Origin of the sequence: Ruminococcus sp. SR1/5, from assembly GCF_000209835.1 — a bacterium.
Classification (GTDB): Bacteria; Bacillota; Clostridia; order Lachnospirales; family Lachnospiraceae; genus Blautia_A; species Blautia_A fusiformis.
In genome coordinates this window covers 2258006-2315676 of the sequence record NC_021014.1, presented here as the reverse complement: position 1 = coordinate 2315676, position 57671 = coordinate 2258006, and the positions used below count along the sequence as shown (strand labels likewise).

The following is a 57671-nucleotide window of genomic DNA, read 5'->3' as shown; positions in this document are numbered from 1 at the left end:
GATCATCGTCATGCAGCTGACAGGCTTATAGCAGCCCGGAGATAGTAGCAATTTTCGGGGTGTTATAACCGGAGTGATCCGGTCAAATATATTTATTTTAAGGGAGGGGAAATATATGAAATTTCTTCAAAAACTGGGAAAAGCGTTAATGCTTCCAGTGGCAGTACTGCCAATCTGTGGTATCCTCATGGGTATCGGATACTTGTTATGTCCGGCAACCATGCAGGGTGGAGACATTCATGGCGCAGCCAATCTGATCGGTCTGTTTTTGGTTAAGGCAGGCGGAGCTCTGATCGACAACATGGCAATCCTTTTTGCTATCGGTGTTGGTGTCGGTATGTCAGAAAAGAATGACGGAACCGGCGGAATTGCTGCACTTGCATCTTGGCTGATGCTCACAACACTTCTTTCTACAGGATTTGTTACAACCATCATGCCATCAATCGCTGACAGTGCAACAAAAACTCTTGCATTTGACAAAATTGCGAATCCTTTTATCGGAATCCTTGCCGGTATCATCGGATCTACATGCTATAACAAATTCAAGAGCACCAAGCTTCCTGACTGGCTGTCATTCTTCAGCGGCAAGCGCTGCGTAGCGATCATCGCAGGAGTGGTTTCCATTATCGTATCTGTTGTATTACTGTTTGTATGGCCATTACTTTTCAGTGCACTTGTAGCATTAGGAAAAGCGATCGCAGGTATGGATGTTGTTGGTGCAGGTATCTATGCATTCCTGAATCGTCTGTTGATCCCTACCGGATTACATCACGCATTGAACAATGTATTCTGGTTTGACACGATCGGACTTGGTGATCTTCAGCACTTCTGGGCAGGTGAAACCTCTGCAGATGTATCCTGGAGCCTTGGAATGTACATGTCCGGATTCTTCCCATGTATGATGTTTGGTATTCCTGGTGCAGCACTTGCAATGGTTAAATGTGCGAAACCTGCAAAGAAAAAAATCGCGATCGGTCTTGTTGCATCTGCAGCGATCTGTGCATTTATCTGTGGTGTAACTGAGCCGTTCGAGTTTGGATTTATGTTCCTTGCTCCTGGCCTCTATGTGATCTATGCATTACTTTACGGTATCTTTACCATGATCACAGTTGCTCTTGGCTTCCGTGCAGGCTTCAGCTTCTCAGCCGGTGCGATGGATTTACTTTTCTCATCCTCACTTCCGGCAGCACAGAAGACATGGCTCATCCTTCCGCTTGGAATTGCAGCATTCATCGTATTCTATGTTGTATTCCTTTTTGCCATCAAGAAATTTGATCTGAAGACTCCGGGAAGAGAAGACGATGACGATCTTGAGGCAGAGAAGAATATTGAGCTTGCAAATGATGACTATACTGCTATTGCCGCGAAGATCCTGGAAGGCTGTGGCGGAAAAGAGAATATCACAAGCATCGATAACTGCATCACAAGACTGAGACTTGAGGTTAAGGATATTACAGCTGTAAATGATAAGGTGATCAAATCTGCAGGTGTTGCAGGCGTGATCAAACCTGGAAAAACTTCTGTACAGGTTATTATCGGAACCAAGGTTCAGTTTGTTGCAGATGCATTTTCTGCGCTTTGTAAATAATGGCTTTTTTGGAGTCAGGTATTTGTTAAAATAATTATGGGGGCAGCAGCAGAACTGTGAAAACGGTTCTGCTGCTGTTTTTTGTATACCTTATATTGACCGATACTTTCAAAAAGCGTACAATGTTACTTCGATAAAAAGCAACCGGTCAGTGCGTTTACAATTGCAATATTTCTACAGGGGGAATGAAGTTAATGAAATTCTGCATATTTCACAAAAAATATCTTTTAGCCGGCATATATATTATTTTTGTTCTGTTTACCTGCTGTAATTCCCGATTTTATCATACACCGCTGGCAAAAATATGTTCCGTAACAGAAAAACAGACTCTGAGCAGAGAAGGAACCAGGTGCTCAAAAGAATATTACTATACTCAGAATATTACGGCACGGATATTAAACGGTTCGCATAAAGGGGAAAAAATAACGGTCTCTAATGAATATACATCTTCTCAGGTTCAGACCAAGAAATATCATAAAGGAGACACCGTTCTTTTAAGCGGTTCAAAGGAAAGCCCCGGAAAAACGATACGTTCTGTAAAAAGGGATGGGTATTTGGCATTACTGGCAGGAGGATTATTTTTTCTTCTGATCTGCATTACAGGAAAGCAGGGATTTTACACGATCATATCACTGATACTGAATACAGTCATATTTGCGTATGGATTTCAGGCTTTTACAGAAGGGAAAAATATTTTAAATATCTGTAATGTCATCGCAGTTCTTTTTTCACTGACTACATTGATCTGCTTAAATGGAATTCATAGAAAAACATTTTCCTCAGTTCTTTCAACACTGTGTGTTCTGTTTCTGATCATGGCATTGTTTGAATTTTCTATTTATATGTACGGAGATCTGGATTATTCCAATCTGGAATACCTTGGAAGTACAGGCAATTCAGCAGATATATTCTGGGCAGATATTATGCTGACAGGACTTGGTGCAATTATGGATGTGACGGTGACGATCAGCGCAGCAGTAGGAGAGATCGTGCGGAAAAATCCATCGGTTTCTCTGAGAAGACTGATACATTCCGGTCGTGAAATCGGATATGATATTATGGGAACCATGATAAATGTACTGCTGTTTGTTCTGGCAAGCGGCATGATTCCCATGTTCATACTTAAGATGAATAATGATATAAGTTTTATAACGATCGTGAGATACCACATTCCATATGATATCTGTCGTTTTCTGATAGAAAGTATTGGAATTGTACTGGCAATACCAGTATCTGTTTTTATTGCTTCAGCGATTATGAAAATACCATCACGGAAAAGGGGTGTCAGAGAATGATCATTTTTCTTGCATTGATTTTAATTTTTCTGGTGATCTTGATTGGCGGAGAGCGTGGAGCCATGTCAATTATGACACTGGCGGGGAATATTGTAATTTTGTTTTTTCAATTATGCTGATGTCTGCCGGTTTTCCTGTACTGCTCCTGATATTGGTGGCAGGTGCAGGTGTCTGTTATATTTCTCTGTTTTATCAGAACGGAAATAATCCAAAGACGCGGGCGGCTTTTCTGGCTACACTGCTGGTAATGTTACTTTTGTTTATTCCGATTTATATTATTACATGGAGATCAGGAAGCTACGGATTAAATGAGATCCAGATTTCAGAAGATGATTTTATGTATTATTACAGTACGGACCTTCATATTAACATGCTTCATGTAGGAATATTTGTAACTGTTTTCAGTACTCTTGGGGCTGTTATCGATACAGCATTATCTGTAACATCTTCTGTATATGAAGTCTGGACTCATAAAAACAGTCTGACAGCGAAAGAGCTTACAGCTTCCGGCTATCAGGTTGGGAAAGAAATTATCGGTACAACGGTAAATACGTTGCTGTTTGCTTATCTTGGAGGAACTATTTTATTATTTTCATACATTCAGACACAGCAATATAGCCTGGAGATCATTCTTAATTCCCAGTTCCTATTCCAGGATGTTGCAGTCATGCTATCTGGTGCGGTAGCCTGCCTTGTTACTGTCCCGGTATCGATCAGATGTATTATTCGACAGATCTCATGAAGTATATCTCCACTGCACTGAATACGGATCCATGGTCCCGATACAGATGTTCTTTCCTGTATTCAGCAGACGTGTGCTCTCTTTTATGAAAGCAGTTATTATATTTATGTATTTATGGGAGTGTTTTTACAGGCAGTTCCATTTCTGATCCTGGGAGTCCTTCTATCTTCGGCGCTTCAGACATATGTATCGGAAAAATGGATCGTAAAATTACGTGAAATGTGAAGAAAGTGTGAAATTAGCACTCGCCTCTTGACAGTGCTAATAATGCGTGTTATAGTACATACAGAACAAAGGAAGAGAGAAAAAAGAAATCTTCCGGAGAAAGTTCTTACAGAATTTGCAGATGTTTTCAGAAACAGTAAATTAAAAACGCCTGCGCAGCACGCAGCGAATATAGATCAGGAGGAATGAGTTATGTTAATGCCAAGTATTTTCGGAGAAGATTTATTTGATGATTTTATGGGATATCCGACAGGCCGTCAGGCAGCTGCCAATGCTTATCCTCAGGTGAAGGATATGATGAAGACAGATATCCGTGATGTAGATGGCAATTATGAACTGGAGATTGATCTTCCGGGATTTAAGAAAGAGGATGTGAAGATCCAGCTGAAGAATGGTTATCTGAACATTCAGGCAACCAGAGAAGAGAAGAAGGACGAGAAGGATGATAAAGGTAAATATGTTCGCAGAGAACGTTATACAGGAACCTGCAACAGAAGCTTTTATGTAGGCTCGAGCATTAAGCATGAAGATATCCATGCGAAATATGAGAACGGAATCCTTCATGTAACCTTCCCGAAGGAAGAGACCAAGAAAGAAGCAGAAGAGAAGAAATTTGTTTCTATTGATTGATCAGCATTTATTGTGAAGCCCCGGTACTGGATTGCAAGCTCCGGGTGATGGGATATAGCATAATAACAATATCCGGAACAACCCAAACGGATATTGCAAATATTAAAGCTCCAAATTGCACATTGCATTTGTTTATATAAATGAATATAACCCCCTTTTTTCCACCCCTCTGCCAATGTCCGGCAGAGGGGTTCTTTACGTTTCAGCCTGAAGTACAGAGGTGAATTCTGATTACTGTTTACTGGTAATATTCCGCGAAGCGTGTTGCTGAGAACGGAGTGAACAGTAACGAATTCTGATTAACTTTACACTCTTTCCTCACTCTGTTATACTTGGAACAGGTAAACAGCGGAAATTCGGCAATACTATAAAATTGGGGAAAGAGTTTTTACAGAGGTGAATATATGGGAGATAAGATCAAGGTTATCATGGACTGTGATCCCGGAATCGATGACGGGATCGCACTGGCATATGCGGCAGCACATCAGGATGAACTGGAGCTGCTTGCAGTGACGACATCTGCAGGAAGTACCAGGATAGAAAGAGTGACCCAAAATGCACTGGAGCTGGTGGATTTTTACGGACTGAAGGTTCCGGTGGCAGGAGGCCAGGACCGTCCTCTTGTGAAAGCGGCAATTTATGCGGAAGAATTTCACGGAGAGACAGGGCTTGGCCATTGCGTACTGCCGGAAGCAAAATCAGAGGCTGCTTCTGACAATGCAGTGCTTTTTATCCGTGATATTCTGAATGCCATTCCGGAGGGCGAGCAGGTAGTAATGATCGAAACTGCACCAATGACTAATCTTGCACTTCTGTTGAAGGTTTTTCCTGAAATAAAGAATAAGATCAGAAAAATCGTATTTACAGGCGGCGCAGCAAAAGGCGGAAACATCACACCGGCAGCAGAATTCAACATCTACGCAGATCCTGAGGCGGCAAAGATCGTATTCGATTCCGGAATCCCACTGATCATGTGTGGACTGGATGCTACCCTGAAATGTAATCTCACCAGAAACCAGATCATGAAGCTGTGCCAGTCCGGTGATCCGGCAGCCAGAGCCTGTGGAGATATGGCTGGCTACGTACTTGAAAATTTTTCCAAATATCGCTGCGTGGCAAGTATCCATGCTGCTGTACCGTTTATGTATCTCATCCATCCGGAGTTCTTTAAAACAGAAAAAGTATTCCTGGATGTGGATTGTTCAGATGGTGCCGGACGGGGTGCCACATTATGCGATTTCCGCTGGTGGCTACACGAAGAAGACGAAATGAAAGATATGATTCTGACAGATGCAGATACAGAAAGCTTCCAGCAGGAGCTGTTTGAAGCGATTTATTCTGTGTCCGAATGCAAAAATATGAAATAGCCGGACAACGATCCGGAAACAGCTGCATTTATGAAGCAGCTGAGCAGTCAGATAAGAGGATAGAAAACCCATGAACTATATTGTATTTGACCTGGAATGGAACCAGAATCCGGATGGAAGAAGACATCCGGATAGTCGGCTCCCGTTTGAGATCATAGAGATCGGGGCAGTAAAATTAAATGAAAAAAGAGAGATCGTTGATACCTTTCAGTGCCTGATCAAGCCCAAAGTGTACCACTGGATCCACGACAGTATCCATGAAGTGATCCACGTGGATTATCATGAACTGGAAAAAGGCATCCCTTTTCCAAGGGCAATCCGCAGATTTCTGGAATGGTGCGGGGAGGAGTATCGCTTTTTTACCTGGGGAGACCAGGATGTGATGGAACTTCAGCGCAATATGAAATACTATAATCTTCTGAAGCTGATGCCAGGGCCGGTGCATTACTACGATGTGCAGAAACTTTTCAGCATAAAATTCGAGGATGGAATATCCAGGCGTTCCCTGGAATATGCTACAGACTACCTGCAGCTTCCCAAAAACCGGGATTTTCACCGGGCACTGGCAGACGCCAGCTATACTGCCAGGATACTCCTGGAGATCGATGAAGCCTGCATGATCCGCCATCCGTCCCTGGATGTATATCAGAATCCAAAATCCAGAGACAGCGAGATCTATATTTCCTATACAGACCATGACAAGTTTGTGTCCAGGGAATTTGTATCAAAGGAGCGTCTGATGAAGGACCGTACCATGGTAAGTACCATGTGTCCCATTTGCAGATGCCCTGCCAAGAGGAAGATCCGCTGGTTCAGTACCAACAATTCCAAGGTATATTACAGCCTTGCCCTTTGCCATGAGCATGGACCTGTTGCCGGAAAGATCCGGATTCGAAAAACCGATGAGGGAAAATATTTCGGGGTGAAGACCCTGAGAGCAGAAGATACAGAAGCGGCGGATGAGATCCGTGAAAAGCACGAATCTCTCCGCCGCAGGAAAATGTTACGCAGCCAGGAGAAGGTCTGATACGATGTTTCGTTCGTATTGCATTCCCCATCCGACCATTTGTTTCTTATAATAATATTTGCTTTTCAGACGCAGTGGGCCGACAGCATTCTGAAGAACGGCCTGGCGTTTGTTAAGCTGTGATTTTTTGATACCTTTTGGAAGAGTCACATAAACCTTTGTCTGATAATAAAACGGATAGGTGTTTCCGTTATTCTTAAGGATATATTTGTCACAAGGGAGTACCTTAAACGGGACTGGCTCCATGGACACCTTCATATCCACCTTTTCAAAATTTTCAAAACCATAATTAAAAAGAGAAGCGGTATCGCTGTAAGCATTTGCCGCGGAAGTAGAATTCAGGATCACGGCTACCAGCGTTATATTTCCTCGTTTGCAGTAGGTGACAAGTGTGTTGCCGGATGCATCCGTGTAACCTGTTTTTCCGCCACGGACGCCTTCATAATAATATTCGCCGTTTTTCATCATCTTGTGATGATTGAGCAGCTGGCGGGCTTCCGCAAATTTATTGGTAGGCGGGATCTCGTAATAACGTTTGGTGCAGTATCGCCGGAAAAGAGGATTCAGCCAGGCGGATTTGGCGATCTTTGCCATGTCGGAGGCTGTGGTGTAATGATTCTCATCCGGAAGACCGTTGGGATTATTAAAGTGTGTGTTCTTGCAGCCAAAAAGCTTGGCGCGCCAGTTCATGAGTTCTGCGAATTTCTTTACAGAGCCGGAAACTTCTTCCGCAATGGCGACAGACATTTCATTAGCGGACTGGAGCATGACAGCCATCAGGGCCTGATCCCTGGTGAATTTTTCACCGGGAGCAGCATAAATACTGGAATCTCCGGCAGTTACACTGGTGGAAGCTTTTTCAGATACGGTAATGTTTGTCTTAGCGTTCAGATTTTCGCAGGCAAGCAGTGTAGTCAGGATCTTCGTGATGCTGGCAGGGTAGAGCTGTGTGTCCGCATTTTTGGAATAAAGAACGGCTTCTGTATTTACATCCATAAGGACTGCAGCCTGTGCTTCGATGCCGGGACCTTTGGGCCACCCGTCAATGGAATCGGTGTCGGCAGCCTGTGAATAATAGCTGGAGTGAGCAGGCGTGACTGCTGCTGCCTGACCATCAGGAACCGGTGTGGCAGTGACGATAGGATCACCATATTCATCGTATCCATAGGCAGCCGCCGCGCAGGGAGCTGCGCCTGTGAGCAGGATCCCTATGCCGAGAATGCCTGCAAAGATCCGGCGCAAGGATCGTTTTTTCATATTTTTCATAACAAGATACCTTTCAGTAATAAATCCGGGCGAGAAGGTTATTATTCATTTGAGGATCAGTAACCGAAAAAATCTTGCCCGTTTTGTGATGAGGTGCAGTATTTCATTAATTATAGCATTGTATTAATGAAACGCTGTATTTTGGCCCTCAAGATTCTGTAGTAGTATACCACTTTCCTCCCGGAAAAACTACTTGCAGTCTGTGAAAATTCCATTAAGAAGAAGTGAACATACATATAATAAGAAAAATCCATGAAAACACTTGACATATGGATTTTCCCCAACCTATAATAGACAGCGTATATAGAAAAAGCTGTGATGGAGACAGTAGGCCATATGGAAAGCTTGTAGCGAACTGGGGATGGTGGGAGCCCGGGACGAGTAAATATGGCGGAATATCACTCCTGAGCTTCAGTTCCGAAGTTGTCCGGCAGCAGCCGGAAGAATATCTGATATACAGATGATCATTAAGTAAGAACTGACGGATTTCCTCCGTTACAGGGAACATATATCGGCAGATACAAAGAATTGTCCGCCATGAACAGACATGGAACAATAGCCCGCGCCATAACACAGAGCATAAGAACACAGCAGAAGACGCAGGGATCTGGACACAGGCCCGTATAATGTAACAGGTGGTACAGCGAATCAGACTTCGTCCTTTTACAGGATGGGGTCTTTTTTATAAGTGCCCGAAGCATTGGCACGAACAGGTATCTGTGAAGAAACAATCCGCTGTGGCCTTACAGATGAGGCAGCAGCCAGTAATCAGACACAGGAGGTAAATATTGTGTATCGTAAAGTTGACACGAATCTGAATTTTGTTGACCGTGAAAAAGAAGTCGAGAAATTCTGGAAAGACAACAAGATTTTCGAAAAGAGTATGGACAGCCGTAAAGAGGGCGAGACATACACATTCTATGACGGACCGCCTACCGCAAATGGTAAGCCACATATCGGACACGTTCTGACACGAGTTATCAAGGATATGATCCCGAGATACCGTACAATGAAGGGGTACATGGTTCCGAGAAAAGCAGGATGGGATACTCACGGACTTCCGGTTGAGCTTGAGGTTGAGAAGAAGCTTGGCCTTGACGGCAAGGAGCAGATCGAGGAGTACGGAATGGAGCCGTTCATTCAGCAGTGTAAGGAGAGCGTATGGAAATACAAGGGAATGTGGGAGGATTTCTCATCTACCGTTGGTTTCTGGGCTGACATGGAGCATCCGTATGTAACATACGACAACAATTTCATCGAGTCCGAGTGGTGGGCGCTGAAAGAGATCTGGGAAAAAGGTCTCCTTTATAAAGGCTTTAAGATCGTTCCTTACTGCCCACGCTGTGGAACTCCGCTTTCCGCACAGGAGGTTTCTCAGGGCTACAAGACTGTTAAAGAGCGCTCTGCGATCGTGCGTTTCAAGGTTGTTGGTGAGGACGCATACTTCCTGGCATGGACAACAACACCATGGACACTTCCATCCAACGTTGCACTTTGTGTAAACCCGGATGAGATCTACTGTAAGGTAAAAGCAGCAGACGGCTATACCTACTACATGGCAGAGGCACTTCTGGACAAGGTTCTCGGCAAGCTTGCAAAGGATGATGAGCCTGCATATGAGATCCTTGAGAAATATAAAGGAACAGACCTTGAGCGCAGAGAATATGAGCCGCTTTTTGCATGTACAGGAGAGGCAGCAGCAAAACAGCACAAAAAAGCTCATTTCGTAACCTGTGACAACTACGTTACTATGAGTGATGGTACCGGTATCGTTCATATCGCACCTGCATTTGGTGAGGATGACAGCCGTGTCGGACGTGAGTATGACCTTCCGTTCGTACAGTTCGTAGACGGACAGGGTAACATGACCAAAGAGACACCATACGCAGGTGTATTCGTAAAGAAAGCGGACCCGATGGTCCTCACAGACCTTGATAAAGAGGGCAAGCTTTTTGACGCGCCGAAATTCGAGCATGATTATCCGCACTGCTGGAGATGTGACACACCGCTTATCTACTATGCACGTGAGTCCTGGTTCATCAAGATGACTGCAGTAAAGGATGATCTGATCCGTAACAACAATACTATCAACTGGATTCCGGAGAGCATCGGTAAAGGACGTTTCGGTGACTGGCTTGAGAATGTTCAGGACTGGGGTATTTCCAGAAACCGTTACTGGGGAACACCACTGAATATCTGGCAGTGTGAGTGCGGACATATGGAATCCGTAGGAAGCCGCCAGGATCTCTATGAGAAGAGTGGTGACGAGCGTGCGAAGACCATCGAGCTTCACCGTCCATACATTGATGATATCACCATGAAGTGTCCGGACTGCGGCAAGACTATGCACCGTGTACCGGAGGTAATCGACTGCTGGTTTGATTCTGGAGCAATGCCTTTTGCACAGCATCATTATCCATTTGAGAATAAAGACCTGTTCGAGCAGCAGTTCCCGGCAGACTTCATCTCCGAGGCTGTTGACCAGACAAGAGGATGGTTCTACTCCCTTCTTGCTGAGTCCACACTGCTTTTCAACAAGGCTCCGTATAAGAATGTAATCGTTCTGGGACATGTACAGGATGAGAACGGACAGAAGATGAGTAAGTCCAAGGGAAATGCAGTAGATCCGTTTGATGCACTGAACAAATACGGTGCAGATGCGATCCGCTGGTATTTCTACATCAACAGTGCTCCATGGCTTCCGAACCGTTTCCACGGCAAGGCAGTTGTAGAGGGACAGAGAAAGTTCATGAGCACTCTGTGGAACACCTACGCATTCTTCGTACTGTATGCGAACATTGACAATTTTGATGCGACTAAATATACTTTAAATTACGATAAGCTTCCGGTTATGGATAAATGGCTGCTCAGCAAGCTGAATACCATGGTGAAGACTGTCGATGCGGATCTTGATTCCTACAAGATTCCGGAGGCTGCAAGAGCACTCCAGGAATTTGTTGACGATATGAGTAACTGGTATGTAAGAAGAAGCCGTGAGCGTTTCTGGGCAAAGGGCATGGAGCAGGATAAGATCAATGCTTACATGACACTTTACACAGCACTGGTAACTGTTGCCAAGGCTGCAGCTCCGATGATCCCGTTCATGACTGAGGATATCTACCAGAACCTTGTAAGAAGCATTGATGCAGACGCTCCGGAGAGTATCCATCTCTGCGATTACCCGGAGGTAAACGAGGCATGGATCGACAAGGATCTTGAGGCAAACATGGAAGAGCTTCTTGAGATCGTTGTTCTCGGACGTGCATGCAGAAATACCGCAAACATCAAGAACCGTCAGCCGATCGGAACCATGTATGTAAAGGCTGAGAAAGCTATGGATAAATTCTACACAGATATCATCGCAGATGAGCTTAACGTAAAAGAAGTGAAATTCGCAGATGATGTAGAGTCCTTCATTTCCTACAGCTTCAAGCCGCAGCTTCGTACAGTAGGACCGAAATACGGCAAGCTTCTGAACGGCATCCGTACCGCACTCTCCGAGATCGACGGAACCGCAGCAATGAAAGAGCTGAGAGATAATGGTGTTCTCGTTCTTGACATTGACGGAAACAGAGTCGAGCTTGCAGAGGAAGACTTATTGATCGAAACAGCCCAGAGCGAGGGCTATGTGACAGAGACAGACGGTGAGACATCCGTTGTCCTTGATACAAACCTTACACCTGAACTGATCCAGGAGGGCTTTGTCCGCGAGATCATCAGCAAGGTTCAGACCATGCGTAAAGAGGCTGGTTTCGAAGTCATGGACAAGATCATTGTCTATGCAAAAGATAACGATAAGATCATGGATATCATGAAAGCAAACCAGGATGAGATCAAACGTGAAGTACTGGCAGAAAACATTATTCTGGGAGAAGCAGAGGGTTACACCAAGGAGTGGAACATCAATAAAGAGGCTGTAACACTGGGAGTATCCAAAGTACAGGAGGAAAACTAATGATTGACAAGCAGTTTGAGAAAGAGGAATTCAAAAAAAGTGTAAAAGAAAACGTAAAATTCCTTTATCGAAAAACACTGGAAGAGGCTACACAGGAGCAGATCTTTCAGGCTGTAAGCTACACTGTGAAGGACGTGATCATTGACAACTGGCTCAAGAGCCAGAAGGCGTATGAAAAACAGGACCCGAAGATTGTATATTATATGTCCATGGAGTTCCTTATGGGCCGTGCCCTTGGAAACAACCTGATCAACCTTGGTGCATACGGTGAGGTTAAGGAGGCTCTTGAGGAGCTTGGACTTGACATTAACTGCATCGAAGACCAGGAGCCGGATCCGGCTCTTGGAAACGGTGGACTCGGAAGACTGGCAGCATGCTTCCTGGATTCCCTTGCAACTCTGAACTACTGTGCATACGGATGCGGAATCCGTTACCGTTATGGTATGTTCAAGCAGGAGATCCGTGACGGTTATCAGGTAGAAGCACCGGATAACTGGCTGAAGAACGGCTATCCTTTCGAGCTCCGTCGTCCGGAGTATGCAAAAGAGGTTCATTTCGGCGGATATGTACGTGTTGAGTGGGATCCGGTGAAGAACGAGAATAAATTCATCCATGAAGGATATCAGGCAGTTAAGGCTGTTCCTTACGATATGCCGATCACAGGTTATAACAACGATGTTGTAAACACACTTCGTATCTGGGATGCAGAGCCGATCGTAGACTTCAACCTTGACTCTTTCGACAAGGGTGATTATCACAACGCAGTAGAGCAGGAGAACCTTGCACGTACTATTGTTGAGGTACTTTATCCGAATGATAACCATATGGCAGGTAAAGAGCTTCGTCTGAAACAGCAGTACTTCTTCGTATCTGCCAGCCTTCAGGCAGCGATTGCCAAATACAAGAAAACACACGATGACATCACAAAGCTTCATGAGAAGGTTGTATTCCAGATGAACGATACTCATCCGACTGTAGCAGTTGCAGAGCTGATGCGTATTCTTATGGATCAGGAAGGTCTTGGCTGGGATCAGGCATGGGATATCACAACAAAATGCTGTGCTTACACCAACCACACCATCATGTCCGAGGCACTTGAGAAATGGCCGATCGAGCTGTTCTCCAGACTGCTTCCGCGTGTATACCAGATCATCGAGGAGATCAACCGTCGTTTCATTCTTGAGATCCAGCAGAAATATCCTGGAAACTTCGAGAAGATCAAGAAGATGGCGATCATCTATGACGGACAGGTTAAGATGGCTCACCTTGCGATCGTTGCAGGCTACTCTGTAAACGGTGTTGCACGCCTTCATACCGAGATCCTCAAGAATCAGGAGTTGAAGGATTTCTATGAGATGATGCCTGAGAAGTTCAACAATAAAACAAACGGTATCACACAGAGACGTTTCCTTGCTCATGGAAACCCGCTTCTGGCTGACTGGGTAACAGACAAGATCGGACCGGACTGGATCACAGATCTTTCCCAGCTTTCCAAGCTTAAGGTTTACGCAGACGATGAGAAGGCTCTTCAGGAGTTCATGACCATCAAGTTCAAGAACAAAGAGCGTCTTGCAAAATATATCCTGGAGCACAATGGTGTTGAGGTTGACCCGCACTCTATCTTCGATATCCAGGTTAAGAGACTTCATGAGTACAAACGTCAGCTTCTTAACATCCTGCATGTGATCTATCTGTACAACCAGATCAAGGCACATCCGGAGATGGATTTCTATCCAAGAACATTTATCTTTGGTGCAAAAGCTTCCGCAGCTTACGCACGTGCAAAGAAGATCATCAAGCTGATCAACTGTGTGGCAGATGTTGTAAACAATGATGCTTCCATCAACGGTAAGCTGAAGGTTGTATTCATCGAGAACTACCGTGTATCCAATGCTGAGATCATTTTTGCGGCAGCAGATGTTTCCGAGCAGATCTCCACAGCAAGTAAAGAGGCTTCCGGTACAGGTAACATGAAATTCATGCTGAACGGTGCTCCGACACTTGGAACCATGGATGGTGCTAACGTTGAGATCGTACAGGAGGTTGGCGAGGAGAATGCATTTATCTTCGGTATGAGTTCCGACCAGATCATCAACTATGAGAACAACGGCGGTTACGATCCGGACTTCATCTACAACACAGATCCGGAGATCCGTCAGGTACTGATGCAGCTGATCAACGGAACCTTCTCCAGCGATACAGAGATGTTCCGTGACATCTACAATTCACTTCTCGACAAACGCAACATGCCGAGACCTGACCAGTACTTCATCCTTGGCGACTTCCGTTCCTATGCAGAGGCACAGAAGCGTGTTGAGGAAGCATATAAGGATGAGAAACGCTGGGCTAAGATGGCACTTCTCAATACAGCATGCAGCGGTAAGTTCACATCCGACAGAACTATCCAGGAGTATGTAGATGATATCTGGCATCTGGATAAGGTTATTGTGAAAGAGAACTAAGATATAGAAAGTAATCTGCAAAGTATTACCATAAAATAAATTTCCACACAAAAACAGGGCGCGTCAGAAGTGGCGACGGCCCTGTTTTTGTGTGGAAATTATGCCGGATTGATGACGATCCGGTTCCGTCTGGCCAGTGCAATGGCGATATGGCAGCCTTCCGCGATGGCGCAGGCTTTATCGGCAAAGCTGATGATCCAGGCTTCCCTGTTGCGTGGAAGAGGTCCCAGAGGGAACATATGTGAGAGTATCGCATCCAGCTCTCTGTCTGTGACATCAAAGTGTGCGGCACTGTTGTCTGCGGCAGCCTTCGGGTGATAAAACGCCTGATGCTCACCGGTCGGTGTCTTCGCCCTGAAGTCATAGGGACAGAAATCGTGGAGAAGTCCTGCCCTTGCGGCGGCTTTCTCGTCACATCCCAGCTTCCTGGCAATGAACCAGGAGAGGTAAGAAACATTGATACTGTGCATGAGCCGTGTGGTCCACTGGTGGTGGGTGTACAGGCTCAGCTTCAGGAACTCTCTGTTACAGAGGATGTTCTTCACAAGCGCATGATATTCCTGTGAGACCTCATCCGACACCGTGATATCCATCGGCAATCACCTTCTTTCTTTTGTTTATAATTTCATTATGACGATTATGGAGAAAAATGCAATATGGTTTATAGTTTTTTAGAAATTAGCTTGGACAAATTTATTTGGGATGGGAAATGTCAGCGCGCAGAAGTAAGGAGAATGTTTTTTGGGGGTCTGTTCTTTGGGAAATTATGGTATAGTAAAGTGAAAACGCTATAACGGTTTTATGGACAGCTATATAAGATAGGCTGAAAATAGCTGATTTAGATGGTTGACATAATAAAAAGAAGAGGAGCGTAATATATATGAAACCAGAAAAACTGATCGAAGTACTTTCCGTTGCAGAGCGGTTAAAGGATGCAGTGCGTCATAGTTATACTTCCGGTGGCAGGCGGGAGAGCGTTGCAGAGCATTCCTGGAGGATCACGCTGATGGCATATTTTGTCAGTGATGAGTTTCCTGAGGCAGATCTTCTGAAAATTATGAAAATGTGCCTCATCCATGATCTGGGAGAAGCTTTTACCGGGGATATCCCAGCCTTTGAAAAAACGGATAAGGATTCGGAGAAAGAAGCCGATGTGCTGGGAGAATGGGTGAAGACTCTGCCGGAGCCGTTCGATAAAGAGATGGCGGAACTATATCAGGAGATGGAAGCGCAGCGGACTCTGGAGGCCAGGATTTATAAAGCGCTGGACAAGCTGGAAGCCCTGATTCAGCACAATGAATCCGATATTAAAACCTGGATTCCGCTGGAGTATGATCTGCAGATGATTTACGGAAATGAGCAGGTGAAATTCTCAGAATATCTGACAGAGCTTCGCGCAAAGGTTCGGGAAGATAGTATACAGAAAATTCAGAAAAAAGGTTGTTGAATATGAATAACTCATGTATACTAATATGTATGGAATAAGTCCAAAATGCTTATAAAAGGGGGAAAAGTAATGAAAAAAGCAGTAAAGAGATTATTGGTGTTATTTCTGGCACTTACATTTATCGTGACAGATCTTGCAGTAGCACCGGTCACAGCGCAGGCGGCGGGTACACTCAAATTTCATAAGTCGATCGCTCTTATGAAGGGTGAGGAAATCGGATATGTAATCATAAACTCTGTCAGCTCTGACAAAGTTCTGGGGCTGAAATCCAGTAATACCAGTGTGGTATCAGTAAAAAAATGCCGTTTCTGGGTGATTATACCCTTACGCTGAAGGCAAAAAAACAGGAACTTCTATCATATCCTTCAAAGTAAAAAGAAAGAATGGAAAAACATATTCTTTCAAATCTAAAGTTACGGTACATAATTATTCAAATCCGTTAAATGTGTGCAAATTCGGAAGAAAAGATTATAAAAAATCCTTTGATAAAAAGACCATGGTCCCGGTTGCAAAAGGTTATCCCAGAAAGGCAAAAGTATGTATCACTGCAAAGAAGGGCTACAAGATAGTTGCAATATATTACAGTGAACACGGAACCGGAAGACAGAGAAAGATCAAAAATGGAAGCACAGTCATTTTGGATGGAGAACATTATCTGCAGATATTGTATAAGAATACCAGCAAAAATTATGTATCATCGGTATATCTGGATGGATATAGTATGTAGAGATGACGAAAAAAGGAACCGGGAGACCGGTTCCTTTTTTGGTGATTTCAGAACATCTCTGAGTGCTGGTATTTCAAGGCTTTTTGGAATGTTTTTATTTGCTTTATATTAGCACACTGGGTGATTTTTTAGGAGTATATTTTTTTAAACCAGTAGAAGGAAGAATATGATAGCCAGTGCTTCAGTGAATATAGTATAATTATGGCAGAAAAAACGAAAATGGGAGAATCATATGAAGAAAAAGAGGATTGCAATGCTTTTGGTCGCAACACTTACGTTTTCACAGAGTATGGGCGCGGTCATACCGGTAGCAGCTGAGGAACTGACAGCAGATACCGGACAGGAAACTGCAGAGACAGAAGAATCAGAAGAAATAGTTCAGGAGAACGGTGGCTCGGAAACAACAGGGGAAGTAGCTTCAGTGCCTGATCTGGAAGACGAGGAGGAATTAAGTCTTCAGGATGATGCAGAGAATGCGGAAGAAGAAATTGCAGAAGAAGAAAACACATCAGAAACTACGGAGCTATCCGGGGATAACACCGAAAACCAGGAGGCCTTCAGTGACGGTTCAGAAGCTGGAGAGTCTGCCGCAGCAAATGAACAATATCAGCTTAATCTGATATTTGAAGGTGCCAGTGGAGGCCAGGATTTACTGCCGAACAGCCGTGTCAGAATTAAATCCCGTCTGGTTGATACAATTGGATGTAGTGATGTTTCTGCATATGAACTGAAAGTTGCTCCGGTAACGGGTGGAAATGGTGTCAAAATGGCAGACGTATCATTAGACGGCCAGGATATTGTGCTGGATGTTTACAATAAAACCGGAGACGCCAGAATTTCCGCAACGGCATCCATAAATGGAACTGAAGTGGCAAAAAGGGAATTTTGGGTTAACATCAGTGAGTATGTGATCCTACCGGAAAAAATCACAGATACAAGTGGTAATGAAATCAACCTTGAAGTAGGTCAGCAGCTGGATATAGCAAAAGACATGAAACCACAGCTTGTCCGTTACAAAGATGGAAAAGGAGACCCAATTCCGTTAACAGGGGACAATTACAAGATCGTCATGTCACAGACAGGTCCTGGAGGTGAAGAATTTCGTGATTATGATGCAGATGGCCTGAAATGGATAGAGGTTCCGGGACAGGATCTTCCAATCCTGGAGAGAACAACAGAGAATTCTACATGGTTTGCACTTTTAGCTATGGAGAGATCAGAAAATGGAGACTGGCATTATATTACCCGACATCATTATGAACTTACTTCTTTGATCAGCAACGATTATGACAATGGTCATAATGATGACAGCGAAGAGAAAAGCTCCTACAGACTGGTATATGATTATCAGGATACGACAGGAAATGGAGCCATGCTGCCGAACAGTCAGATGACAGCTACCACTTATCTGGAGGACAAAACAAAGGATTATCAGAGAGTAGATGATTATAAACTGGAAATTCTGGAACAGTCAAAGCTGGCAGATATTTCAGTTTCTGCAGATGGAAAAAACTTGTTATTAAATCTGGCAATAAAACCGGTCAGGGCTGCTGTTACATATCTGTACAGATACCGGATGGAAAAGGCGGATACAGAGAAGCCTTCAGAAAAGATATGTGGTTCAGCGTCAGTGAGTATGTGATCCTGCCGGAAAAAATCACAGATGCAAATGGAAATGTAATTATTCCTGAAGTAGGCCAGCAGGTAGACATTGTAAATAACATGAAGCCGCAGCTTGTCCGTTACAAAGATGGAAAAGGAGATCCGATTCCGGTAACAGGAGATAATTATAAAATCGTAATATCTTCATGGACAGATGAAAGTACAGGCACAGTGTACCATGATTATGATACAGACGGCTGGAAATGGATCGATGTTCCAGGCCAGGAGCTCCCAATCCTTGAGAGAACATCAGGATATGGTACATATTTTGGGCTTACTGCAATGGAAAAAAGTGCAGATGGAAACTGGCACCAGATTGCAAGACGGATGTATGAGCTGGATACTTTGCCCGGTTATAATGGCGATGACAGTGGAAACTTCGGTGACAGTGGTCATGACAGTGATGATAGTGAGGAAAAAAGCTTTTATAATCTGACATACGATTTGGAAGGCACAGCAGGAAATGAAGCCATGCTGCCGAACAATGAAACGACCATTGTGACAGACATACTGGATAAAACCAGTGGCCAGCATCCGGTAAAAGATTATAAGCTGGAAATCATAGAACAGTCAAAACTGGCAGAAGCTACAGTTTCTCCGGATGGAAAGAAGCTTATAATTAAATCCAACGATAAAACCGGTGTTGGCTGCTGTTATGTAGCAGTAAAACTTCTGGATAAAACCGGTGAATATAAAGAAGCCTTCAGAAAAGATATATGGTTTGAAGTCAGCGAATTTATGCTGTTACCGGAGAATCTGACAGATAAGAATGGAAAGCTGCTTAATCCGGCTGTTGGAGAATCCATTAATCTCGCCAATTTAAAAGTAAAACTGGTTCAGTATATAAACGGAAAAGGTGATCCCGTTGAGATTACAGGAAATGATATAAAAATCGTAGTGATGAGCTGGAAGGATACAGAATCCGGTAAACTGCAATATGATTACGATGATGAAGCATGGAACATGCAGAAAGTTTCCGGCCAGGAGCTTCCGATCATGACGAGAAAGTCCGATGATAATACAAGGCTTGCACTGTCTGCCATGCGAAAAAACAAAAACGGGGAGTGGGAGCGGCTTGTAAGAAAACATTTTGAGATTGGAGAAAACAGTTCAAAACACAGTCACAGCTGGAAAGCAGTAAAAACTGTTCAGGCAACCTGTACGTCAAAAGGAAGCAGAACCGATAAATGTACTTCCTGTGATGGTGTAAGAACCGTAACACTTCCGGCAAAACATACCGCTGTAAAAGATGCAGCAGTTGCAGCGACAGTATTTAAAGCAGGAAAGAAGGAAGGAAGTCATTGTAAAGTATGTGGCAAAGTGCTCAGAAAACAAATTACAGTTGCCAAACTGAAACCGACGATTTCCCTGACTGCATCTTCCCTGAAAATGAAAGCAGGTCAGTCTACCACTGCATTTAAAGCAGCCGGACTGGCGAAAGGTGATTATGTTACAAGAGTGACATCCGGAAATACAGGAATCGTAAAAGTATCTTCTGTGACAAAGAAGGGAGCTTTCAGACTGACAGCAGGTAAAAAGGCAGGAAGTACTACAGTTAAGGTTATTCTTGCAAGCAAAAAGTCAGCATCTTTTAAAGTTACCGTACAGAGAGGAGTAGTAAAAACTTCGAAAATTACTGTAAGCACTAAATCTGTGACACTCAAAAAGGAACTACTTACCGTAAACTGGCATCTTCAGTTAAAGTCACTCCTGTAACCAGCCAGGAAAAAGTTACATACACATCATCCAACAAAAAAATTGTGACAGTAACATCCGGTGGTGTGATCAAAGGTCTGAAAAAAGGAAACGCAACGATCACAATCCGAAGCGGCTCAAAGAGGACAACCTGTAAAGTTACAGTTAAATAAAAATTGTACGAAAAAAGGGGGAATCACTTCTGTGATTCCCCCTTAAAAAATCCTTATTTTATGCGGATTTCTTATTTACCGAAATATCTCTTAAGCAGACCAGCGAATGCTTTTCCGTGTCTTGCCTCGTCCTTAGCCATCTCATGTACTGTGTCATGGATTGCGTCAAGGTCAGCTGCTTTCGCACGTTTTGCAAGGTCGAATTTACCTGCTGTAGCGCCGTTTTCAGCCTCTACACGCATCTGAAGGTTCTTCTCTGTGCTGTCTGTTACAACCTCACCAAGGAGCTCTGCGAATTTAGCTGCATGCTCTGCTTCCTCGTAAGCTGCTTTCTCATAGTACATACCAACTTCCGGATATCCTTCTCTGTGAGCAACTCTAGCCATTGCAAGATACATACCAACCTCAGAGCACTCGCCCTCGAAGTTCGCTCTCAGGTCTGCAAGGATGTCCTCGCTAACGCCTTTAGCTACACCTACAACGTGCTCAGCTGCCCATGAGAGCTCGCCTTCCTGTTTCTGGAATTTAGAAGCTGGTGCTTTACATACTGGACAGGCTTCCGGTGCCTGCTCGCCTTCATAAACATATCCACATACTGTACATACCCATTTAGCCATAGTAATGATCTCCTTTTCTTTTTTGAAATATATTGTTTGTTTTTGTTTCTTTTAAATTAATAATAGTAATTATTACTATTTTATAATATCATGTGATCTTTGTTTTGTCAAGCTTGTTTTTCTTCTTTTTTCAGGCATTCCTTGCAGATCCCATAGAAGCTTGCATCTACGTCAAAGACTTTTCCGTGGATAAATTCTGCAGCTGCCTGTTCAAGAATTCCGTTAAGGCTGTCTGACTGCATATCGATCACCCGGTTGCATCTGGTACACATGAAATGTGAGTGTGGTGCGACCCTTCCATCGTAGCGATCCGCGCTTCCGAAATTGGTCAGCTTCCGGATCTCACCGATGTCACTGAGAAGAGAAAGATTACGGTAGACAGTTCCGAGACTGATATTCGGGTAGATCTGTCGAAGATTCTCGTATACTGTATCTGCCGTTGGATGATCTGTTCTGGATCTCAGAAATTCCTTAATGGACTCTCGCTGACGGCTGTATTTAAGTGCTGCCATAATGTTTCCTCCTATCAGTAATAGTAATTATTACTGATATTATAATACATGACAGAGGGAGGTTTGTCAAGAGGTTTGGATATGATTATCCTGAAATATTTTCATTTTATGAGTTGGATGTAAATGAGTATTTTTACGCTGCAGGTGTAGGAGATATTTGCAACCCTGCAGAGGACTTACTTGATTCAGTTAAATGGTGAGAACTGGCAGTCGGATGTCTGACAGAGTGTTTGTTATAAGGAATATTGTGCCCTTAATGATAGGATTTTATCAGTAAAAATTCTCGGTGAAAATTTATAAAAATAAGTTGACAGAGACTAACTTTAGTAGTATATTTACAACAGTTAGAGAAATCTAACTAATATGTAAAGGAGAATGCAAATGACTTGTGAAAAATTTGAATCTGTCATGGGTTATCATTGTTCCCCTGTATTAATGGGAATGAAACCGGCGAATCTTGTTTCCTTTTCCAAGGAAAAAATGCCGGAGCTGCCGGAGATCATTTCGGATTATGAGGAGAGTCTTGAACGGGAAGGTATCCGTATGGAGATCATTTGTGGATGCAGGAAGCATTATCTTCTTCTGGTGTACCGGCCGGATATGCTGCAGGAATATCTTAAGCAGGATGAAGCCAAGAAACTTTTGCTTCAGGATGGGTATAATATAGATAGTTCTTTGGATGAGATGATCGCCCGTTTGAAGGAGAGATTTTTTCATAAGACGGAGTTTCCTCATGAGATCGGACTTTTCCTGGGTTATCCCATTGAAGATGTGAAGGGCTTCCGGAAGTTCGGAGGCAGTGGCTGCAAGATGTGTGGTTACTGGAAGGTTTATGATGATGTGGAGCAGGCTCGCAGGATTTTTGACAGCTATGATAAGTGCCGGGAGTTTACTGCGGCGCAGATCCGTGCGGGGTATTCGATTTTGCAGGTTGTTGGTATGAAGCATCTCTGTACATCTCAGATGTGCGTATAATATAAAGTTTAAAAACAGGAGGTTTTTAAGATGAGCAAGGTAGGAATTATTTACTGGTCTTCCACAGGCAACACAGAGGCAATGGCACAGGCTGTTGAGGAAGGTGCAAAAGCAGCTGGTGCGGATGTTGAGATCATGGAAGTTGCAGATGCAGATGTAGATAAAGCTCTCTCTTATGATGTTTTGGCACTTGGTTGTCCGGCTATGGGGGATGAGGAGCTTGAGGAGGGTGAGTTCGAGCCATTCTTCTCTGATCTGGAAGGCAAACTTTCCGGTAAGAAAGTTGCGCTTTTCGGTTCCTATGACTGGGGCGACGGAGAGTGGATGAGAACATGGTGCGGCAGAGCAAAAGACGCAGGCGCAGAGCTTGTTGATGATGAAGGACTCATTGTAAACAACACACCTGATGATGAAGGACTTGCAGCTTGCCGTGAACTTGGCGGAAAACTTGCATAAGATCTATTAGATTTCAAATAAATAAAAACTGAGCAGAGCATTGGATTTTCAAACACAAACACCATCCGGACAGAAGGGATAGATATCTTTTTTGTCCGGGTGGTGTTTTATTTTGAGCGAAAATATCTGCTTATTACTTTGAGAAAATATAGAAGAAATGAATATTAAGACAAAAAATCCTTGTTGATTTTAATATTTACGTGTCCTAAAATAGATAAAAATGAAATAAAGCAGGAAAGTGAGGGATGCCGGATGACGCGGGAGGAAGCGGAACAGTATTTATATTATGCGATGACAATTGGTGAACAGCTTCTTTGCTGCGGAGCAGAGGTTGGACGTGTGGAAGATACCATACGGCGGATCTGCCTGGCATATGGAGCCACCCGGGCAGATGTTTTTCTATCACATCCAGTATTGTGACGACTATTTATGGAGAGGATTTCGGTATTTGCACCCAGACGCGGCGTGTGCCGGGAATGTCCAATGATCTGGGACGGCTGGATGACCTGAACCAGCTTTCCAGATACATCTGTGAGTATCGGCCGAAGCCGGAGGAGATCCAGAAGGGGCTGGAAAAGATCCGGGATAAACAAGGATATTCTTTTAAAACGCAGATTTTGATCTATGCTGTAATTTCAGGTTCTTTTTCCGTGTTTTTCGGAGGAGATGTCAACGATATGATTGCTTCTGCGCTGATTGGTATCGCCCTGAAGCTGTTTGAGGCTTTTGTAAAAAAAGGTGCATTAAACTCGCTACTGACAGTGCTTCTTTGCTGCGGAGCCGGTGGAGTACTTTCTAATCTTACAGTTCTAATCGGGCTTGGACATCATGCGGATCTGATCAGTATCGGAAATATCATGCTTCTGATACCGGGAATTGCATTTACCAATTCATTGCGCGATATGTTTTCAGGAGATACCATTACAGGTTTGATCCGATGTATGGAGGCGCTTTTGCTGGCACTGGTCGTGGGCCTTGGTTTTACGGTGGCGAATCTGTTGTTTTAACCGAATCAGGGAAGTTCTCTTGAAGGTTGCGAAAAGCAATAAGCAGTGAATGAGGAGTTTAGATACTGCATCAATTGCGGAGTAGCGAAATGCAGCAGATGATGGGAGTATTTGAGAGTAGTTATGATTTTATTCAGGAGGAAAACATGCGGGAAATCATACAGCTGGTCGTATCCTTCACAGGATCCCTCGGCTTTGCGGCATTATTTAATATCCATGGAAAAAAACTCTGGTTTGCGGCATTGGGTGGATGTCTGTCCTGGGCTGTATATCTGGCAGTAGAGTTCATAACGCCAAGTCCGTATGTGTGCGGTTTCTGGTCAACAGTAGCTATTACTTTGTATGCAGAATGTATGGCAAGAATTCATAAAACGCCGGTAACTGTATTTCTGGTTTCTGCGACAATTCCGTTGATTCCGGGAGCAGCACTTTACCGGACAATGAACTGGATGTTGATGAAGGACTGGGCAAAATTCCAGAAAGACGGAATCTATACGATCCTTTTTGCGGTGAGCATGGCAGCAGGAATGACGCTGACAACCATTGCGTTCCGGATGGCGTGGCGGTGGATGTACAGGCAGAGGAGAATGTAATACAGTATCGAAATTCCCCGTTTACAAACCATCGGAAATGTGTTACGATTTTCCCATATGGAAAACTCATGGAAGAAGAGAGTACATGTGTACACCGTACTACAGGGAAATCCCCGGAGGACTTTTTAGATGCAAGCTGTGACGCAGTTGATGTCATAGATCTGCGGCAGAGTGAATGGTAAAGGTTCACTTTATGCAGGAGTTCCGAGACTGAGAGGGATGTGCAGGCGCAGATGGAAGATGGCTTCGGAGAGGCATTGCTGAACCGGTTTAAACGCGATAAGCGAAGTACGAATGCCCGATTTAACGGACAGCGGTAGGCAGTGACAGGACCGCCTGTTATAGCGGAAGGGTATAGAGCTTGCTGTACCTGATGAGGTTTTTGCCGCGAGGCAGGAACGAAAAGAAGTGGTAACACGGGTAATAACTCGTCTTCTCATATCATTATGGTATGAGAAGACGTTTTTTATGTCGCTGAGAATTACTTGGTAATCTTCCAATGTCCCCGGACAGGAAATTTCCTGTTTTGACGGAATATATTTTCAGTCCGTTATGAGTAAGTACACAATTTATTTTTATATTTATGGAGGAAAGAAAAGATGGAAAAGCAGAGATATTATATCAGCACTGCCATTGCGTACACATCCGGTAAACCGCATATCGGAAATACCTATGAGGTCGTTCTTGCGGATGCGATCGCACGTTTTAAAAGACAGCAGGGTTATGACGTATATTTTCAGACAGGTACTGATGAGCATGGCCAGAAGATCGAGCTGAAGGCTGAGGAGGCTGGTGTTACACCAAAGGAATTCGTAGATAACGTTTCCGGTGAGATCAAACGCATCTGGGATCTGATGAACACATCCTATGATAAATTCATCCGTACAACAGATAAAGACCATGAAGAGCAGGTCAAAAAAATCTTCAAAAAAATGTATGCAAAGGGAGATATCTACAAGGGTCATTATGAAGGAATGTACTGTACACCATGTGAGTCCTTCTTCACAGAGTCCCAGCTTGTAGACGGCAAATGTCCGGATTGCGGACGTCCATGCGTACCTGCCAAGGAAGAGGCATATTTCTTCAAAATGAGTAAATATGCAGATAAGCTTATTGACTACATCAACACACATCCGGATTTCATCCAGCCGGAGTCCCGTAAAAACGAGATGATGAACAACTTCCTTCTTCCGGGACTTCAGGATCTCTGTGTATCCAGAACATCCTTTAAATGGGGAATCCCGGTAGATTTCGATCCGAAGCACGTTGTATATGTATGGCTGGATGCCCTGACAAACTATATCACAGGTATCGGCTATGACTGCGACGGAAACAGCAGCGATAAATTCAACAAATACTGGCCGGCAGATCTTCACCTGATCGGAAAAGATATCATCCGTTTCCATACCATTTACTGGCCGATCTTCCTGATGTCTCTGGATCTTCCGCTTCCGAAACAGGTATTCGGACATCCATGGCTGCTTCAGGGCGATGGAAAAATGAGTAAATCCAAAGGAAATGTAATCTATGCAGATGAGCTGGTTGAGTTCTTCGGTGTAGATGCTGTCCGTTATTTTGTACTCCACGAAATGCCATTTGAGAATGACGGTGTGATCACATGGGAGCTGATGGTTGAGAGACTGAATTCCGACCTTGCAAACACACTTGGAAATCTTGTAAACCGTACAATTTCCATGTCCAACAAATATTTTAACGGAGTCGTTGAGAATAAGAATGTTATTGAGCCGGTTGATGAGGATCTTAAGAGCTTCATCCTTCAGGTTCCGAAGAACGTTTCCGCAAAAATGGACAAGCTTCGTGTGGCAGATGCTATCACAGAGGTATTCTCTCTGTTTAAACGCTGCAACAAATATATCGACGAGACAATGCCATGGGCACTTGCAAAGGATGAGACAAAGCAGGATCGTCTTGCAACCGTTCTCTACAACCTGGTTGAGGGAATCTGCATCGGCGCATCTCTTCTGAAATCCTTTATGCCGCGTACAACAGAGCGTATTCTTGTACAGCTCAACGCAAACGAGAGAACTCTTGAGGAGATGGAGCAGTTTGGTCTTTATCCTTCAGGAAACCGCGTAACCGACAAACCGGAGATCCTTTTTGCGAGACTTGACCTGAAAGAGGTTCTTGAGAAGGTTGAGAAGCTTCATCCGAAGAAAGAAGAGCCGAAAGAAGAGCCGAAGGAAGAGGTAGAAGAGGAGAAAACAGAGAATGTGATCGATATCGAGGCAAAGCCGGAGATCACTTTCGATGATTTTGAGAAGCTGCAGTTCCAGGTTGGTGAGATCATCGCCTGTGAGGAGGTTAAGAAATCCAGAAAACTTCTCTGCTCTCAGGTTAAGATCGGAAGTCAGGTTCGTCAGATCGTATCCGGAATCAAGGCTCATTATTCCGCAGAGGAAATGGTGGGCAAAAAGGTTATGGTCGTTACAAACCTGAAGCCTGCTAAGCTTGCCGGAATCCTCAGCGAGGGTATGATCCTCTGTGCAGAGGATGCAGACGGAAATCTTTCCCTGATGGTACCGGAGAAAGAGATGCCTGCAGGCGCTGAGATCTGCTAAGTATAGACAGATATGGAATTGAATCATTTTGATAAAAACGGCAATGCTGTTATGGTGGATGTGTCCGACAAACCGGTCACTCACCGTACGGCAACAGCCACGGGTTCCATTCAGGTAAGCCCGGAGATCATGGCCGCGGTAAAAAGCGGAAATGTGAAAAAGGGTGATGTACTTGGTGTGGCCCGTGTGGCAGGTATCATGGGTGTGAAGCGTACTTCTGAGCTGATCCCCATGTGTCATCCACTTCCCATCCAGAAGTGTTCTGTGGATTTTGAGACGGATGAGGATGCGGGAGTGATCCGTGTATTCTGCACGGTAAAAACAGAGGGAAAAACAGGCGTGGAGATGGAGGCGCTGACAGGTGTTCAGGTGACGCTTCTTACCATTTATGACATGTGCAAGGCAATTGACAAGCACATGGTCATGTCTGATATCCATCTGGAAGAAAAACAGGAGGCAAAAGCGGAGATTTTCGTTTTGAGGAAAAATAATGATAGACAGGTGCGGAAGAAATATTGATTATCTCAGGATTTCCGTAACTGACAGATGTAATTTGCGGTGTATTTATTGTATGCCGGAGGAGGGAGTGCAGCATGTGGAGCGCTCCCTCATTTTGCAGGAAGAGGAAATTTTGAGGATCTGCCGGGTGATGGCAGAGCTGGGTATCCGGAAGATCAAGCTGACCGGCGGGGAACCGCTTGTACGGCCGCGGATGCCTCAGCTGGTGGAAAAACTGAAAAATATGCCGGGGATCGAGAAGGTGACTCTGACTACAAATGGTGTGCTTCTGAAAGATCAGATGAGTGATTTTGCCCGGGCGAGGCTGGACGGATTGAATATCAGCCTGGATACGCTGGATGAGGCCTGCAGCAGGAGGATCACGCGGCGGGATGAACTGGGGCGGACGCTGGAAGGGATTTCGGAGGCAATGAAGTATCCGGAGATTTCACTGAAGATCAATTGTGTGCCTCTTGGGATCCAGGAGCAGGATCTTTGCCGGGTGGCGCTTTTGGCCAGGGATCATAGGGTGCATGTGCGGTTTATTGAGATGATGCCCATTGGGATGGGAAAAGAATTTCATGGGGTGTCGGAGGAGGAACTGCTTCGGATCCTTGGGGAAAAGCTTCCGCGGTTTTCGCCGTATGTTGGGGAGCCCCTTGGGAATGGACCGTGTCATTATTATGATGTGGATGGTTTTTCCGGAAAGATCGGGTTTATCAGCGCGGTGAGCCATAAGTTCTGTGGGGAGTGTAACCGGATCCGGCTGACTTCTCAGGGTTTTTTGAAGACCTGTCTGCAGTATGCGGCGGGAAGGGATCTTCGGGCGGTGATCCGCAGTGGTGGTTCGGATGAGGTGCTGAAGGCTGTGATCCTGGAGGCTCTGGCGGAGAAACCGGACGGGCATGCTTTTGGCGTAGGCCTGGAGAAACAGAAGGATGATAAGACGGAGAAGCTTTGTATGGCTCAGATCGGAGGTTGAGTGATGAAGAGAGTTGCTGTGATCACTTCTAGTGATAAGGGGTACAGAGGAGAGCGGGAGGATCTTAGTGGTCCTGCTGTGAAGGAGATTATGGAGGCGGCCGGGTATGAGGTTGTTTCTGTGGATGTTTTGCCGGATGACCGTGGGATGCTTGGAAGCCGGATGGCTGAGATCGCAGATCTGGGGCTTGCGGAGCTGATCCTGACTACGGGTGGTACCGGGTTTTCTCAGAGGGATGTGACACCGGAGGCTACGGAGGATGTGATCGAGCGGCGTGTGCCGGGGATTCCGGAGGCGATGCGGGCGTTTAGTCTGACGATCACGAAGCGGGCGATGCTGAGCCGGGCTACGGCCGGGATCCGGAAGGGGACGTTGATCGTTAACCTGCCGGGGAGTCCTAAGGCTGTCAGGGAGTGCCTGGAGGTTATTATTGAGGCGTTGGGGCATGGGATTGAGATTTTGACTGGCGATGCTGGAGAATGCGGACGGTAGTGTGCGGTGTATACTTGTATTAACGAACGGACGCCCAACGGAGGCAGGGCCAGTACGGTGACACGCTGCGCGGCCTGTTCGGCTGCGTCGCTGGTTTGCTGCCATTCGCGCCAACTCGCCTGCGGCTCAAACAGGGCGCTCGGTGGCAGCAGCTATACTCGCCTCTCGACGGCCGCTCCGCTAACGTCACCGTACTGGCCCTGCCTCCGTTGGGCTGGTTGTTGAATGTGGTAGGTTTTATGATTAAAATTCATCTCCAGCGATTCATAATTCCTGAGGCTTGAGAGTTACATGTGGTAGGTTTTGGAAATCAATATTGCTGGTGTGATATAGGAATAAATTTGGTAACGATGTGTAATTAATAGGAGTCTGTTATGGGAAAAGTACTTGCGGTTTGTATCAGTGAGAAGAAAGGAACACAGAAGAAGAATGTTGGGTCTGCAGTTTTTGTGGAGGACTGGGGGCTTGAGGGGGATGCTCATGCCGGAAAGTGGCACCGGCAGGTGAGTCTTCTTTCCGGTGAAAAGATCGATGCGTTTCGTGCGAAGGGCGCAGAGGTCGAGGATGGTGCTTTTGGTGAGAATCTGGTTGTGGAAGGGATTGATTTCGCAAAGCTTCCGGTTGGCACCAGATTTCGCTGTGGTGAGGTTGTGCTGGAGCTGACTCAGATCGGAAAGGAGTGCCACAATGGCTGTGCCATTTTTCAGAAGATGGGTGAGTGCATCATGCCCCGGGAAGGTGTGTTTACAAGAGTGCTGAAAGGTGGAAAAGTTTCCGTCGGTGACGAGATGACTGTGGATAAAGCTATGATTTTTGATACCCATGCACATTACGATGATGAAGCTTTTGATGAGGATCGTTCTGACATGCTGGATGGCATGCAGGAGAATGGGATCGGGCATATTGTGGATGTGTGTGCTTCTGTGGGACATTTTGACCGGGTTTATGATCTGGTTGGGAAGTATCCTTTTGTTTATGGCGCAGTGGGTGTTCATCCGGATGATGCGGATAAGGTGGATGCAGCTGTGCTGGATGAGATCCGCAGATATTGCGACATGGAAAAAACGGTAGCCGTAGGCGAGATCGGCCTGGATTATTACTGGCATAAGGAGAAGGAGGAGCATCTTCTCCAGCAGAAGGTATTCCGCCAGCAGATGGACATCGCCCGTGAGAAAAAGCTCCCATTTATGATCCACAGCCGTGACGCAGCAGAGGATACGCTGAATATTGTGAAAGAATATATGCAGGATGGGATGTACGGCGGAGTTATCCATTGCTTTTCCTATAGTAAGGAAATTGCAAGAGAGTATCTGAATATGGGACTTTACCTGGGAATCGGTGGAGTGGTTACTTTTAAGAATTCCCGGAAGCTGAAAGAGGTGGCAGAGTATGCGCCGCTGAATCAGATCCTGCTTGAAACCGACTGCCCCTACATGGCACCTGTGCCGAACCGTGGAAAAAGAAACAGCTCCCTGTATCTGCCGGAGGTTGTGAAGACCATTGCGGAGATTAAGGGAATCAGCTGCGAGGAGGTTGTGGCTGTGACGGAGAGTAATGCGATGAAGGTGTTGGGGTTGATATGATATAGAAATGAGAAAAACCAGTTGGCCTGAAATTTTTGTTTCGGGTTGGCTGGTTTTTTCTTTGATCCAAAATGGGGCTATTAAAGGAAATCATAAATCAATAATTAATGATCCAAGTTTACATTCCAAAATGGCTTGTATTTTTTTATATTATAAATGATATATAGGTAGAATTAAATATATATATGTGATTTTTTTCACTATTAGTACATTATTTATATATTGAAATCCATTGGAACATTAATTATTTTTATATTGACTTTGTATAGAATATGTAGTATTTTGAAAAAAGAAACCTATCGTTAATTATTCAAATACAGAGGGGAGGAACAAGATGAATGAATTAAAATTGGAATTTCAGCTGGAGACAACGGAAATTCCGGCAGAACTGGACAAGGTTTTGGTGAGCTTTCTGAAAGCAACAATAGAGAATTATTCTCCGGCACTTTTTGAAAAGCTTTATAATAAAAATTCGTCCATACTAAAAAAATATACCTGGGCAACATGCCTGCCTGGGGCAAGATTTACACAGGAAAAATATTACTTAACCAGAAGCGATTTACTATGACATTTTCAGATGCAGACATAGGGGAACTGATTGAATTTTATAATGCATTTATACTTATGAAATATAAGACATATTCTATGAATCAGAACTCTATGCGATTGATGGCAGTAAAGATACGAAACATTCCAGAAATACAGGATACAGAACTTATTATAAAAATGAGGAGTGCACTTATTGTTCGTAAGCATGATTCTATAAATAATAGTGATAAGTATTACACATGTAAAGATCTGGAATTTGGAGAAATGGTGAAGGAAAATCTGAGGATTTTTCTTGAAAAATTGAATTTGGAAATGGATATTAGTGATTTTTCAATAACCCCATTGAAAGGGAAAAAAGTGGTAACAAGGACATGGGGTCGCTTAGTAGATGGAAGTATCGGGATATATAAGATAACAGGAAATTTAGAACTATTGAATTTTCTGCGTGCGGCAGGATTGGGAACAAGAAGATCGATTGGAAAAGGGATGTGGGAAGTCATATATTAGGAGGTAAATTATCATGGAAAAATATGTGATTACTCTTGGTGATTTCCTGAAGAATGCCGGAATTGTGGGATTTCATTACATGCTTGAAACAGCAGGGGCGAGAGAAAATATTGATTTTGGTCATTCCGAGGATGATCAGGCATTGTGGGTCAGCATGGATTTTGCACAGAATGCTGACTGGACGGATATGTATTTTAAAGCCTTTATCAGGTATTTTGGACTATTCAGCACGTATCAGGGAATTAAGGATAAAATTCAAATATGTATTGAAAAAATAGAAGCTGAAAATTGGAATCCGGGAAAACAGGAAAAAGATGATTTAAAATTTATCAATGACAAGCTGCAGTCAAACAGCTATCAGGCTGGTTTGGCAAATATTCAAAAGAAAATTGAAAATCCGGAAATCTATGAGAAATTAAAAAGAATAAACTTAGTGATAAACTGTCAGCAGAAGAACTGAAAAACAGATTAGAAGAACTTCTGGATTTTATAAATCAGCCGGAATGCAGCGAAACTTTTGCAATGAAAAGTATCATATATACTTATATAAATCGGTTCTGGAATGGAAAATGTTTTCTTTTACGTCCTAATGCAAAAAAAGATATGCGAGAGGTGTTTGAAAAAGATTTTTCCGAACCATTTCGAAAGTATCTGAGTGCGGATCATAAGAAGGCAAAAGATCTCTGTATTGATTGTGGTGATCCAATAGGACCGAAAGAAAAGGTTTCAATAGCATTTATGAATGAAGTTGGAGATGATTTTACAAGAAAACGATCTGCGTTTTGGAATTGTAAAGTAGATGCTTTTCTTTGTCCAGGTTGTGCTTTTATATATGCGCTCAGTCCTCTGGGATTCCGGTTGTATGCAAACAAATTTGTTTTTGTAAATATAAATGATAGCATTAGTACTTTGTTATATGCAAATCATAAAAAAGGAAGAATAGATGAAGAAGGAGAAAAAACTGAAAATAAAAAATATTCTCAGTGGTTTGCAGAGACAATCAATATTTTACTGAAAGAGAAACAGAAGGAATTATCAAATGTCCAAGTAATCTTACGTGGAGTAAGTGCAGATGACAGATATGTATTGAGCATTATTCACAGAAGAATAATAGAAATTATCCGGGAACCAAGAATATCTGATGCATTAACTGCTTTAGCCAAAGCTCCGGTTACGAAAGTTAGAGATAATTTTGTAAATATACATGAAACAGTGGTTATGAATCTTTTACAACATCGGGAACAGTATCAGTTATTAAATTGTCTATTTAAAGAAAATATAAAAGAAGAATCGAAGAATTTTTATATTTTCTGGGTATATGAGGTGCAACTTTGGACGGAACTTGTAGTAGCATATTCTTCGGATAGAGATAAAAGAAGGGAGATTTCTATGAGCTGTGGAGCTATGAAAAAAAGTGGAGCGGATTTGAGAAAAGCAATTATGGCTGCAAAGGGTATGACTTCCAGTGAAGGCTTGAGAGGTATTGAATATCAGTTGTTAAATGCTTTAGCTGTAAGAAACGTAAATAAATTTATGGATGTTGTAATGCGTTTGTACAGTGCATATGGTTCCAAGAGAAATGAGGATGGACATGAACTTTTGATACCGACTGGATTTGTTCAGATGTTAAATGACAAACAGAAATTTACAGAATATGGATATGCGTTTGTAATGGGATTAGTAGGATCTTACGAGCCTAAGAAGGAGGAAGCATGATTATGAAAAGAGAAGGTTTAACATTTACAGTAATTTTTCTGGCAGAAAGTGCGAACTATGGGGAAGGAATTGGAAATATTTCATCACTGAAAAAAATGACCAGAGGAAACTATGAAGAGTATTCTTATATTTCCAGGCAGGCACTGAGATACAACATGGTGCAGCAAGCAAAATGGGATACTACGCCTGTAGATGGAAAAAGTGGAGTAGTACAGTTTGCTCCCTCTGCAACAATTGAAGATTACCCGGAGATTGATCTGTTTGGATATATGAAAACAACATCCAAAGGAGAAGACCAGAATGGTGGAGCTTCTACAAGAAGTGCAGTTGCCAGACTCAGTAATGCTATTGCGCTGGAACCATTTCAGGGAAATCTTGAATTTTTGACAAATATGGGGCTTGCTTTGAGAAGAAATCTGCCGAATGGAATTGCTCAGAGTGAGATACATCGTTCTTATTATTCTTATACTATGTCTATAGATCTGGACAGAGTAGGTGTAGATGGTGAAATTAATATTGCAGAAGAGGATAAAGCGGAAAGAGTGAAAGTTCTCCTGGACTCTGTTCATTATTTGTACAGAGATATTAAAGGAAGAAGAGAAAATCTCAGTCCATTATTTATAATTGGAGGCAGATACAGCAGAAAAAATCCATTTTTTGAGAACAGAGTAAAAGTAGATGCAAATAAGATTAATGTAAGTACACTGCAGGAATTACTTGAGGATGATAATATCAGAAATTATACGTATGCAGGTGTTACAGCGGGTATTTTTGATAATGAAGATAAATTAAAAGATGTATTAAAAGCAGAATCAGTAGGTGCAGTATTTAATCATCTGAAAAAGGAAGTGGAGCAGTATTATGGAGAGGGCAATCAGGATTAAGTGTTTCCAGAATCTTGTAAATTATAGAAAACCCGGAAGCTTTATTATTAAAGAGACGTTTCCTCTTCCGCCATATTCTACAGTTCTTGGGATGATCCATGCAGCTTGTGGTTATACAGAATTTCATCCAATGAAGCTCTGCATACAAGGAACAAATAGTGGGACGGTATCAGAACTTTATACAAGATATTCATTTTCAGCAGGTACGAAATATGAAGAAGGACGACATCAGATCTGTGTTGAAGATGGAGAAAAATATGGAATTTTCAGAGGAATTGCCAATGTTGAACTGGTCTGTGACAATGATATGGTGATACATGTAATTCCAGAAGAGGAAGCTTTTGAGAAAGTATATAATTCACTGAAATATCCGCCAAGATATTTATCACTTGGACGATATGAAGATCTGCTGGATATTGAGCGGGTGGATATTGTGAATATTCATCAGGAAGATGAAGTGGTAATAAAGAGAGATATGTATATACCGGTGAGTTACGGAAGTGAGTTGGGGGCCAGACGCGGAACAATATATAATCTTACAAAAGAATATGAAATTACAAAACAGGGGTTGCGCCGCTGGAAAAAAGAAAATGGAAGAGTAAAGGCTTATTATTGTTCTGAAGGAGTAGTAATAGACGAAGGAGCGTATGTGGATGATTTTGAGAAAGATGCAGCGCTGATATTTTGCTGATTAACAAATAAGAAAGTTATCAGCAATGAGATTGGTTTGGAAATGCGGTGGATTATGGATAGGTTTACAAGGAGGCAGGACAAATATCCTGCCTCCGGAAGGAGAAAGCTATGGAGTATTATGCAAAATCCAGACAAAAGATCTTGACTCAGGGAGAGATAGATAAAGTCAAAAATGAACTAGAAGATCTTATAATGAATCTTGAAGGTGAATTTACAGAAACAGATCTTAAAATTATCAGAAATAATATATCTCATTTGCAGGATACAGAAGAAGAGGGACAGAAAACGTTAAAGGAACATCAGAATGACATTGTAAAATGTGCAGAGTTGTTTTTTGAGGAATATGGCGAATATTTTACAGAAAAAGAAAAATGTTTGGTTATAGAAGCTTGTAGAATGCATGATTGGGGAAAAGCGAATCTGATTTTTCAGGGGTTAGTAAATTCAGCTCAGGTTAAAGAACAATATTCTGATATAGGACGGATTACACAGATTCCGCATGGATTTTTAAGCGCAGCTACCATATCAAGAAATGAATTTAAAAAATTATCGGAATTGTTTTCAGAAGCAGATTTCAGACCATTTATCACAGCGGTATATCATCACCACGATAGAGAAGACATTTATGAGGGAGATGAAATCCAGGAATATGCAGCAAAATACTATGCAGAACAAATAAGTGAATATTTAAAGAAGGATATCAAAAAATTATATTGTAGTAACCAGAATAAATTGTTGTATCGCAATAATTCTTATGCCTGTGAAACTCCAATTGAACCTAAGATGTGGGAAGAGTATCTTTTGATCAAGGGCTTGCTTAATAAATTTGATTACACAGTAAGTGCAGGGTATGAGAGGGCAGAAATTGCGCCAGATTTGCGAGAGAAAAAACTGAAAAAAATATAGAAGTTTATCTTCAGAATAAAGAATTGCGGCCTGCACAGAAATTTATGATGGAACACAGAAATGAAAATTTGGTTGTTGTAGCACCTACAGGTTCTGGTAAAACAGAAGCAGCATTGTTATGGCTTAATGGAGAAAAAGGATTTTATACTCTTCCATTGAAGGTATCTTCTAATGCGATTTATTCTCGTATTAAAAATAATTATTCTTATGCGAATGTTGCGTTGTTACATTCTGACAGTATGGCAATGTACTTAAAAGAGTATAAAGAAAATGATTTAGACATTAATGAAAAATATGATCGTGCAAGAATGCTTGCACAGCCATTAACCGTTTGTACGGTTGATCAGCTTTTTAAATTTGTTTATAAAGCATTAGGGACAGAAATTTTTGCAGCAACTTTGAAGTATTCTAAATTAATTTTGGATGAAATTCAATCATATGAACCGGCAGTTATTGCGATTATTATATATGGACTAAAGACAATCCAGGAAATGGGAGGGCGTTTTGCAATTATCACGGCAACATTTCCGCCAGTTCTTAAGCATTTTATGGAAGAAAATGGTTTGATAGAAAATAAACAGTATATTTTTAAGGATTTTACAGGAGAAGAATACTTAACAAATCAGGTTGTGCGACATAAGATTCGGATTAGAAAATCAGAAATGGATATTGATGAAATATTAGAGCAGGGCAGAAATAAAAAGATTTTGGTTATCTGTAATACAGTTTCCCGAGCACAAAAGATTTATAAAGAAATGCAGGAAAAATCAGAAAATGTTTATTTGTTGCATTCGCGTTATATAAGAAGAGACAGAGCTTTTCTGGAAAAACAGATTATGGATTTTGCGGAATCAGAAGAAGCTGGCATATGGATAACAACGCAGATTGTGGAAGCGAGTCTGGATATAGATTTTGATGTACTTCATACGGAGATGTGTACAGCAGATAGTCTTTTACAGAGAATGGGGCGTTGTAACAGAAAGGGAAGATATTTTCCGGAAGAAGCAAATGTTATCATATATGATAATAGAAATGGCGTTGGAAAAAATGGCATTTATGATTCGGTTATGTATGATCGTTCGCTTAAATTGCTTGCTCAGTATGAAAATTTAGAGTTTGTAGAAAGCATGAAAACGATATATATGAATCAGGTTTATGATTCAGACGAAATAAAGGGAACAGGCTATTATGAAGAAATTGAGAAATGTCTGAACAAACTTTCGGAGATTCATCCTGTAGATTATAAACTGAAGGATGCTGAAATAAGGAAAATCAATAGTGTAACAGTTGTACCGGAAGAGATTTATCAAGAAAAAATGGATTTGTTTGAATGTGGAACAGATTTTCTGAGAAAATCCAATGTGAGTAAAGAAACTAAAAGTCTTATAAGATCTAAGTTGGAGGATATGACATTAAATTTAAGTATTTACAGGAATAAATATCCGGAAAATGTAGATAGAGTTTCTGTTGGTTTTAAAAATTGCAAAAAAGTTACAGATATTCATCGTACAGAATATAAATATGAATTTGATCCTAAAACAGGAAAAGGTCAGGGATTGTTGACATCTGAGATTCTTGAGCAGTGTGGATATTTTATGTAGGAGAAAATGTATGGATGAGAGAATCACTGGTGTGATGATTTATTATTATTTCGTCTGTAAGCGGAAATTATGGTATTTTTGTCATGATATTCGGATGGAAACGGAGAATGAAGATGTAATGCTTGGTAAGATTCTGGATGAGAGCAGTTATAAGAAAAAGGATAAACATGTAAATATCGATGATATTATAAATATTGATTTTATTAGTGAGCATAAGGAACTGCATGAGATTAAGAAGAGTAAGGCGGTGGAAGATGCTGGAATCTGGCAGGTGAAGTATTATCTTTATTATTTGCAGAAACGAGGGGTGAGTGGACTTAAAGGGAAGATTGATTATCCGTTGCTGAAGAAGTCGATAATTGTTGAAGTGTCGGAAAAAGATGTGGAAATTCTGGAACGGATTATTACTGAGATTACAAATATTAAACATCAGGAGATTATGTCGGTTTCTGGTAATAGTAAATTATGCAAAAAATGTGCTTATTATGATTTATGTACTATATAAACTTTGGATTTGTATCGGGGGAAAAGCATGAAGCAAAGTTTTTACGTTTATAATAACGGGGATTTGAAACGGAAAGATAATACGCTTCAGTTTACAAATTATGATGGTGAAAAGAGGGATATTCCTATTGAGCGGATTTCAGATATTTATGTTATGTCTGAGATGTCGTTTAATACGAAGTTTATTGATTACATATCTCAGTATGGGATTCCGATGCATTTTTTCAATTATTATAATTTTTATATGGGAAGTTATTATCCGAGAGAAAGTCTGCTAGCGGGCCAGCTGTTGGTGAAGCAGGTCAACTATTATACAGATTATGAGAAAAGGCTGGTTCTTGCAAGAAAATTTATAGAGGCGGCAGCAGATAGTATTTATCGGAATCTTCGGTATTATAATGGTCGGGGAAAAGATGTGTCGGAATATCTCAGAGATGTGGATTCTCTTCGTAAACAGCTAAGTAGTGTGACAACGATTGAAGAACTGATGGGAATTGAGGGGAACATCAGGAGAAGATATTATGCTGCGTGGAATGTGATTGTTAATCAGGAGATTCAGTTTGAAAAGCGTGTAATGCATCCACCAGATAACATGATCAATTCTTTGATTTCTTTTGTAAATACATTAATTTATACGAAAGTGCTTGGCGAGATTTATCATACACAGTTGAATCCTACGATCAGTTATCTGCATGAACCTGGAGCAAGACGATTTTCATTGAGTCTGGATATTGCGGAAGTGTTTAAACCATTGATTGGTGACAGATTGATTTTCTCGTTGTTGAATCGAAATCAGATTACAGAGGATAGTTTTACGAAGGAACTAAATTTTCTTCATTTGAAAAAAGATGCTTCTAAACTGATTGTATCTGAACTTGAAAAGAATCTTAAAAAGACTGTGATGCACAAGAATTTGGGAAGGCAGGTTTCTTATCAGTATTTACTTCGGTTGGAGTGCTATAAGTTGATAAAGCATCTGCTTGGTGAAAAAGAATATGAAGGGTTCAGAATATGGTGGTGAATTATGTATGTAGTTTTGGTTTATGATGTGAGTCAGCAGGAAAATGGTTCGAAGCGTTGGTCGAGGATTTTTAAGATTTGTAAAAGGTATTTAACGCATATCCAGAATTCTGTTTTTGAAGGTGAAATTTCTAAGGCTCAGTTGGCAAAGTTACAACAGGAACTTAAGTTCTGTATAGATAAAGAATTGGATTCTGTGATTATTTTTAAATCAAGGCAGGAAAAATGGTTGGATAAGGAATTCTGGGGACGGAAAGATGATGCAACCAGTTTTATTTTGTAATTGTCAACCTACGATACGGGAAAAATCCCGGGAGGTTGACAAAGCCTTTATTTATAAGGAAAATGGAAGTTTTATAGAGTGTTATAATATCTATTTTGTGTATAAAATAATTGTAAATGACAAGGTCGACAGAAAATGGTAAAATAAACGATGTATTATAGGCGAATGTGGAGCACGGGTATTAATAGAAACATTGTGGAATGTAAAGTCGGATATGGCAGAGTTGATGGCTGGTGAAGAAGCCGTATTAATAGAAACATTGTGGAATGTAAAGGTTGACAGCGACGGCAACTATACAGAGTTCCCTGAGTATTAATAGAAACATTGTGGAATGTAAAGTTGTATCCTGCGAAACTAATCCGCTTGAATCTTTAGTATTAATAGAAACATTGTGGAATGTAAAGTTGCAAGTGCGGCCGCCGCGAATGGCAGCATTGCGTATTAATAGAAACATTGTGGAATGTAAAGAGACATCCGCCCTCCCAGGACCATGGCGAAATGAGTATTAATAGAAACATTGTGGAATGTAAAGGTTTCAGCAACTTATCAATTTCTTTGAGTTCTGTCTGTATTAATAGAAACATTGTGGAATGTAAAGAAAAGTATAATGAATAATCATAAAGCGTCTATCGTATTAATAGAAACATTGTGGAATGTAAAGAGAGGACAGGTTATTGCAACTCCTGTTGAGAACATCGTATTAATAGAAACATTGTGGAATGTAAAGTAGTTTCTCTCAGTGACTTCATGGATCCGTCTTCGGTATTAATAGAAACATTGTGGAATGTAAAGAAGAGAGACGTATACATCTGTATGGACGCATCACTGTATTAATAGAAACATTGTGGAATGTAAAGAAAGAAGAAGCTGCGCCGATCGAGTATACTGCTGGTATTAATAGAAACATTGTGGAATGTAAAGTCCTGTGTCCGGCGGTTTAATCCACGCGAGCAGTCGTATTAATAGAAACATTGTGGAATGTAAAGTTATTTGCTATACAAAAATCTTTGATCTTAGCTTTGTATTAATAGAAACATTGTGGAATGTAAAGAACTGTCCGTCAGCTTCTACGCCCAGCATTGCCTGGTATTAATAGAAACATTGTGGAATGTAAAGCTTGATGAGATTAATCGGTATTCTGCACAGGATACGTATTAATAGAAACATTGTGGAATGTAAAGTACGAAATCAGCATCGTATCTGTACCGGCAGACCCGGTATTAATAGAAACATTGTGGAATGTAAAGCTGGTATCCTCCCCTTTCGATGCTTTTAGCCGGGAGTATTAATAGAAACATTGTGGAATGTAAAGATATTTGTATGCGCCTTCCGGTCCGGCTACGGAATACGTATTAATAGAAACATTGTGGAATGTAAAGTGCAGATCAGTGGTGGTTTGAGATAGTTTAGTTTCGTATTAATAGAAACATTGTGGAATGTAAAGGAGGATGCGGATTCTTTAATGATTTACGACGCAGCGGTATTAATAGAAACATTGTGGAATGTAAAGGTGTATCAGTCAACAGCAGAATTCGGAAACCTGGTACGTATTAATAGAAACATTGTGGAATGTAAAGTGGCATCTGGTTACACAAAACTGGAATCAGACTCAGTATTAATAGAAACATTGTGGAATGTAAAGGCGTATGCAAATCGCATTTATAAGCGTTACGGTCTTGGTATTAATAGAAACATTGTGGAATGTAAAGAATTTACGAGCCCCGAGAAAACTGACCGAAGAGCAGAGTATTAATAGAAACATTGTGGAATGTAAAGCTGCTAAAAAAAGAAGGAGAAAAAATCCGGAAGATTGTATTAATAGAAACATTATGGAGTGTCAAAGATTAAGAACAATTTTTTACATAGGCATTCCCCCCCCTTAATGTTAACCCCACGTTAAATCTTCATTCAACCTTCGCAAAGTCCATTGTATTCCAATTTTTCCATCCCGATAATATACGCAGATAAAGCAGTTTCAGGAGTTGATGAGATCTGAATCTGAAGAAGCTGGCTGGCAGATCAGAGTTCGTGTAAGGGAAGAGAGATGGATAGCAGTATGGACAAAGTTCTGACGGTGATCGTACCTGTCTACAATATGGAAAAATATATCCGGTAGTGTCTGGAATCTCTGGTGATCGGGGAGGCGCTGGACCGGATCGAGGTGCTGGTGGTGTTGGATGGCTCCAAGGATGGTTCTGCGGAGATCGCGTATGAGTTTGTGGAGCAGTATCCGGATACCTTCCGGATCATTTATAAGGCGAATGGTGGTCATGGTTCAGCAATCAACACAGGTCTTATGATGGCGTCCGGTGAGTATGTGAAGATCCTGGACAGTGATGACTGGGTAGAAAGGGATGCTTTCTGCAGGCTGGTGGACTGCCTTGAAACGGAAGGGACGGAGCCTGCCAGACAGGCGGGGCGGAAGATCGATGAAAACTGCTACTACGTTGATGTAGAATTTGTCATGTATCCCATCACTGAGGTAGAGCCGAGTCTGTCAGGCACAGGAAGCATAAAACAGGGGATCCAGAAATCCCGGATCGTATTGTACAGCTTTTACAGCGATTTCAGCACTTTAACAAGCCGTGAATTATCCTCCGGCATCATAATACAGAATCGTACAAATTCCCCGTCCAGGCACTGGAAGGAAGAACAGTCACGGATCATCATGCCTTGTCTGATGCAGGCTTCAAATACGTCATAGGAGGTCAGTCCGTTTTTCAGGATCCGGAGCAGGATAAAGTTTGCATAGGCGGGATAGATTTTGTAGGTGTCTGTATCCCTCAGTTCTCGGATCATCCGGTCGCGTTCGGAAAGGATCAGATTTCTGGTTTCTTTAATATAATCTTCATCCTGCAGCATGATCTCTCCTGCAAAGGCACCAAGGCTGTTAAGTGACCATGGTGTCTGTTTTTCGCGCATTTTTGCAAGAAAGTCCATATTTCCGGTGATGCCGTAGCCCAGGCGCATTCCGGGAGCAGCAAAGAATTTGGATACGCCGCGGAGTACCATGAGATTGGTGAATTCCCGTGTCAGCGGAACTGCGGTGATGGCGTTGATATCCGGGGCAAATTCCACATAGGTTTCGTCGATCATCACGAAGATATTTTTTTCTGCACAGAAACCGATAAGTCTGCGAAGCTCTTCCTGGGTGATGGCAGAGGAGGTCGGATTGTTGGGGTTGCAGAGGATGAGAAAATCATAGCCCTGCTCCAGCTTTCGGCAGAGATCCGGAATGTCCGGCTCGAAATCATTGCTTTCCTGAAGGTGGTAGTATTCCTGGGTACTTCCGGAGAAAGAGAGCTCTCTGGAGTATTCAGAATAGGTAGGCCCAAGGATCAGAGTATGCTTCGGGGCACGCTCCTGGATCAGAAGGGAGATCAATTCGCTGGAGCCGTTTCCCGGAAGGATGAAATCAGCGGGAATATTGCAGTAGCTGGAAATCGTATTCCGAAGGGATGTGTATTCTCTGTCCGGGTAGGAGGAAAGGATATCCACGTGTTCTGCAATGGCTCTGCCGGCTTTTGGGGAAAGTCCCAGAGGATTGACATTTGCACCGAATTTGACGATGTTTTCTTTTTTCAGATTGTAGTAGCTGCAGATCTTTTCTATATCACTTCCGTGAAAAACGGGTTTGGTATCCATTTTTGTCACCTCACATTTTTGTTTTTTCGTAAAAAATTTATATCCAGTATACACCAGAATCCGGGACAAAAAAAGACGGGATAAAAAGTTTCTGTATTTTTCTATATTTTTTTGAACAGGATATTACTGAAAATTGCTTTCTAGAAATGTATGGGAATATTTGATACAATGAGCAGGTAGTGAATGCGGATTGTGAATATCCATGCTGTTTGTCAATGCGGATCGTGAATATCCACATTTTTCCCGGGGCGGGTAAGTTTTCAGGGAGAAACAGCAGGAAAGGAAACAGAAAATATGAATACAGAAGAGAAAAAGATCGCAGTGATCGGAATTGGTGGTGTTGGCGGCTACATAGCCGGGCTGCTGGCGAAGGCGTATCCGCATGTGACGATGGTTGCACGTGGCGCCAAGGCAGAGAGCATCCGGAAAAAAGGCCTGGTGCTCCACAGTGATTATAAGGGTGAGATCGTGGCAAAGCCAGAGCGGGTAGTTCCAATTCAGGATATGGGACAGCAGGATTATATTTTTATCTGTGTAAAAAATTATTCTCTGGCTGAGGTGTGCGAAAGTATCCGGGACATGGTCACGGATAACACAGTGATCATTCCGGTGATGAATGGTGTGGACCCGGGAGAAAACATCCGCCGTCTGGTTGGTAAGGGAATGGTTGTGGATTCGCTGATCTATACGGTGGCTTTTGCCAATGAGGATTTTTCCATTTCCCAGCAGGATACGTTTACGTGGCTTTGTATTGGAATCAAAGATGCGGATGAACGGCAGCAGAAGAAAGTTGCAGAAGTGGCAGGGATCCTGAAAGGTGCGGATATTGATTATAAGGATCAGGGGGATATCGAGGTGGAGATCTGGAGAAAGTATATCCTCAACTGTGCCTTTAATGTGATGACTGCTTTTTATGATAATACCATCGGGGAGCTCCGCAGAGATCCGGTGAAAGCGCAGCAGTATGAGAAGCTTGTATGGGAAGCTGCCAGTGTAGGTCAGGCCAAGGGGGTTGCGCTGACGGATGAGCACATCAATGAGGTGATCCATAAATTCCGCCATGTACATGCAGATAATGCAACCAGCTCCCTGCAGAGAGATTTTCGCATCCGGAGAAAACAGACGGAGCTGGAAACCTTCAGCGGCTATATTGTGAAAGAAGCGAAGAGACTTGGTGTTTCCATTCCGCTTTCCGAAAAAATATATCAGGGACTTATGGAAATAGCAGAAAAATTCTGACCGAAAAGGGTGAGTTTTTCTGGTGGAATCCTGTATGCTCTGGTACAATGGGGATATAAAAAATCCTGTATCGCAGGCTGAAAGGTTATCTGTGATATCGGAAGGGAGGAAAAGAGATGAAGAAAGTATTTTTGGCTGTTATTGCAGTGATCGTGGTCCTTGCTGGAGGACTTATGCTCAGTTACAACGGGCTTGCCGGAAGTAAAGAAGCTGTGGAAACAGCAGAGGCTGATGTGGATACCATGCTGCAGAGACGGGCAGATCTGATCCCGAATCTCGTCAGCACGGTAAAAAGCTACACGAAGCATGAGACGGAGGTTGTTGACAGGGTTCTGGCGGCGAGGGACCAGCTGATGAATGCGGATACTGTGGAAGAGAAATCTGAGGCAGATCAGCAGATGGACAGTGCACTTTCCGGTCTGAAGGTTGTGGTGGAAAATTATCCGGAACTGAAAAGCAATACTACTTATGTGGGCCTGATGGATGAACTGTCCGGAAGCGAAAACCGGATTTCTGTAGCGAGAAAAGATTATAATGAGGCTGTGAAAGCTTATAACACAAGGCTTGTGAAATTCCCAGGGAATGTATTTGGTTCCATGCTTGGCTTTGAGAAGGCGTCATATTTTGAGGCCGATGATTCAGCAGCAGATACGCCGGATGTAGGGGATATGCTGGCAGAGTGATAAGATCAGACCATTGTTCTGATGAAATGAAAGAACGGATAGAGGGAGAATATCCTATGAAAAAATGGATCGGACGGATGGCTGTGCTGCTGGCTTTTGTATTGACGCTGTCCGGAAGTACGCTGGCAGCTTTCGGGAAGATCCCGTCTGCCACAAAAGAATTCTATGTTAATGATTATGCAGGGGTTTTCAGCGATACCTGGAAGGAAGAGCTTTGCAAGGCTGGTGAGCAGCTGTATGAGGATACCACAGCGCAGCTGGTTGTCCTTACCGTGGATACCACCGATGGGGAAGACATCAGTGATTATGCAGTGGAAACCGGCCGCAAATGGGGAATTGGTTCAAAGAAGAAAAATAATGGTGTCCTGATCGTCCTCTCGGTTTCGGACCGTAAAGTCTGGGTATCTGTCGGCTACGGTCTTGAGGGAAAGCTGCCTGATTCAAAGACCGGACGACTTCTGGATGAATATGCAGTTCCTTCCTATAAAGACAATCAGTTTGAAAAAGGTACCGTGGAGCTTTATTATGCACTGCTAAATGAGATCCGTGAGGAATACGGCCTGGAGAAGATAACAGCTCCCAGGTATGAGAAGGTGCAGCAGGATGTGGACGACGATGAGGATGAGGGAACTGTCTGGGAGATCGCGCTGGGGCTTGTGATGATCGTTTTGCTCATGGTGGGCGCATATCTGCTGTGCGTGATGCTGCCTGTATTTCTTATCGTGACTATGGTTCTGATTCTGAAGGGCCTGATAATGAAATTGTCGGGAAAGGATACCGCAGACTACTGGAAAAAGAATTTCAGCCGTATGAGTGTACTGCACCGGCTCTTTAATTCCCTGTTTCCGCTGAGCTGGATCCTAGGAAGAGGAGGAAAAAGCAGCGGCGGAAGTTCCGGTAATGACGATGACATAGATGATGATTATGACAGCTACGACAGCGGAAGCTCCGGAGACGGAGGAAGCTTCGGCGGTGGCGGTGCAGGCAGGGATTTCTAGTGGTGTCGGCATGAATCGCCGGTTCTCTTGTACAGCACAGGCGGAGCTTTCTAATGCTCTTGACAAAATTTCTCAACTTTGCTACAATGACGAAAATCAATTCCGTGAGGGAGTAATTCGCGTGTAGACGTGGTTTGTCAACATACTGGTGCATGCACCTGGCAAATCTTAAAGAATGAGACTCATGTATATTTTATTTCTGTTACAGAGATAGAGTATACGTGGGTCTTTTTTTATGGCTCCGGAGCGGATGAATATGCAAAGGAGAAGAAAAATGCTGTTATTTATGAAAGTGCTTTTTACCCAGTTTATTGCGGAAATGGGTGACAAAACACAGCTGATGCTGGTGGCAATGACTTCCAGGTTCAAGCTGAAGGATATTTTGCTTGGAACCGGTGTTGCTGTCCTGGTGCTCAACGGACTGGCAGTGCTTGCAGGAGGTATTATCAGTACCGTGGTCCCTACCTGGCTGATCCGTCTGATCGCAGGTGCAGCGTTCCTGTTTTTTGCGGTGACAACACTGGAGGGTGACGATGATGAGGAGGAGAATGTTAAGGATCGTAAGATCAGATTTGCACCGCTGTCTGTATTCTGTACATTTTTTGTTGCGGAGCTGGGGGATAAGACACAGCTTACCGCAATTACATTTGGTGCCAATGAGGGACTGAGTTCAGCGGTTTTGGTATGGCTTGCCTGTTCACTGGGACTTTTTGCAGCGGATGTGATCGGACTTCTGATCGGATATCTTCTGAAAAGCAAGGCACCGGAGGGAATCCTCAATACAGTTGCATTTGTTATTTTTTCCATCTTTGGAATCCTGACGCTGAGACAGGGATTTGGCCTTCTGCTCGGGGCGGGCTCTTCTATGATCCTTCCGCTTACCGTAGCGGTTACGGTTGTGTTTGTGATCGTCTGTCTTGTGCTTTATAAGCAGGCGAAAAAGAATTAAATTATTATAAGGAGCTTTGCACAGAATAGGGCTCATACCTGAAAAAGCCTCCGCATACACTGTAAAAAAGCGTCTTCGGGGGCTTGGCAGTGAAGGATTATATTGAAGAACGTGCAGTTGAGATCGCAGGATATATTGTTGAAACAAAGGCTACGGTGCGGCAGGCAGCTAAGAAATTCGGGATCAGTAAGAGTACGGTACATAAGGATTGCGTAGAACGCCTGAAAGTGATCAATCCGGCTCTGGCCATAGAAGTTCGCAAGGTACTGGATGTAAACAAGCAGGAGCGACATATCCGGGGAGGTATCGCTACCCGGGAAAAATATCTCCATGCTCACATGCGGTGAACAGGCGGGCCGGGTTAAATGCTGATCATAAAATATCAGTGTTTATGGAGCCGGGTAAACTAAAATATGAATGTCTGTGTTATTATCCGGCTTGCTCTGGTTGACATACCTGATAAGATGTGCGAAGATTTATCATACGATAGAACAGCAAAATAAAGCACATAGGAAAGAGAGGATTTTATCATGCTGAAACAGTTATCCATCTATGCAGAAAATAAAAAGGGTGTTATGCAGAACATTACCGGTATCCTGAAGAACGAGGATATCAACATTCTGGGCTCTGTGACTAATGACAGCGCAGAGTACGGAATCGTACGAATGGTAGTTTCGGAGCCGGATAAGGCAATGGAGGCTCTGATCGCTGCAGGATATCTCTGCCACGTGATCGAGGTGATCGGAGTGGAGGTTGAGGATAAGACTGGAAATCTGAATGATCTGCTTCTTACACTGAAGGACAGTAATGTGAGCGTGGATTATCTGTACCTCTCCTTTAACCGTGATTCAGGCAAGCCGATCATGGTATTCCATACCGAGGATATCATGGAAGTGAGATCCTGCCTGAAATCCAGAGGCTATACCGTTTTATAAAAACAGGATTTTACCGTGTGGTAGAGGCTTTTATCCGTTTGATAAATATTAAAATATTCTATATTATAAACACGAAATATCAATTTTACAAATGTATATGGCCATGCTATCATATATCCATAATAGTTCTTAACCTGTAAACAGCCACCTCAGGATATGTGAATATCCGTATCATACAGGCCGGGAACTAAAAACTCATCACATAAAGTTAATAATTACACCCATGAAGAGATCTGTGGATCAGCGTACACAGATTCCTTCAGAAAGAAGCTGTTACGTCGGCGGAGTTTTCTGTGTCTCTAAGGATGTGACAGCCTTTTTCTTTTGCTCTGAAAAAATTCGCAGTAATTTCACAAAAACATGATACAGTAGGAAAAAACGACGGAAAAGAAATAACAGTATTTCAGAAAATAACAGCCGATAGATAATTCAGCTGTCCAGAACAGAACGGACTGGAATTACTACAGACAGACGAGGAAATGAAATGAGACCAATAAGAATACAGAAAGCGGAAAAAAACAAAAAACAGGGAAACAGAGGGTGGATCTATCTCCTGGCGTTTCTGTTTCCGGTGCTGATCTTTACGCTGGGCTTTGCATTGAAGGGTGTTTATCCTTTTGGAGAAAATTCGGCGCTGGTGGTAGATGGAGTCCATCAGTATACAGCCTTTTACAGGGAACTTTCAGAGCAGCTTGGAAAGGGAACGGGCTGGACCTGGTCTGCACATGCCATGGGATATAATTTTTACGGATTGTTTTGCTATTATCTCTGCAGTCCGTTCAGCTTCCTAATACTGCTGTTTATGAAATTCATGTATGTAAACGAGGCTGTCACTGCGGTGATCCTGATCAAGGCAGGGCTTTGCAGCGTATCCATGGCATGGTATTCCGGGAAAAAATATCCGGGCAGAGGAAGTATGGCAGTTTCTCTTGGCTGTATGTACGCACTGTCTGATTTTTTTATAGGCTATTACAGCAATGTGATGTGGCTGGACTGTATCATGCTTCTTCCGGTGCTTGCATATCTTATTGAACAGCTGGTGCATACCGGAAAATGGCGAGGGTATTGTCTGGTGCTGGGGTACTGTATTTTAACCAGCTATTATATGGGATTTATGTTATGCACATTTGCTGCTTTTTATTATCTGGCAGAGCTGGCTGCGGCAGAATCCGGTCGACGGCCGGAGAAAATCCGTTTTTCATTATTGAAATTTGCCGGGGCGTCTGTTGCCGGAGCCGGACTTGCAGGAATCACACTGATCCCCGGAATTGCTGCGGTATCCAGAACTGCAGCGGCGGAAGAGGCAGGCACCGGACTTTCGGGAGTGTACGGAGATATCTGGAAACAGCTGGGCGCATTATTCGAGGATTCCCTGTCCTTTGTAAAATCCGGCGACCAGGGAGATGTGAACCTTTACTGTGGCTGTGCAGTGCTGCTTTTTGCCGGAATTTATTTTCTGAATAAAGAAATCCGCACAGCAGAAAAAATCGTAACAGGTATATTGATCGTTTTGTATTTTGCGGGGATCCATATCACAGCGCTGAATCTGCTTTTTCACGGATTGCATAAACCTGTGGGAATCCCCAATCGTTTTGTGTTCATCCTGATATTTCTGCTGTTGAAAATGTCCTGTGATGCATGGGGAAATGTGGAAAATGAAAGCACAGGAAGAATTTTTGCCGGACTGATCGCTGCAGAGGGCTTCTGTATCGTTGTGGGGATCAAAAGTGGAAATATCTGGGGACTTCTGCTTACAGCAGGGGTTCTTGCAGTATTCTTTCTGGTTATGTGGACGGAACGGTGTATCTGTGGAAAACTGTCCGGTCATGCCTTCTGCTGTGTGGAGATCCGAAAGCTGGGATGTCTGGTGCTGGCAGTGCTGATCCTTGCAGAGACAGGAATTCACGGAATCGTCAGTATTACAGATAATGGAACCGCAAACCGTGATATTTATGTGGAAAGTGAGCAGGAGGTTTGTGGATTACTGGAATCTGCCGGTGTGGATCAGGTGGATTACCGTGCCGCCATCGTAAATCCTCTTGTGAGGAATGAAGAGATGCTGTATCAGCTGAACGGGATATCTATGTATTCCTCTACTAATACAGAGGAAATGTGGGATTTTGTAAAAAACATGGGCTTTGAAAATCTGGAAAATCGTTTTCAGTATGCAGGATCCACGGAAGTGACGGATATGCTTCTGGGAATACGATATCTGTTTTGCAGGAATACAAGAAAGCTTCATATTGTTTATAAAAAAATCGGAGAAAGCCAGTCCTTTGATCTCTATGAGAATCCGAGAGCACTGAAAGCAGGATATATGGTCAGTGATTCTGTACTGGACTATGTAATGGAAGGAACAGATCCACTTGAAGTTCAGAACCGGCTGCTCAGCGGTATTGCGGGAAAAAGACTGTACAAAATGCAGACGGTGTCTTCAGAAGCAGTATGGGCCGGGACTGTGGATTTTGATATTTCGCTGAAAAAAGGGGAGCATGGGTATCTCTATATTCCGGGGACAGAGCCGGAAACTGTAACGATCAACGGCCAGGAGCAGAAATCCGATTACTGGAATAATAATTTCCTGGATCTTGGCACTTATGATACGGATACGGTTGTGCATGTAACTGCGGAAACCGGAATGCAGGAAGCGGTTCTGGGAACTTACCGGGAATCGGACCTGGATGAGATCTATGAAATGCTTTCTTCCCAGCAGATGGATCTGAAGAATGGAAAGGGTACCATAGCTGCAGCAAAGGATGGAATGCTCCTTCTCAGCATATTTTATGATCCTGATATGCAGATTTATGTAGATGGGAAAAAGGTCGATGGGAAAAGCATCCAGGGGCTTACCGGTGTAAAGCTTTCGGCCGGGACACATACGGTTACTATGAAATATCGGACTCCGGGGCTGCAGGCGGGAGCAGTTCTTTCTATATTAATAGCAGGAATACTGGGAATACTCTGGTATATCAGCAGAAGAAAAATGGGTATTTCCGGCAGGTTGTGACATCTATGGAGAAAACCGTGTAAAACCCCTGTAAAATCAGCAAAAATTCTTTATAAAACACCTTGACAAGCCCTGTATTTACGGTCTATAATGAGCAAGCGTGCGAATGAAACGTTATATTTTCGCATGCCGTAATTTGTAAATAGCAACCGCAAGGCCCCATGGGAAAGCCCATGGAGAAATAAATCGGGAGGTGAAATGGAATGCCAACATTCAACCAGTTAGTAAGAAAGGGCCGTCAGACAGCTGTTAAAAAATCTACAGCACCGGCTCTGCAGAAAACATACAACTCTTTAAGAAAGAAAGCAGTTGATCAGGCTGCTCCACAGAAACGTGGTGTTTGTACTGCTGTTAAAACAGCTACTCCTAAAAAGCCTAACTCAGCTCTTAGAAAGATCGCCAGAGTTCGTCTTTCCAACGGTATCGAGGTAACAAGTTATATTCCAGGAGAGGGTCACAACCTTCAGGAGCATAGCGTTGTTCTTATCCGTGGAGGAAGAGTTAAGGACTTACCTGGTACAAGATACCACATCATCAGAGGTACTCTTGATACCGCAGGTGTCGCTAACAGAAAACAGGCTCGTTCCAAATACGGAGCTAAGAGACCTAAAGTTAAAAAATAATTTTTGTAGATCAGAAATCTACGCCGCTTCCTGATTGCAGATAATCAGGAGGATTACAAAGATATTATTCATCTAATGTATTACAGCGGAAGACTATAAGGATTTGTACGGTATTCCATATACCCTGTCGGTTGCGGGTTAAATATAGGACCTTACCAGTGCGAACATGCAATAGTTTTACTGCGTGAGTACCGATGATATAATCAATATGATTAAGGAGGGAAGTAACGTGCCACGTAAAGGACATACTCAGAAAAGAGACGTTCTGGCTGACCCGATGTACAATAACAAAGTGGTTACCAAGCTTATCAATAACATCATGTTAGACGGTAAGAAAGGTGTTGCTCAGAAAATTGTATACGGTGCATTCACCAGAGTAGAGGAAAAAGCTGGTAAACCAGCAATTGAAGTATTTGAAGAGGCTATGAACAACATCATGCCAGTTCTCGAGGTAAAAGCAAGACGTATCGGTGGTGCTACTTATCAGGTTCCGATCGAGGTAAGAGCAGACAGACGTCAGGCACTTGCTCTTCGTTGGCTTACAATGTTCTCACGTAAGAGAGGCGAGAAGACAATGGAAGAAAGACTGGCTAATGAGCTTCTGGACGCAATGAACAACACAGGTGCATCCGTTAAGAGAAAAGAAGACATGCACAAGATGGCTGAGGCAAATAAAGCATTTGCTCACTATCGCTTCTAATTCGAGGAGGAAAATTCATTGGCTGGAAAAGAAGGAAGAGAATATCCATTAGAGAGAACCAGAAATATCGGTATCATGGCGCATATCGATGCTGGTAAAACAACTCTTACAGAGCGTATTCTTTATTACACAGGTGTTAACTACAAGATCGGTGATACTCATGAAGGTACAGCGACAATGGACTGGATGGAGCAGGAGCAGGAGCGTGGTATCACAATCACATCCGCTGCTACAACATGTCACTGGACTCTTGAGGAGAACTGCAAACCAAAGCCAGGTGCTCTTGAGCATCGTATCAACATCATTGATACACCAGGACACGTAGACTTCACTGTTGAGGTTGAGCGTTCCCTTCGTGTACTTGATGGTGCTGTCGGCGTTTTCTGTGCTAAGGGTGGTGTTGAGCCGCAGTCAGAGAACGTATGGCGTCAGGCTGATACCTACAATGTACCTCGTATGGCATTCATCAACAAGATGGATATCCTTGGTGCAAACTTCTACGGTGCAGTAGAGCAGATCAAGACTCGTCTTGGTAAAAACGCTATCTGCCTTCAGCTTCCGATCGGAAAAGAGGATGACTTCAAAGGAATCATCGATCTTTTCGAGATGAAAGCATACATCTACAATGATGAGAAGGGTGATGACATCTCCATTACTGATATCCCGGAGGATATGCAGGAAGATGCAGAACTTTATCATACAGAGCTGATCGAGAAGATCTGCGAGCTGGATGATGACCTCATGATGGAGTATCTTGAGGGAGATGAGCCTTCTGTAGACAAGCTGAAAGCTGTCCTCAGAAAAGCTACATGTGAGTGTACAGCAGTACCGGTTTGCTGCGGTTCCGCTTACAGAAACAAAGGTGTTCAGAAACTTCTGGATGCAATCCTTGAGTATATGCCGGCTCCTACAGATATCCCGGCTATCAAGGGTGTTGACCTTGACGGCAACGAAGTTGAGAGACATTCATCTGATGATGAGCCGTTCTCCGCTCTTGCATTCAAGATCATGACTGACCCATTCGTAGGAAAACTTGCTTATTTCCGTGTTTATTCAGGAACAATGAACTCCGGTTCTTATGTACTGAATGCCACAAAAGATAAAAAAGAGCGTGTTGGACGTATTCTTCAGATGCACGCTAACAAACGTATGGAGCTGGATAAGGTTTACTCCGGTGATATCGCTGCAGCGATCGGATTCAAATTCACTACAACAGGTGATACAATCTGTGACGAGCAGCATCCGGTAATCCTTGAGTCCATGGAGTTCCCGGAGCCAGTTATCGAGCTCGCGATCGAGCCTAAGACAAAAGCTGGACAGGGCAAACTTGGTGAGGCACTTGCTAAGCTTGCTGAGGAGGACCCGACATTCCGTGCTCATACAGATCAGGAAACTGGACAGACCATTATCGCTGGTATGGGTGAGCTTCACCTGGATATCATCGTTGACCGTCTTCTTCGTGAGTTCAAGGTTGAGGCTAACGTTGGTGCACCTCAGGTTGCTTACAAAGAGACAATCACCAAGCCTGTTGATGTAGACAGCAAGTATGCTAAACAGTCTGGTGGTCGTGGACAGTATGGTCACTGTAAAGTTAAATTCGAGCCTATGGATGCCAACGGAGAAGAGCTGTACAAGTTCGAGTCCACAGTTGTTGGTGGTGCTATTCCGAAGGAATACATCCCGGCAATTGGCGAAGGTATCGAGGAAGCTATGAAAGCTGGTATCCTCGGAGGATTCCCGGTAGTTGGTGTACATGCAAATGTATACGATGGTTCTTACCATGAAGTCGATTCTTCTGAGATGGCATTCCACATTGCAGGTTCTCTTGCATTCAAGGATGCTATGCAGAAAGCAGCTCCGATTCTTCTTGAGCCAATCATGAAGGTCGAAGTTACTACACCAGAGGATTACATGGGTGACGTTATCGGTGATATCAACTCCCGTCGTGGACGTATCGAGGGTATGGAAGATATCGGCGGCGGTAAGATGATCCGTGGATATGTTCCGCTTTCCGAGATGTTCGGATATGCTACAGACCTTCGTTCCAGAACACAGGGACGTGGTAACTACTCTATGTTCTTCGAGAAATATGAGCAGGTTCCGAAGTCTGTACAGGAGAAGATCCTTTCCAAAAAGGACTGATCTGATATAAAATAATAAAATGCTTGCAAATAACCTTGGTTTGCAATATAATCAAGGTTAGCAAGTTTAAATCTGAAAAAATGCTCTAATTTTGATAGAGCCAAGTTTTAAGGAGGACATTTTAAAATGGCAAAGGCTAAGTTTGAGAGAACAAAACCGCATTGTAACATTGGTACCATCGGACACGTTGACCATGGTAAAACAACATTAACAGCAGCTATCACTAAAGTTCTTGCAGAGAGAGTTCCAGGAAACGTAGTAGAGAACTTTGAGGATATCGATAAAGCTCCAGAGGAAAGAGAGCGTGGTATCACAATTTCTACAGCTCACGTTGAGTATCAGACAGAGCGTAGACATTACGCACACGTTGACTGCCCAGGACATGCTGACTACGTTAAGAACATGATCACAGGTGCAGCTCAGATGGATGGTGCTATCCTTGTTGTTGCTGCTACAGACGGTGTTATGGCTCAGACTAAAGAGCATATCCTTCTTTCCCGTCAGGTAGGTGTTCCTTACATCGTTGTATTCATGAACAAATGTGATATGGTAGACGATGAGGAGCTTCTTGAGCTCGTAGAGATGGAGATCCGTGATCTTCTTTCCGAGTATGACTTCCCAGGAGATGACATTCCGGTTATCCAGGGTTCTGCTCTTAAAGCTCTTGAGGATCCGGCTGGCCCATGGGGAGACAAGATCATGGAGCTTATGGATGCTGTTGATGAGTACATTCCGGACCCACAGCGTGACACAGATAAACCGTTCGTAATGCCTGTAGAGGACGTATTCTCCATCACAGGACGTGGTACAGTTGCAACTGGTAGAGTTGAGGCTGGTGTTCTTCACGTATCTGAGGAAGTTGAGATCGTTGGTATCAAAGAGGAGACTCGTAAAGTTGTTGTAACTGGTATCGAGATGTTCCGTAAACTTCTTGATGAGGCTCAGGCTGGTGATAACATCGGAGCACTTCTTCGTGGTGTTCAGAGAAACGAGATCGAGCGTGGACAGGTTCTTGCTAAACCAGGAACACTTACATGCCATACAAAATTCACAGCTCAGGTTTACGTTCTGACTAAAGACGAGGGTGGCCGTCATACACCATTCTTCAACAACTATCGTCCGCAGTTCTATTTCAGAACAACAGACGTAACAGGTGTTTGCAACCTTCCAGAGGGAACAGAGATGTGCATGCCTGGAGATAACATCGAGATGACAATCGAGCTGATTCATCCGATCGCTATGAGCCAGGGTCTTACATTTGCTATCCGTGAAGGTGGACGTACTGTAGGATCAGGACGTGTTGCTACAATCATCGAGTAATCGTTAATTAGTATAACATCCTAATTTAATATATATTGAGTACCGCAAGGTACATTGTGTCCAAACGTAAGATACCCCGGAACCGTAAGGTTTCCGGGGTTTTTCTGTTGGGTGGAAAGTAAAATCATCTATGAATTTTCAATGCGGAGATTAAAGGAAATTTATCAATAAGACTAAGTAAAGATAAATTTAAAATTGAAAAATAAGACCAGCGGTGCCAAAACGGTGCCAAAAAAACTCCTGCGAATGTTTGCTATTCACAGGAGTAATTTTTTTACCAGCCTTTGATCTGTTTGATCTGTTCAGCACGTTCCGGATCACGATGATATTGCAGTTTCAGACGGATTGTTACCACAATATCCAGCTTTTAAAAGATGACAAGGAGCAGGCAGTTAAAGATAAAGAGGAAGCTGAGAAGTGTGCGGAAAAAGCCGAGAAAGATCTGCATAGCCTGGAAGAACGCAGAGAACGGTTACAGCCGGTAATGGATAATGTCAGCAAAGAAATAAAGGAATATGGAACAGTGAAAACTCTACTTCCAGAAGCTGGTGCATTGGAACGTGCAACAACCTACCGGGATAAGAAAATAAAACCACTGTTTACTCAGGTGAAAAATAAAATTGCTGCGATGGCTGCACAGGTTAAAGAACTTGCCGAAGAAGTAGAAAAATGGAAACACAAATATCAGAAAACAAAGCAAGCATATAACCAAATACAAAGAGAGTTAGATGCAGTGCGTGAAGAAAAAGAGCAGTTATTTGATGAAAAACAACAATTGCAGGATGTTTCTGATAGATATGACCGGGTAGTGCGTGTTCTTGGAGAAAATGCTGTAGATGATGCGGTACAACAGGATATACAGGAGCAGAAGGCATTAGAAGAAAAGCGACAAATGGAGCAAATGCCAACAGGAAGTATTCACGAAAGACTTGCCTGGGGAGCCAGAAAGAGCAGTCGGAAGGCTGCTCTTTGGCAATCTAAGAATAGAGTTTTGGGATAGAATATGATAAAATGTAAGAGATAAATCGGTATTTAACGAGGAGGTAATGATTATGAGTAGAAATATAAAAGGTGGTTTTTAACATTAAGTAGTGTTGTTGGTATTGTAGGAATGATAATAGCGGCAATGCAAAATCCAGCAACTGCATGGGTAACGCCACCTGGAAGAATGATTATAAGTATTTTAGAAAATGGATTATTGATTCCTACGGTTTTATTCCTTGTTCTTTTATTTATGGATTGTATATTCTCCTAACGGAGAAAAACGATTGAGCAATACCGGTTTGTCGAATTAAGAAAACCGGTATTTGTGGAGGAGGAATTCTGTAATGAGATTTTTTGAAAATACCCGTAAGCCACAAGGCTTCGGCGGAAAATTGATGACGAAGATGATGAACAGCGGTCACGCCAAATTATCGCAATGGGGATTCTCAAATATCTCCACGAAGTCTGATGCTGAAGTTCTTGACGTCGGCTGTGGCGGCGGAGCAAATATTGCGGTCTGGCTTGATAGATGTAGAAATGGCCACGTGACAGGAATGGATTATTCTGAGGTTAGTGTGGCAAAATCTCAAAAATTGAACGCCCTCGCCATTAAACAAGGGAAATGTAATGTAGTTCAAGGAGATGTATCTGCTATACCCTTTTCTGACGCGACTTTTGATTATGTTTCTGCCTTCGAAACAGTTTACTTTTGGCCAGGATTAGTAAAATGCTTTTCCGAGGTCAACCGTGTGCTGAAAAGCGAAGGCATATTCCTGATTTGTAACGAGAGTGACGGAACGAATGCCGCAGATGAAAAATGGACAAAGATGATCAATGGTATGAAGATTTACACATCTAAACAACTTGTTGCCGCTTTGAAAGAAACGGGTTTTACAGAGATCAAAACGTATTCAAATGCAAAAAATCATTGGATAAGTATTGTTGCAACGAAATAGCCAAATTCAAGTTTGCCGAAATATATTTCTAACTTTCCCTATTTTACAGGCTTTCCAGCCTGTGCATTAGCGAAACGATATGTATTTTCCCTTATTTTTGCCCTTATGAGATAATCGTAAGGGAAATAAGGGAAAGTTTTATTTAGTCATTGCCTGCCACTTTATCAAGTAACCTTGCAGATTCCCGCTTGGCTTTTCTTGTAGAGTGTGCATAGACATTCATGGTGGTACTGACATCTGAGTGCCCTAACAGTTCCTGCACATCCTTTGGT

Annotated in this window: 52 protein-coding genes, 4 pseudogenes and 1 CRISPR repeat array (1 of these 57 cut by a window edge); of the genes and pseudogenes, 50 read left to right on the top strand and 6 right to left on the bottom strand. The window is 43.0% G+C overall.

Annotated elements, in window-relative coordinates; translation table 11 throughout:
- The 8 genes and pseudogenes from CK1_RS11550 to CK1_RS11520 all read left to right on the top strand — a co-directional run.
- Positions 1–2, top strand: partial view of a PTS sugar transporter subunit IIA gene (locus CK1_RS11550; protein ID WP_015526406.1) — a 2-nt sliver only. It extends 478 nt beyond the left edge of the window; just 2 of its 480 coding nucleotides fall inside the window; its start codon lies beyond the left edge, outside the window; its stop codon straddles the left edge of the window (only 2 of its three bases are visible, at positions 1–2).
- Positions 3–115: 113 nt separating this feature from the next.
- On the top strand, positions 116–1588 hold the full coding sequence (locus CK1_RS11545) for a PTS transporter subunit EIIC (RefSeq protein WP_015526405.1): 1473 nt from the start codon (positions 116–118) through the stop codon (positions 1586–1588).
- Positions 1589–1773: 185 nt separating this feature from the next.
- Positions 1774–2097 (top strand): annotated as a pseudogene (locus CK1_RS18885) (YibE/F family protein); the annotation flags it as partial.
- Between the two features lie 45 nt (positions 2098–2142).
- Complete coding sequence (locus CK1_RS11540) at positions 2143–2883, top strand: YibE/F family protein (RefSeq protein ID WP_306288890.1); 741 nt, start codon at positions 2143–2145, stop codon at positions 2881–2883.
- Complete coding sequence (locus CK1_RS11535) at positions 2870–3625, top strand: YibE/F family protein (protein WP_353611166.1); 756 nt, start codon at positions 2870–2872, stop codon at positions 3623–3625. Before CK1_RS11540 ends, CK1_RS11535 begins: the two co-directional genes overlap by 14 nt.
- Before the next feature lie 417 nt (positions 3626–4042).
- On the top strand, positions 4043–4480 hold the full coding sequence (locus tag CK1_RS11530) for an Hsp20/alpha crystallin family protein (RefSeq protein WP_015526401.1): 438 nt from the start codon (positions 4043–4045) through the stop codon (positions 4478–4480).
- Positions 4481–4884: 404 nt separating this feature from the next.
- A complete protein-coding gene (locus tag CK1_RS11525; RefSeq protein WP_015526400.1) occupies positions 4885–5847 on the top strand; it encodes a nucleoside hydrolase in 963 nt (320 codons plus the stop codon).
- Between the two features lie 70 nt (positions 5848–5917).
- Positions 5918–6874 carry a 3'-5' exonuclease gene (locus tag CK1_RS11520; RefSeq protein WP_015526399.1) on the top strand — a complete coding sequence of 319 codons (957 nt, stop codon included), beginning with the start codon at positions 5918–5920 and terminating at the stop codon, positions 6872–6874.
- Here CK1_RS11520 and CK1_RS11515 read toward each other — a convergent pair.
- Positions 6851–8140 carry a D-alanyl-D-alanine carboxypeptidase family protein gene (locus CK1_RS11515; protein WP_015526398.1) on the bottom strand — a complete coding sequence of 430 codons (1290 nt, stop codon included), beginning with the start codon at positions 8138–8140 and terminating at the stop codon, positions 6851–6853. The two genes, CK1_RS11520 and CK1_RS11515, sit on opposite strands and share 24 nt — an antisense overlap.
- 790 nt (positions 8141–8930) lie before the next feature.
- On the opposite strand from CK1_RS11515, the gene ileS reads away from it, so the two are divergent.
- Together ileS and CK1_RS11505 are read left to right on the top strand one after the other, a co-directional pair.
- A complete protein-coding gene (ileS, locus tag CK1_RS11510) occupies positions 8931–12095 on the top strand; it encodes an isoleucine--tRNA ligase (RefSeq protein ID WP_118752667.1) in 3165 nt (1054 codons plus the stop codon).
- Between the two features lie 2 nt (positions 12096–12097).
- Entirely contained in the window at positions 12098–14557 is a 2460-nt protein-coding gene (locus CK1_RS11505) for a glycogen/starch/alpha-glucan phosphorylase (RefSeq protein WP_353611245.1), read from the top strand.
- Positions 14558–14655: 98 nt separating this feature from the next.
- Here the strand turns inward: CK1_RS11505 and CK1_RS11500 are convergent, their stop codons facing one another.
- On the bottom strand, positions 14656–15150 hold the full coding sequence (locus CK1_RS11500) for an HD domain-containing protein (protein ID WP_015526396.1): 495 nt from the start codon (positions 15148–15150) through the stop codon (positions 14656–14658).
- Positions 15151–15437: 287 nt separating this feature from the next.
- On the opposite strand from CK1_RS11500, the gene CK1_RS11495 reads away from it, so the two are divergent.
- From CK1_RS11495 to CK1_RS11470, 6 genes are all read left to right on the top strand, one after another.
- A complete protein-coding gene (locus tag CK1_RS11495) occupies positions 15438–16004 on the top strand; it encodes an HD domain-containing protein (protein ID WP_015526394.1) in 567 nt (188 codons plus the stop codon).
- Between the two features lie 69 nt (positions 16005–16073).
- Positions 16074–16337 (top strand): hypothetical protein, encoded by a 264-nt coding sequence (locus CK1_RS11490; RefSeq protein WP_015526393.1) that lies wholly within the window; start codon positions 16074–16076, stop codon positions 16335–16337.
- 112 nt (positions 16338–16449) lie between these two features.
- Entirely contained in the window at positions 16450–16731 is a 282-nt protein-coding gene (locus CK1_RS11485) for a hypothetical protein (protein ID WP_306288889.1), read from the top strand.
- A 232-nt stretch (positions 16732–16963) separates the two neighbouring features.
- Positions 16964–18373 carry a hypothetical protein gene (locus CK1_RS11480; protein WP_015526392.1) on the top strand — a complete coding sequence of 470 codons (1410 nt, stop codon included), beginning with the start codon at positions 16964–16966 and terminating at the stop codon, positions 18371–18373.
- On the top strand, positions 18346–20109 hold the full coding sequence (locus tag CK1_RS11475; protein ID WP_015526391.1) for a hypothetical protein: 1764 nt from the start codon (positions 18346–18348) through the stop codon (positions 20107–20109). The genes CK1_RS11480 and CK1_RS11475 overlap by 28 nt, the downstream gene beginning before the upstream one ends.
- Positions 20043–20261, top strand: a complete 219-nt coding sequence (locus tag CK1_RS11470; protein WP_353611244.1) for an Ig-like domain-containing protein — start codon at positions 20043–20045, stop codon at positions 20259–20261. Before CK1_RS11475 ends, CK1_RS11470 begins: the two co-directional genes overlap by 67 nt.
- 71 nt (positions 20262–20332) lie before the next feature.
- Here CK1_RS11470 and CK1_RS11465 read toward each other — a convergent pair whose 3' ends face one another.
- Positions 20333–20878, bottom strand: a complete 546-nt coding sequence (locus CK1_RS11465; RefSeq protein ID WP_015526390.1) for an NADH peroxidase — start codon at positions 20876–20878, stop codon at positions 20333–20335.
- 107 nt (positions 20879–20985) lie between these two features.
- A complete protein-coding gene (locus tag CK1_RS11460; RefSeq protein ID WP_015526389.1) occupies positions 20986–21390 on the bottom strand; it encodes a Fur family transcriptional regulator in 405 nt (134 codons plus the stop codon).
- A gap of 381 nt (positions 21391–21771) precedes the next feature.
- Between CK1_RS11460 and CK1_RS11455 the strand changes: the two genes are divergently transcribed.
- From CK1_RS11455 to CK1_RS11345, 21 genes and pseudogenes are all read left to right on the top strand, one after another.
- On the top strand, positions 21772–22365 hold the full coding sequence (locus tag CK1_RS11455; protein WP_015526388.1) for a DUF3793 family protein: 594 nt from the start codon (positions 21772–21774) through the stop codon (positions 22363–22365).
- Positions 22366–22395: 30 nt separating this feature from the next.
- Positions 22396–22821, top strand: a complete 426-nt coding sequence (locus CK1_RS11450) for a flavodoxin (protein ID WP_015526387.1) — start codon at positions 22396–22398, stop codon at positions 22819–22821.
- A gap of 252 nt (positions 22822–23073) precedes the next feature.
- A pseudogene (locus CK1_RS11440) lies at positions 23074–23828 on the top strand (threonine/serine exporter family protein).
- An 89-nt stretch (positions 23829–23917) separates the two neighbouring features.
- Entirely contained in the window at positions 23918–24421 is a 504-nt protein-coding gene (locus tag CK1_RS11435; RefSeq protein WP_015526384.1) for a threonine/serine exporter family protein, read from the top strand.
- A gap of 599 nt (positions 24422–25020) precedes the next feature.
- Entirely contained in the window at positions 25021–27000 is a 1980-nt protein-coding gene (gene metG / locus CK1_RS11430; protein ID WP_015526383.1) for a methionine--tRNA ligase, read from the top strand.
- A gap of 12 nt (positions 27001–27012) precedes the next feature.
- Positions 27013–27519: a cyclic pyranopterin monophosphate synthase MoaC gene (gene moaC / locus CK1_RS11425; protein WP_015526382.1), complete on the top strand. Its 507-nt coding sequence runs from the start codon at positions 27013–27015 to the stop codon at positions 27517–27519.
- Entirely contained in the window at positions 27491–28480 is a 990-nt protein-coding gene (gene moaA, locus CK1_RS11420) for a GTP 3',8-cyclase MoaA (protein ID WP_306288887.1), read from the top strand. Before moaC ends, moaA begins: the two co-directional genes overlap by 29 nt.
- A gap of 3 nt (positions 28481–28483) precedes the next feature.
- Positions 28484–28972: a MogA/MoaB family molybdenum cofactor biosynthesis protein gene (locus CK1_RS11415; RefSeq protein ID WP_015526380.1), complete on the top strand. Its 489-nt coding sequence runs from the start codon at positions 28484–28486 to the stop codon at positions 28970–28972.
- Between the two features lie 374 nt (positions 28973–29346).
- Entirely contained in the window at positions 29347–30555 is a 1209-nt protein-coding gene (locus CK1_RS18350) for a TatD family hydrolase (protein ID WP_015526379.1), read from the top strand.
- Positions 30556–30889: 334 nt separating this feature from the next.
- Positions 30890–31123: a hypothetical protein gene (locus CK1_RS11400; RefSeq protein ID WP_015526378.1), complete on the top strand. Its 234-nt coding sequence runs from the start codon at positions 30890–30892 to the stop codon at positions 31121–31123.
- Positions 31120–31611: a CRISPR-associated endoribonuclease Cas6 gene (gene cas6 / locus CK1_RS11395; RefSeq protein ID WP_015526377.1), complete on the top strand. Its 492-nt coding sequence runs from the start codon at positions 31120–31122 to the stop codon at positions 31609–31611. The genes CK1_RS11400 and cas6 overlap by 4 nt, the downstream gene beginning before the upstream one ends.
- Before the next feature lie 13 nt (positions 31612–31624).
- Complete coding sequence (locus CK1_RS11390) at positions 31625–32071, top strand: hypothetical protein (protein WP_015526376.1); 447 nt, start codon at positions 31625–31627, stop codon at positions 32069–32071.
- Between the two features lie 152 nt (positions 32072–32223).
- Positions 32224–33327, top strand: coding sequence for a type I-B CRISPR-associated protein Cas8b1/Cst1 (cas8a1, locus tag CK1_RS11385; RefSeq protein ID WP_306288886.1), 1104 nt, complete (start codon positions 32224–32226; stop codon positions 33325–33327).
- A gap of 2 nt (positions 33328–33329) precedes the next feature.
- On the top strand, positions 33330–34211 hold the full coding sequence (gene cas7i, locus CK1_RS11380; RefSeq protein ID WP_306288885.1) for a type I-B CRISPR-associated protein Cas7/Cst2/DevR: 882 nt from the start codon (positions 33330–33332) through the stop codon (positions 34209–34211).
- Positions 34189–34902, top strand: a complete 714-nt coding sequence (gene cas5 / locus CK1_RS11375) for a CRISPR-associated protein Cas5 (protein WP_015526373.1) — start codon at positions 34189–34191, stop codon at positions 34900–34902. Before cas7i ends, cas5 begins: the two co-directional genes overlap by 23 nt.
- 110 nt (positions 34903–35012) lie before the next feature.
- The gene (locus tag CK1_RS11370; RefSeq protein WP_015526372.1) at positions 35013–35810 is read left to right on the top strand and encodes a CRISPR-associated endonuclease Cas3''; all 798 of its coding nucleotides are present in this window, start codon (positions 35013–35015) and stop codon (positions 35808–35810) included.
- 44 nt (positions 35811–35854) lie between these two features.
- Positions 35855–37411 carry a CRISPR-associated helicase Cas3' gene (cas3, locus tag CK1_RS11365; RefSeq protein ID WP_306288884.1) on the top strand — a complete coding sequence of 519 codons (1557 nt, stop codon included), beginning with the start codon at positions 35855–35857 and terminating at the stop codon, positions 37409–37411.
- Between the two features lie 10 nt (positions 37412–37421).
- Complete coding sequence (gene cas4 / locus CK1_RS11360; protein WP_015526371.1) at positions 37422–37916, top strand: CRISPR-associated protein Cas4; 495 nt, start codon at positions 37422–37424, stop codon at positions 37914–37916.
- A gap of 27 nt (positions 37917–37943) precedes the next feature.
- Positions 37944–38936, top strand: a complete 993-nt coding sequence (cas1b, locus tag CK1_RS11355) for a type I-B CRISPR-associated endonuclease Cas1b (RefSeq protein ID WP_015526370.1) — start codon at positions 37944–37946, stop codon at positions 38934–38936.
- Positions 38937–38939: 3 nt separating this feature from the next.
- Complete coding sequence (cas2, locus tag CK1_RS11350; RefSeq protein WP_015526369.1) at positions 38940–39218, top strand: CRISPR-associated endonuclease Cas2; 279 nt, start codon at positions 38940–38942, stop codon at positions 39216–39218.
- Positions 39219–39396: 178 nt separating this feature from the next.
- Positions 39397–41060: a CRISPR direct-repeat array (repeat unit 30 nt; unit sequence GTATTAATAGAAACATTGTGGAATGTAAAG).
- A gap of 289 nt (positions 41061–41349) precedes the next feature.
- Positions 41350–41607: pseudogene (locus CK1_RS11345) on the top strand (glycosyltransferase family A protein); the annotation flags it as partial.
- 167 nt (positions 41608–41774) lie between these two features.
- Here the strand turns inward: CK1_RS11345 and CK1_RS11340 are convergent.
- The gene (locus CK1_RS11340) at positions 41775–42863 is read right to left on the bottom strand and encodes a pyridoxal phosphate-dependent aminotransferase (protein ID WP_015526367.1); all 1089 of its coding nucleotides are present in this window, start codon (positions 42861–42863) and stop codon (positions 41775–41777) included.
- Between the two features lie 294 nt (positions 42864–43157).
- On the opposite strand from CK1_RS11340, the gene CK1_RS11335 reads away from it, so the two are divergent.
- The 13 genes from CK1_RS11335 to CK1_RS11275 all read left to right on the top strand — a co-directional run bounded on the left by CK1_RS11335 (position 43158) and on the right by CK1_RS11275 (position 57399).
- Positions 43158–44102 carry a ketopantoate reductase family protein gene (locus CK1_RS11335; RefSeq protein WP_015526366.1) on the top strand — a complete coding sequence of 315 codons (945 nt, stop codon included), beginning with the start codon at positions 43158–43160 and terminating at the stop codon, positions 44100–44102.
- Positions 44103–44218: 116 nt separating this feature from the next.
- Positions 44219–44785, top strand: a complete 567-nt coding sequence (locus CK1_RS11330) for a LemA family protein (RefSeq protein ID WP_015526365.1) — start codon at positions 44219–44221, stop codon at positions 44783–44785.
- Positions 44786–44841: 56 nt separating this feature from the next.
- Complete coding sequence (locus CK1_RS11325; protein WP_015526364.1) at positions 44842–45783, top strand: TPM domain-containing protein; 942 nt, start codon at positions 44842–44844, stop codon at positions 45781–45783.
- Between the two features lie 274 nt (positions 45784–46057).
- Entirely contained in the window at positions 46058–46732 is a 675-nt protein-coding gene (locus CK1_RS11320; RefSeq protein ID WP_015526363.1) for a TMEM165/GDT1 family protein, read from the top strand.
- A gap of 89 nt (positions 46733–46821) precedes the next feature.
- A complete protein-coding gene (gene spoIIID / locus CK1_RS11315; RefSeq protein WP_021653046.1) occupies positions 46822–47079 on the top strand; it encodes a sporulation transcriptional regulator SpoIIID in 258 nt (85 codons plus the stop codon).
- A gap of 183 nt (positions 47080–47262) precedes the next feature.
- The gene (locus CK1_RS11310) at positions 47263–47667 is read left to right on the top strand and encodes an ACT domain-containing protein (protein WP_015526362.1); all 405 of its coding nucleotides are present in this window, start codon (positions 47263–47265) and stop codon (positions 47665–47667) included.
- Positions 47668–48151: 484 nt separating this feature from the next.
- On the top strand, positions 48152–50674 hold the full coding sequence (locus tag CK1_RS11305) for a YfhO family protein (RefSeq protein ID WP_015526361.1): 2523 nt from the start codon (positions 48152–48154) through the stop codon (positions 50672–50674).
- Positions 50675–50877: 203 nt separating this feature from the next.
- Positions 50878–51297, top strand: coding sequence for a 30S ribosomal protein S12 (gene rpsL, locus CK1_RS11300; RefSeq protein ID WP_015526360.1), 420 nt, complete (start codon positions 50878–50880; stop codon positions 51295–51297).
- Between the two features lie 229 nt (positions 51298–51526).
- Positions 51527–51997, top strand: coding sequence for a 30S ribosomal protein S7 (gene rpsG, locus CK1_RS11295; RefSeq protein ID WP_059086633.1), 471 nt, complete (start codon positions 51527–51529; stop codon positions 51995–51997).
- 18 nt (positions 51998–52015) lie between these two features.
- A complete protein-coding gene (fusA, locus tag CK1_RS11290; RefSeq protein WP_255363785.1) occupies positions 52016–54139 on the top strand; it encodes an elongation factor G in 2124 nt (707 codons plus the stop codon).
- A gap of 126 nt (positions 54140–54265) precedes the next feature.
- Positions 54266–55459 carry an elongation factor Tu gene (gene tuf / locus CK1_RS11285; RefSeq protein ID WP_015526359.1) on the top strand — a complete coding sequence of 398 codons (1194 nt, stop codon included), beginning with the start codon at positions 54266–54268 and terminating at the stop codon, positions 55457–55459.
- A gap of 322 nt (positions 55460–55781) precedes the next feature.
- Entirely contained in the window at positions 55782–56459 is a 678-nt protein-coding gene (locus CK1_RS11280; RefSeq protein WP_015526358.1) for a hypothetical protein, read from the top strand.
- Between the two features lie 328 nt (positions 56460–56787).
- The gene (locus CK1_RS11275) at positions 56788–57399 is read left to right on the top strand and encodes a class I SAM-dependent methyltransferase (protein WP_015526357.1); all 612 of its coding nucleotides are present in this window, start codon (positions 56788–56790) and stop codon (positions 57397–57399) included.
- A 142-nt stretch (positions 57400–57541) separates the two neighbouring features.
- On the opposite strand, the pseudogene CK1_RS18880 reads toward CK1_RS11275, so the two are convergent.
- Positions 57542–57671: pseudogene (locus CK1_RS18880) on the bottom strand (site-specific integrase); the annotation flags it as partial.

Excerpts from the sequence above, each read along its gene's own strand:
- CK1_RS11545 (WP_015526405.1), top strand. The coding sequence starts at position 116 with ATGAAATTTCTTCAAAAACTGGGAAAAGCGTTAATGCTTCCAGTGGCA.
- CK1_RS11530 (WP_015526401.1), top strand. The coding sequence starts at position 4,043 with ATGTTAATGCCAAGTATTTTCGGAGAAGATTTATTTGATGATTTTATG.
- CK1_RS11525 (WP_015526400.1), top strand. The coding sequence starts at position 4,885 with ATGGGAGATAAGATCAAGGTTATCATGGACTGTGATCCCGGAATCGAT.
- CK1_RS11520 (WP_015526399.1), top strand. The coding sequence starts at position 5,918 with ATGAACTATATTGTATTTGACCTGGAATGGAACCAGAATCCGGATGGA.
- CK1_RS11515 (WP_015526398.1), bottom strand. The coding sequence starts at position 8,140 with ATGAAAAATATGAAAAAACGATCCTTGCGCCGGATCTTTGCAGGCATT.
- CK1_RS11500 (WP_015526396.1), bottom strand. The coding sequence starts at position 15,150 with ATGGATATCACGGTGTCGGATGAGGTCTCACAGGAATATCATGCGCTT.
- CK1_RS11495 (WP_015526394.1), top strand. The coding sequence starts at position 15,438 with ATGAAACCAGAAAAACTGATCGAAGTACTTTCCGTTGCAGAGCGGTTA.
- CK1_RS11490 (WP_015526393.1), top strand. The coding sequence starts at position 16,074 with ATGAAAAAAGCAGTAAAGAGATTATTGGTGTTATTTCTGGCACTTACA.
- CK1_RS11480 (WP_015526392.1), top strand. The coding sequence starts at position 16,964 with ATGAAGAAAAAGAGGATTGCAATGCTTTTGGTCGCAACACTTACGTTT.
- CK1_RS11475 (WP_015526391.1), top strand. The coding sequence starts at position 18,346 with ATGTGGTTCAGCGTCAGTGAGTATGTGATCCTGCCGGAAAAAATCACA.
- CK1_RS11465 (WP_015526390.1), bottom strand. The coding sequence starts at position 20,878 with ATGGCTAAATGGGTATGTACAGTATGTGGATATGTTTATGAAGGCGAG.
- CK1_RS11460 (WP_015526389.1), bottom strand. The coding sequence starts at position 21,390 with ATGGCAGCACTTAAATACAGCCGTCAGCGAGAGTCCATTAAGGAATTT.
- CK1_RS11455 (WP_015526388.1), top strand. The coding sequence starts at position 21,772 with ATGACTTGTGAAAAATTTGAATCTGTCATGGGTTATCATTGTTCCCCT.
- CK1_RS11450 (WP_015526387.1), top strand. The coding sequence starts at position 22,396 with ATGAGCAAGGTAGGAATTATTTACTGGTCTTCCACAGGCAACACAGAG.
- CK1_RS11435 (WP_015526384.1), top strand. The coding sequence starts at position 23,918 with ATGCAGCAGATGATGGGAGTATTTGAGAGTAGTTATGATTTTATTCAG.
- metG (WP_015526383.1), top strand. The coding sequence starts at position 25,021 with ATGGAAAAGCAGAGATATTATATCAGCACTGCCATTGCGTACACATCC.
- moaC (WP_015526382.1), top strand. The coding sequence starts at position 27,013 with ATGGAATTGAATCATTTTGATAAAAACGGCAATGCTGTTATGGTGGAT.
- moaA (WP_306288887.1), top strand. The coding sequence starts at position 27,491 with ATGATAGACAGGTGCGGAAGAAATATTGATTATCTCAGGATTTCCGTA.
- CK1_RS11415 (WP_015526380.1), top strand. The coding sequence starts at position 28,484 with ATGAAGAGAGTTGCTGTGATCACTTCTAGTGATAAGGGGTACAGAGGA.
- CK1_RS18350 (WP_015526379.1), top strand. The coding sequence starts at position 29,347 with ATGGGAAAAGTACTTGCGGTTTGTATCAGTGAGAAGAAAGGAACACAG.
- CK1_RS11400 (WP_015526378.1), top strand. The coding sequence starts at position 30,890 with ATGAATGAATTAAAATTGGAATTTCAGCTGGAGACAACGGAAATTCCG.
- cas6 (WP_015526377.1), top strand. The coding sequence starts at position 31,120 with ATGACATTTTCAGATGCAGACATAGGGGAACTGATTGAATTTTATAAT.
- CK1_RS11390 (WP_015526376.1), top strand. The coding sequence starts at position 31,625 with ATGGAAAAATATGTGATTACTCTTGGTGATTTCCTGAAGAATGCCGGA.
- cas7i (WP_306288885.1), top strand. The coding sequence starts at position 33,330 with ATGAAAAGAGAAGGTTTAACATTTACAGTAATTTTTCTGGCAGAAAGT.
- cas5 (WP_015526373.1), top strand. The coding sequence starts at position 34,189 with ATGGAGAGGGCAATCAGGATTAAGTGTTTCCAGAATCTTGTAAATTAT.
- CK1_RS11370 (WP_015526372.1), top strand. The coding sequence starts at position 35,013 with ATGGAGTATTATGCAAAATCCAGACAAAAGATCTTGACTCAGGGAGAG.
- cas3 (WP_306288884.1), top strand. The coding sequence starts at position 35,855 with ATGATGGAACACAGAAATGAAAATTTGGTTGTTGTAGCACCTACAGGT.
- cas4 (WP_015526371.1), top strand. The coding sequence starts at position 37,422 with ATGGATGAGAGAATCACTGGTGTGATGATTTATTATTATTTCGTCTGT.
- cas1b (WP_015526370.1), top strand. The coding sequence starts at position 37,944 with ATGAAGCAAAGTTTTTACGTTTATAATAACGGGGATTTGAAACGGAAA.
- cas2 (WP_015526369.1), top strand. The coding sequence starts at position 38,940 with ATGTATGTAGTTTTGGTTTATGATGTGAGTCAGCAGGAAAATGGTTCG.
- CK1_RS11340 (WP_015526367.1), bottom strand. The coding sequence starts at position 42,863 with ATGGATACCAAACCCGTTTTTCACGGAAGTGATATAGAAAAGATCTGC.
- CK1_RS11335 (WP_015526366.1), top strand. The coding sequence starts at position 43,158 with ATGAATACAGAAGAGAAAAAGATCGCAGTGATCGGAATTGGTGGTGTT.
- CK1_RS11330 (WP_015526365.1), top strand. The coding sequence starts at position 44,219 with ATGAAGAAAGTATTTTTGGCTGTTATTGCAGTGATCGTGGTCCTTGCT.
- CK1_RS11325 (WP_015526364.1), top strand. The coding sequence starts at position 44,842 with ATGAAAAAATGGATCGGACGGATGGCTGTGCTGCTGGCTTTTGTATTG.
- CK1_RS11320 (WP_015526363.1), top strand. The coding sequence starts at position 46,058 with ATGCTGTTATTTATGAAAGTGCTTTTTACCCAGTTTATTGCGGAAATG.
- CK1_RS11310 (WP_015526362.1), top strand. The coding sequence starts at position 47,263 with ATGCTGAAACAGTTATCCATCTATGCAGAAAATAAAAAGGGTGTTATG.
- CK1_RS11305 (WP_015526361.1), top strand. The coding sequence starts at position 48,152 with ATGAGACCAATAAGAATACAGAAAGCGGAAAAAAACAAAAAACAGGGA.
- rpsL (WP_015526360.1), top strand. The coding sequence starts at position 50,878 with ATGCCAACATTCAACCAGTTAGTAAGAAAGGGCCGTCAGACAGCTGTT.
- tuf (WP_015526359.1), top strand. The coding sequence starts at position 54,266 with ATGGCAAAGGCTAAGTTTGAGAGAACAAAACCGCATTGTAACATTGGT.
- CK1_RS11280 (WP_015526358.1), top strand. The coding sequence starts at position 55,782 with ATGATATTGCAGTTTCAGACGGATTGTTACCACAATATCCAGCTTTTA.
- CK1_RS11275 (WP_015526357.1), top strand. The coding sequence starts at position 56,788 with ATGAGATTTTTTGAAAATACCCGTAAGCCACAAGGCTTCGGCGGAAAA.